General features: G+C 63.2%; 50 protein-coding genes and 1 riboswitch (2 of these 51 cut by a window edge). Of the genes, 29 read left to right on the plus strand and 21 right to left on the minus strand.

Going from position 1 to position 57,671, the window contains the following annotated elements; genetic code table 11:
- The 3 genes from ybgF to ftsH all read left to right on the plus strand — a co-directional run.
- Positions 1-368: the 3' portion of a tol-pal system protein YbgF gene (ybgF, locus tag NKH29_RS04430; protein WP_352999097.1), read on the plus strand. The gene continues 742 nt to the left of window position 1, outside the view; only the last 368 of its 1,110 coding nucleotides appear in the window; the start codon falls outside the window, past its left edge; it ends in the stop codon at positions 366-368.
- 54 nt (positions 369-422) lie between these two features.
- On the plus strand, positions 423-1,847 hold the full coding sequence (gene tilS, locus NKH29_RS04435; protein WP_352787893.1) for a tRNA lysidine(34) synthetase TilS: 1,425 nt from the start codon (positions 423-425) through the stop codon (positions 1,845-1,847).
- 106 nt (positions 1,848-1,953) lie between these two features.
- Complete coding sequence (gene ftsH / locus NKH29_RS04440) at positions 1,954-3,879, plus strand: ATP-dependent zinc metalloprotease FtsH (protein ID WP_023677989.1); 1,926 nt, start codon at positions 1,954-1,956, stop codon at positions 3,877-3,879.
- Positions 3,880-4,475: 596 nt separating this feature from the next.
- Here the strand turns inward: ftsH and NKH29_RS04445 are convergent.
- Positions 4,476-5,141, minus strand: coding sequence for a hypothetical protein (locus NKH29_RS04445; RefSeq protein WP_502911213.1), 666 nt, complete (start codon positions 5,139-5,141; stop codon positions 4,476-4,478).
- 874 nt (positions 5,142-6,015) lie between these two features.
- Between NKH29_RS04445 and glmM the strand changes: the two genes are divergently transcribed.
- The 5 genes from glmM (at position 6,016) to serA (ending at position 12,574) form a co-directional block, all read left to right on the plus strand.
- Positions 6,016-7,368 carry a phosphoglucosamine mutase gene (gene glmM, locus NKH29_RS04450; RefSeq protein WP_352494163.1) on the plus strand — a complete coding sequence of 451 codons (1,353 nt, stop codon included), beginning with the start codon at positions 6,016-6,018 and terminating at the stop codon, positions 7,366-7,368.
- A gap of 226 nt (positions 7,369-7,594) precedes the next feature.
- Entirely contained in the window at positions 7,595-8,437 is an 843-nt protein-coding gene (locus NKH29_RS04455; protein WP_352861257.1) for an outer membrane protein, read from the plus strand.
- A gap of 235 nt (positions 8,438-8,672) precedes the next feature.
- Positions 8,673-9,422: an outer membrane protein gene (locus NKH29_RS04460; RefSeq protein WP_352999101.1), complete on the plus strand. Its 750-nt coding sequence runs from the start codon at positions 8,673-8,675 to the stop codon at positions 9,420-9,422.
- Between the two features lie 188 nt (positions 9,423-9,610).
- Positions 9,611-10,786: a phosphoserine transaminase gene (locus tag NKH29_RS04465; protein WP_352861260.1), complete on the plus strand. Its 1,176-nt coding sequence runs from the start codon at positions 9,611-9,613 to the stop codon at positions 10,784-10,786.
- A gap of 189 nt (positions 10,787-10,975) precedes the next feature.
- Positions 10,976-12,574: a phosphoglycerate dehydrogenase gene (serA, locus tag NKH29_RS04470; protein ID WP_352999103.1), complete on the plus strand. Its 1,599-nt coding sequence runs from the start codon at positions 10,976-10,978 to the stop codon at positions 12,572-12,574.
- An 84-nt stretch (positions 12,575-12,658) separates the two neighbouring features.
- Here serA and NKH29_RS04475 read toward each other — a convergent pair whose 3' ends face one another.
- Positions 12,659-13,561 carry a DMT family transporter gene (locus NKH29_RS04475; RefSeq protein WP_352480908.1) on the minus strand — a complete coding sequence of 301 codons (903 nt, stop codon included), beginning with the start codon at positions 13,559-13,561 and terminating at the stop codon, positions 12,659-12,661.
- Between the two features lie 216 nt (positions 13,562-13,777).
- Between NKH29_RS04475 and NKH29_RS04480 the strand changes: the two genes are divergently transcribed.
- Both NKH29_RS04480 and NKH29_RS04485 read left to right on the plus strand, forming a co-directional pair.
- A complete protein-coding gene (locus tag NKH29_RS04480; protein WP_023680654.1) occupies positions 13,778-15,076 on the plus strand; it encodes an adenylosuccinate synthase in 1,299 nt (432 codons plus the stop codon).
- A gap of 75 nt (positions 15,077-15,151) precedes the next feature.
- Complete coding sequence (locus NKH29_RS04485; RefSeq protein ID WP_352999105.1) at positions 15,152-16,858, plus strand: hypothetical protein; 1,707 nt, start codon at positions 15,152-15,154, stop codon at positions 16,856-16,858.
- Between the two features lie 31 nt (positions 16,859-16,889).
- Here the strand turns inward: NKH29_RS04485 and NKH29_RS04490 are convergent, their stop codons facing one another.
- Genes NKH29_RS04490 through NKH29_RS04505 form a run of 4 tightly spaced genes read right to left on the minus strand, consistent with a single transcriptional unit; the run spans position 16,890 to position 19,955 of the window.
- Positions 16,890-17,189, minus strand: coding sequence for a CcdB family protein (locus NKH29_RS04490; protein ID WP_352480906.1), 300 nt, complete (start codon positions 17,187-17,189; stop codon positions 16,890-16,892).
- Positions 17,189-17,431 carry a type II toxin-antitoxin system CcdA family antitoxin gene (locus NKH29_RS04495; protein WP_352480905.1) on the minus strand — a complete coding sequence of 81 codons (243 nt, stop codon included), beginning with the start codon at positions 17,429-17,431 and terminating at the stop codon, positions 17,189-17,191. Before NKH29_RS04495 ends, NKH29_RS04490 begins: the two co-directional genes overlap by 1 nt.
- 57 nt (positions 17,432-17,488) lie before the next feature.
- A complete protein-coding gene (locus tag NKH29_RS04500; protein ID WP_352999106.1) occupies positions 17,489-19,309 on the minus strand; it encodes an ABC-F family ATP-binding cassette domain-containing protein in 1,821 nt (606 codons plus the stop codon).
- A 1-nt stretch (position 19,310) separates the two neighbouring features.
- Positions 19,311-19,955: a thiamine diphosphokinase gene (locus tag NKH29_RS04505; RefSeq protein WP_023721026.1), complete on the minus strand. Its 645-nt coding sequence runs from the start codon at positions 19,953-19,955 to the stop codon at positions 19,311-19,313.
- 127 nt (positions 19,956-20,082) lie between these two features.
- Positions 20,083-20,197: riboswitch (TPP riboswitch) on the plus strand.
- 43 nt (positions 20,198-20,240) lie between these two features.
- Between NKH29_RS04505 and thiB the strand changes: the two genes are divergently transcribed.
- The 4 genes from thiB (at position 20,241) to NKH29_RS04525 (ending at position 25,619) form a co-directional block, all read left to right on the plus strand.
- Positions 20,241-21,254: a thiamine ABC transporter substrate binding subunit gene (gene thiB / locus NKH29_RS04510; protein WP_352640151.1), complete on the plus strand. Its 1,014-nt coding sequence runs from the start codon at positions 20,241-20,243 to the stop codon at positions 21,252-21,254.
- 233 nt (positions 21,255-21,487) lie between these two features.
- Complete coding sequence (gene thiP, locus NKH29_RS04515; RefSeq protein ID WP_352999108.1) at positions 21,488-23,107, plus strand: thiamine/thiamine pyrophosphate ABC transporter permease; 1,620 nt, start codon at positions 21,488-21,490, stop codon at positions 23,105-23,107.
- A complete protein-coding gene (gene thiQ, locus NKH29_RS04520) occupies positions 23,104-23,895 on the plus strand; it encodes a thiamine ABC transporter ATP-binding protein (protein ID WP_023721024.1) in 792 nt (263 codons plus the stop codon). Before thiP ends, thiQ begins: the two co-directional genes overlap by 4 nt.
- 317 nt (positions 23,896-24,212) lie before the next feature.
- The gene (locus NKH29_RS04525) at positions 24,213-25,619 is read left to right on the plus strand and encodes a M48 family metalloprotease (protein WP_502898252.1); all 1,407 of its coding nucleotides are present in this window, start codon (positions 24,213-24,215) and stop codon (positions 25,617-25,619) included.
- A 254-nt stretch (positions 25,620-25,873) separates the two neighbouring features.
- Here the strand turns inward: NKH29_RS04525 and NKH29_RS04530 are convergent, their stop codons facing one another.
- A complete protein-coding gene (locus NKH29_RS04530) occupies positions 25,874-26,731 on the minus strand; it encodes an RNA polymerase factor sigma-32 (protein WP_031194549.1) in 858 nt (285 codons plus the stop codon).
- 328 nt (positions 26,732-27,059) lie between these two features.
- Between NKH29_RS04530 and NKH29_RS04535 the strand changes: the two genes are divergently transcribed.
- The 3 genes from NKH29_RS04535 to NKH29_RS04545 all read left to right on the plus strand — a co-directional run bounded on the left by NKH29_RS04535 (position 27,060) and on the right by NKH29_RS04545 (position 29,405).
- Positions 27,060-27,833, plus strand: coding sequence for an amino acid ABC transporter substrate-binding protein (locus NKH29_RS04535; protein ID WP_023721021.1), 774 nt, complete (start codon positions 27,060-27,062; stop codon positions 27,831-27,833).
- Positions 27,834-27,954: 121 nt separating this feature from the next.
- The gene (locus NKH29_RS04540) at positions 27,955-28,635 is read left to right on the plus strand and encodes an ABC transporter permease subunit (protein WP_352999110.1); all 681 of its coding nucleotides are present in this window, start codon (positions 27,955-27,957) and stop codon (positions 28,633-28,635) included.
- Entirely contained in the window at positions 28,632-29,405 is a 774-nt protein-coding gene (locus NKH29_RS04545; protein ID WP_352999111.1) for an amino acid ABC transporter ATP-binding protein, read from the plus strand. The genes NKH29_RS04540 and NKH29_RS04545 overlap by 4 nt, the downstream gene beginning before the upstream one ends.
- Before the next feature lie 74 nt (positions 29,406-29,479).
- Here the strand turns inward: NKH29_RS04545 and NKH29_RS04550 are convergent, their stop codons facing one another.
- The 7 genes from NKH29_RS04550 to NKH29_RS04580 all read right to left on the minus strand — a co-directional run bounded on the left by NKH29_RS04550 (position 29,480) and on the right by NKH29_RS04580 (position 37,487).
- Positions 29,480-30,061 carry a CarD family transcriptional regulator gene (locus NKH29_RS04550; RefSeq protein ID WP_006327799.1) on the minus strand — a complete coding sequence of 194 codons (582 nt, stop codon included), beginning with the start codon at positions 30,059-30,061 and terminating at the stop codon, positions 29,480-29,482.
- 367 nt (positions 30,062-30,428) lie between these two features.
- A complete protein-coding gene (fdxA, locus tag NKH29_RS04555) occupies positions 30,429-30,767 on the minus strand; it encodes a ferredoxin FdxA (protein WP_023721018.1) in 339 nt (112 codons plus the stop codon).
- A 148-nt stretch (positions 30,768-30,915) separates the two neighbouring features.
- A complete protein-coding gene (locus NKH29_RS04560; protein WP_023721017.1) occupies positions 30,916-31,302 on the minus strand; it encodes an RNA-binding S4 domain-containing protein in 387 nt (128 codons plus the stop codon).
- Positions 31,303-31,314: 12 nt separating this feature from the next.
- Entirely contained in the window at positions 31,315-34,743 is a 3,429-nt protein-coding gene (locus tag NKH29_RS04565; protein ID WP_352961813.1) for a helicase-related protein, read from the minus strand.
- A gap of 398 nt (positions 34,744-35,141) precedes the next feature.
- The gene (locus NKH29_RS04570; RefSeq protein ID WP_352480898.1) at positions 35,142-35,441 is read right to left on the minus strand and encodes a hypothetical protein; all 300 of its coding nucleotides are present in this window, start codon (positions 35,439-35,441) and stop codon (positions 35,142-35,144) included.
- A gap of 32 nt (positions 35,442-35,473) precedes the next feature.
- Entirely contained in the window at positions 35,474-36,199 is a 726-nt protein-coding gene (gene phbB / locus NKH29_RS04575; RefSeq protein WP_352588271.1) for an acetoacetyl-CoA reductase, read from the minus strand.
- Positions 36,200-36,302: 103 nt separating this feature from the next.
- Complete coding sequence (locus NKH29_RS04580) at positions 36,303-37,487, minus strand: acetyl-CoA C-acetyltransferase (RefSeq protein ID WP_352480897.1); 1,185 nt, start codon at positions 37,485-37,487, stop codon at positions 36,303-36,305.
- A 278-nt stretch (positions 37,488-37,765) separates the two neighbouring features.
- Between NKH29_RS04580 and phaR the strand changes: the two genes are divergently transcribed.
- On the plus strand, positions 37,766-38,374 hold the full coding sequence (phaR, locus tag NKH29_RS04585) for a polyhydroxyalkanoate synthesis repressor PhaR (protein WP_023721013.1): 609 nt from the start codon (positions 37,766-37,768) through the stop codon (positions 38,372-38,374).
- A 127-nt stretch (positions 38,375-38,501) separates the two neighbouring features.
- Here phaR and NKH29_RS04590 read toward each other — a convergent pair whose 3' ends face one another.
- A complete protein-coding gene (locus tag NKH29_RS04590; RefSeq protein ID WP_023721012.1) occupies positions 38,502-38,948 on the minus strand; it encodes a hypothetical protein in 447 nt (148 codons plus the stop codon).
- A 101-nt stretch (positions 38,949-39,049) separates the two neighbouring features.
- On the opposite strand from NKH29_RS04590, the gene NKH29_RS04595 reads away from it, so the two are divergent.
- Positions 39,050-39,703, plus strand: coding sequence for a TetR/AcrR family transcriptional regulator (locus NKH29_RS04595; protein WP_352999112.1), 654 nt, complete (start codon positions 39,050-39,052; stop codon positions 39,701-39,703).
- Positions 39,704-39,745: 42 nt separating this feature from the next.
- Here the strand turns inward: NKH29_RS04595 and NKH29_RS04600 are convergent, their stop codons facing one another.
- Positions 39,746-40,894: a citrate synthase gene (locus tag NKH29_RS04600; protein ID WP_023721010.1), complete on the minus strand. Its 1,149-nt coding sequence runs from the start codon at positions 40,892-40,894 to the stop codon at positions 39,746-39,748.
- Positions 40,895-40,985: 91 nt separating this feature from the next.
- On the opposite strand from NKH29_RS04600, the gene NKH29_RS04605 reads away from it, so the two are divergent.
- From NKH29_RS04605 to NKH29_RS04630, 6 genes are all read left to right on the plus strand, one after another.
- Complete coding sequence (locus NKH29_RS04605; RefSeq protein ID WP_352480894.1) at positions 40,986-42,074, plus strand: citrate synthase/methylcitrate synthase; 1,089 nt, start codon at positions 40,986-40,988, stop codon at positions 42,072-42,074.
- A gap of 201 nt (positions 42,075-42,275) precedes the next feature.
- The gene (locus NKH29_RS04610) at positions 42,276-43,058 is read left to right on the plus strand and encodes a 3-hydroxybutyrate dehydrogenase (protein WP_023721008.1); all 783 of its coding nucleotides are present in this window, start codon (positions 42,276-42,278) and stop codon (positions 43,056-43,058) included.
- A 26-nt stretch (positions 43,059-43,084) separates the two neighbouring features.
- Positions 43,085-44,215, plus strand: a complete 1,131-nt coding sequence (locus NKH29_RS04615; RefSeq protein ID WP_023721007.1) for a patatin-like phospholipase family protein — start codon at positions 43,085-43,087, stop codon at positions 44,213-44,215.
- A gap of 379 nt (positions 44,216-44,594) precedes the next feature.
- Complete coding sequence (locus tag NKH29_RS04620) at positions 44,595-45,806, plus strand: efflux RND transporter periplasmic adaptor subunit (RefSeq protein ID WP_023721006.1); 1,212 nt, start codon at positions 44,595-44,597, stop codon at positions 45,804-45,806.
- Between the two features lie 2 nt (positions 45,807-45,808).
- A complete protein-coding gene (locus NKH29_RS04625) occupies positions 45,809-48,985 on the plus strand; it encodes an efflux RND transporter permease subunit (RefSeq protein WP_352999113.1) in 3,177 nt (1,058 codons plus the stop codon).
- A 99-nt stretch (positions 48,986-49,084) separates the two neighbouring features.
- Positions 49,085-49,243 (plus strand): DUF3309 family protein, encoded by a 159-nt coding sequence (locus NKH29_RS04630; protein WP_023678456.1) that lies wholly within the window; start codon positions 49,085-49,087, stop codon positions 49,241-49,243.
- Between the two features lie 37 nt (positions 49,244-49,280).
- Here NKH29_RS04630 and NKH29_RS04635 read toward each other — a convergent pair whose 3' ends face one another.
- Entirely contained in the window at positions 49,281-50,258 is a 978-nt protein-coding gene (locus tag NKH29_RS04635) for an SDR family oxidoreductase (RefSeq protein ID WP_352999114.1), read from the minus strand.
- A gap of 94 nt (positions 50,259-50,352) precedes the next feature.
- Between NKH29_RS04635 and NKH29_RS04640 the strand changes: the two genes are divergently transcribed.
- A complete protein-coding gene (locus tag NKH29_RS04640) occupies positions 50,353-51,264 on the plus strand; it encodes a LysR family transcriptional regulator (protein ID WP_352999115.1) in 912 nt (303 codons plus the stop codon).
- Here the strand turns inward: NKH29_RS04640 and NKH29_RS04645 are convergent.
- From NKH29_RS04645 to NKH29_RS04660, 4 genes are all read right to left on the minus strand, one after another.
- On the minus strand, positions 51,222-52,403 hold the full coding sequence (locus NKH29_RS04645; RefSeq protein ID WP_352999117.1) for an MFS transporter: 1,182 nt from the start codon (positions 52,401-52,403) through the stop codon (positions 51,222-51,224). The genes NKH29_RS04640 and NKH29_RS04645 overlap by 43 nt on opposite strands.
- A 168-nt stretch (positions 52,404-52,571) precedes the next feature.
- Complete coding sequence (locus tag NKH29_RS04650; protein WP_352480892.1) at positions 52,572-53,033, minus strand: cupin domain-containing protein; 462 nt, start codon at positions 53,031-53,033, stop codon at positions 52,572-52,574.
- 165 nt (positions 53,034-53,198) lie between these two features.
- A complete protein-coding gene (locus NKH29_RS04655; RefSeq protein WP_352999118.1) occupies positions 53,199-53,507 on the minus strand; it encodes a DUF1244 domain-containing protein in 309 nt (102 codons plus the stop codon).
- Positions 53,508-53,532: 25 nt separating this feature from the next.
- Positions 53,533-54,330 (minus strand): N-formylglutamate amidohydrolase, encoded by a 798-nt coding sequence (locus NKH29_RS04660; protein ID WP_023720999.1) that lies wholly within the window; start codon positions 54,328-54,330, stop codon positions 53,533-53,535.
- 286 nt (positions 54,331-54,616) lie between these two features.
- On the opposite strand from NKH29_RS04660, the gene NKH29_RS04665 reads away from it, so the two are divergent.
- From NKH29_RS04665 to NKH29_RS04675, 3 genes are all read left to right on the plus strand, one after another.
- Positions 54,617-55,063 (plus strand): DUF1036 domain-containing protein, encoded by a 447-nt coding sequence (locus NKH29_RS04665; protein WP_473505739.1) that lies wholly within the window; start codon positions 54,617-54,619, stop codon positions 55,061-55,063.
- A complete protein-coding gene (pyk, locus tag NKH29_RS04670; RefSeq protein WP_352494178.1) occupies positions 55,060-56,490 on the plus strand; it encodes a pyruvate kinase in 1,431 nt (476 codons plus the stop codon). Before NKH29_RS04665 ends, pyk begins: the two co-directional genes overlap by 4 nt.
- A 215-nt stretch (positions 56,491-56,705) precedes the next feature.
- Positions 56,706-57,671 carry the 5' portion of an NAD(P)H-dependent flavin oxidoreductase gene (locus NKH29_RS04675; protein WP_352494179.1) on the plus strand. It continues 117 nt past the right edge of the window, so 966 of the gene's 1,083 nt are visible here — the first part of the coding sequence; the start codon lies at positions 56,706-56,708; the stop codon falls past the right edge of the window.

Raw genomic sequence — 57,671 nt, forward strand, 5'->3', positions numbered from 1 at the left:
TTTACCGCAACTCTTACCAGTTCATCCTGTCGGGCGACTACAGCACCGCCGAACAGGGCTTCCGCGACCATATCGCTCGGTTTCCCCGGGACGCCAAAGCGGCGGACGCGCATTACTGGCTCGGTGAATCGCTGCTCGGCCAGCAGAAATACCGCGATGCGGCCGAGACTTTCCTCGCAGCCAGCAAGGACTATCCCAAGGCCAAGAAAGCGCCAGACATGCTGCTGAAGCTCGGCGTCTCACTGGTCGGGCTGAAGCAGCGCGACGTGGCCTGTGCCACCTTCAGCGAGATCGGCAAGCGCTACCCCGATATTTCCGGCGCGCTCAAGGAGCGGGTCAAGCAGGAAAGGGCACTCGCGGCGTGCTAGTTTTTCTGTTGCACGTCGTTGCCCCAAAACCGGGCCCACTTTTGGGCGACATGCATGACGCTCGACACCGAGCCTGATCTTTCGGATTTTTCGCGGATCGACTTTTCCAACGGCGCTGTTGTGGCCGTGTCCGGCGGCAGCGACTCGACCGCCCTTCTCCTCCTCCTCCTCAAAGCCCATCTCGACCGTACCGCACCGGCAACGAAATTGCTGGCGGTGACGATCGATCACCAATTGCGGCCGCAAGCGGCAGCGGAAGCGCAAGCCGTGGCCAGGCTGTGCGCGGCGCGCGGCATTGCCCATCGCATCGTCGTCTGGTCGGGGCACAAACCAGCGACCGGCCTGCCCGCCGCCGCGCGCGAAGCCCGATACCGGCTGCTCGCCGAGGCCGCCGAAGCGGCAGGCGTCGGGCTGATCCTGACCGGCCACACCGCCGACGACCAGGCCGAGACCGTGCTGATGCGGCAAGCGCGTGACGAGGTGCCAAGTGAGGAGAGGCCGCGGGGCCTTGCCGGCATGGCGCCGGCAACCCTCTACGACTGGCGGTACTGGATCGTGCGGCCGCTGCTCGGCGTGCGGCGTGCGGCGCTGCGCGAATTCCTCCGGCGCGAACAGGTCGCTTGGGTCGAGGACCCGACCAATGCCGACACTGCTTTCGAGCGCCCGCGCGTCCGCGCAGCACTTGTTGAAGGCGACGATGCGCTTCGCATGGCTGAAACGATGGCGTTGGCCAGAAAGGCGGCGGTCGAGCGTGAGCAGTTAGGACAGCGCGCGGCCATGCTGATCCGCGGCTTGGCCTCCAGGCCGGCCGCCGGCCTCGTCCGCCTCGATCAGGATTTTGCGACGGTCGCCGACCGCCGGGCGGCTATTTATGCGCTGCGCATCCTGCTGGCGGCGACCGGCGGTACCGCCTTCCTTCCCGACCAGGCCCGCGGCGAAGCCCTTTTCGGCCGGCTCCGGGCCGGGCCGCTTTGTGCCACATTGTCGCGGAGCGTGGTCGATGCCCGGCGTACCGGCATCTTTCTGCATCGTGAGTTGCGCGATCTGCCGCCCGCTGTTGCGGTTTCCGACAATGCCCTTTGGGACGGCCGCAGACGGATCACATTGAGCGACAGTTCAGGTGCATTGTTGATCGCGCCGCTGTTGGTTGCCCCGCTCGGGGTGGCTCTTGCCGCAAAGCGGGCAATTGCCGGGCATGGCACGCCGGCAAGCCTTGTGCGTGCCGCCTTGGCCGCCGAACCAGCGCTATGGCGGGATGGCGAGTGCCTTGGTCTGCCTGGGCAAGGCCCGGGTTTGCCTGAGGAAAGCCCGATGCCGGCGGCGGTCGCCGCATATCCGGCAGTCGCGCCCTTCGCCCGTTTCCTGCCGTCCTTCGATCTGGCGCCGGCCGATGCCGTCGCCGCGTTGCTTGGCGCGGCGCCGGTTCCAGCCGCGCCATTCGGCGGCCACAGTGCCGGCCTACCACGGGCGAAAGCTTAACCGAGACCTGCTGTTATGCTTGGCAAGGGGAGACGCTCTCCCTATGTTAGGGCCAAGTTTCCTCTCACGACGTGCGTCCGCCCAGCGGGCGCCAACGGGACAATTGATGAATCCAAATTATCGCAACCTCGCGCTCTGGGCGATCATAGCGGTCCTGCTCATCGCTCTCTTCAATCTTTTCCAGACGCCGCAGACGCGTGGAGCCTCGAGCGATGTCCCCTATTCGCAGTTCCTACAGGAGGTCGCGGCGGGACGGATCAAGTCGGTGACCATCGCCGGCGCCCGTATCTCCGGCAACTACACGGACAGCTCCAACGGCTTCCAGACCTATTCGCCTGGGGACCCGTCGCTGGTTTCGCGGTTGCAGGACAAGAACGTCACCATTAATGCGCGTCCTGAATCCGACGGCTCCAATTCGCTGTTCGGCACCCTGATCTCCTGGCTGCCGATGATCCTCATCCTCGGCGTCTGGATATTCTTCATGCGCCAGATGCAGTCCGGTTCCGGCCGCGCCATGGGCTTCGGCAAGTCGAAGGCGAAGCTGTTGACCGAAGCGCATGGCCGCGTCACCTTCCAGGACGTCGCCGGCGTCGACGAAGCCAAGGAAGATCTGGAAGAGATCGTCGAGTTCCTGCGCGACCCGCAGAAATTCCAGCGGCTCGGCGGCAAGATCCCGCGCGGCGTGCTGCTCGTCGGTCCTCCCGGAACCGGCAAGACGCTGCTCGCCCGCTCGGTCGCCGGTGAAGCCAACGTGCCGTTCTTCACCATTTCCGGCTCGGACTTCGTCGAGATGTTCGTCGGCGTCGGCGCAAGCCGCGTCCGCGACATGTTCGACCAGGCCAAGAAGAACGCCCCTTGCATCATCTTCATCGACGAAATCGACGCCGTCGGCCGCCATCGCGGTGCCGGCCTCGGCGGCGGCAATGACGAGCGCGAGCAGACGCTGAACCAGCTGCTGGTCGAGATGGATGGCTTCGAATCCAACGAAAGCATCATCCTGATCGCCGCCACCAACCGGCCCGACGTGCTCGATCCGGCGCTGCTCAGGCCGGGCCGCTTCGATCGCCAGGTGGTGGTGCCGAATCCCGACATCGTCGGCCGCGAGAAGATCCTGAAGGTGCATGTGCGCAACGTGCCGCTGGCGCCCAATGTCGACCTCAAGGTGATCGCACGCGGCACGCCGGGCTTTTCCGGCGCCGACCTGATGAACCTGGTCAACGAGTCCGCCCTGATGGCGGCGCGGCGCAACAAACGCCTCGTCACCATGGCCGAATTCGAGGACGCCAAGGACAAGATCATGATGGGCGCCGAGCGCCGCTCGTCGGCGATGACGCAGGCTGAGAAGGAGCTGACAGCCTATCACGAGGCCGGCCACGCCATCCTGGCGCTCAATGTGCCGTCGGCCGATCCGCTGCACAAGGCGACCATCATCCCGCGCGGCCGGGCACTCGGCATGGTCATGCAGCTGCCGGAAGGCGACCGCTATTCGATGAGCTACAAATACATGATCTCGCGCCTCGCCATCATGATGGGCGGCCGTGTCGCCGAGGAGTTCAAGTTCGGCAAGGAGAACATCACCTCAGGCGCCTCTTCCGATATCGAGCAGGCGACCAAGCTGGCGCGCGCCATGGTGACGCGCTGGGGCTTCTCCGACAAGCTCGGCCATGTCGCCTATGGCGACAACCAGGAGGAGGTGTTCCTCGGCCATTCGGTGGCGCGCACGCAGAATATCTCGGAAGAGACGGCGCAGATCATCGACGCCGAAGTGCGCCGGCTGATCGACGAGGCCTATTCGACGGCAAGGTCCATCCTGACCAAGAAGAAGAAGGAATGGATCGCGCTGGCGCAAGGCCTGCTCGAATACGAGACGCTGTCCGGCGAGGAGATCAAGCAGCTGATCGCCGGCAATAAGCCCGCACGCGACCTCGGCGACGACACACCGCCGAGCCGCGGCTCGGCCGTGCCGAAGTCCGGCCGCCGCAAGAAGGGCCCCGAGCCCGAAGGCGGTATGGAACCCCAGCCGTCAAGCTAGGCTCCGGCCCAGGAGAGATCGACTTCGAAACGCCGCGGCTCTGACCGCGGCGTTTTTCTTTGGGGAATGCGACCCTTCCTGCATCGCTGGAAATTGGCGAAAGTGACGATGACGGCCAATCTCCCCCCTCGCGGGGGAGATGTCCGGCAGGACAGAGAGGGGCGCGAAGGAACGCGGCCTTCTATCGTCCTCGTTGACGACTTCGGGAAGATCGACAAGGCGCGCCGGTGAAGGAAATTCGCAGTTTTTTGCCGACGGCGCCACATTTTGTTCTTGCTTTGTGCCGGCAGCTATGCTACTAATTTGCGTATGGTGCCAATTGGCTCCAACGACCCGCCCGCCGAGGCGGGTTTTTTGTTTCAGGCTCCTTCGACCAAACGTGGCGCGTGCTGCCGACCATCGATGTCGGCGGGACAGCGCCCCTCTCTGTCCTGCCGGGTCCTGCCGGACATCTCCCCCACGAGGGGGGAGATCGCTAGAGCGGCGGCCGACTGCGCGCGGATGCCGCCTCTTCGGAACGCGCGGCAGCATGCAGCAACAAAAAAGCCCGCGAACCTTGCGGCTCGCGGGCTCATGTCGTCGGATGATGGCGCTGGTCAGCTCTTCAGCTTGGCGTTGCAGAGGCTGTAGAAGCCGCCGCCCTTCTGGATCCACCTGAGGCCGCCCAGCGTGTTGGCGTCCTTGTTGGCGTAGTACAGGTCGAGGCAGGTGTGCATGCGGCCCTTGGCCGGGGTCTCGGTAGCGTATTTCTTGGAGATCGCCGTCGGGAATTTCACGCCCTGGGGGGCGGTGATGGTCGGCGCTTGCGGATCGCCGGTGTACTTCGCATCGGGAGCCGGCAGGGTGTCGTCGTCGTCGGCTGCGCCGGCGCCGCATTGGCTCTTGCGGAAGTCGTTCCACTTCATGCCGTTCAAAGTATTGCCGGACTTGGCGGCCTGATATTTGGCGCTGCAATCAGCCATGCTGAGGCCTTTGCCGGTATCGGTCGCGGCAGCTGTCGTCACCTTGGCAGGTGCCGCGGCAGGTTGTGCCGCTGCAGTTGCGCCGGCGGCGCATTCACTCTTGCGGAAATCGTTCCATTTCATGCCGTTGAGCGTGCCGGCAGCCTTGGCGGCCTGGTATTTGGTGCTGCATTCCTTGGCCGTCAGGCCCGGCGCAGCGTCGTCGGCGGTGGCTGCCGCAGCCTTGGTCGTGGCGGCGGGTTGTGCGGCTGCCGTCGCGTCGGCGGCGCACTGGGTCTTGCGGAAATCGTTCCACTTCATGCCGTTCAGCGTGCCGGCGGCTTTTGCCGCCTGGTACTTGGTGCTGCACTCCTTCGCCGTCAGCCCAGGCGCCGCATCGTCGCCGGCGGCTGCCTTGGTGGTGTCGGCGGCCTTGGCCGTGGCTTTGGCTGGGGCGGGATCGGTCGTAGCGGCGGTGGCATCGGTGCCGCATTGGGCCTTGCGGAACTGGTTCCAGTTCTGCCCGCCAAGCGTTCCCGCATCCTTGGCCGCGTTATACTTGGTGCTGCACTCGGCCATGGTCAGCGCATTGGCAGGCGCCGCCAGGAATAAGGTCGCGACGGCAAGGCCCGTCAAAGTGGCAAGTCGATGGATGAGCATGCGTTTTCTCCCTATGGCGGTTCATGATATGTCCCAGTGCAGCAATAGCGCTCAACGGCTGGTTGCGCCAGATGCTAAGTAGCGTAGAGACAATTTAGAAGTGCATTCTTTTCTTTAAGGTGATGAATTCGTTGCCGGGACTGGTTCCCAGCCAAGTTCGTCCGGGTGCATTGCACGGAGCGCGCGCATATGGCTCGTTCCCAGCGAGTACACTGCGTCGCATGACAGCCAGTCAAATCGGCGGGTGCGACGGACCTGAGCCTATCTCTGTCTGAAGCAGCGCGATGCGGATTCGGGTTCAAGGCCACACTGTCACAAACCAAAGGATCCAGATGAGGTTTGAGGTTGACGTTTCTGATGCTGCTGCTGCAACAAGGGCTCGAAACGTGAAAATCAACACACTAGCGTGACGCAAAACACACAAGACAACAATTTTCTAAGGATTGATCGTCCATAATCATACAATGTGATGACAGAGCTCGGCCGATTTTATGGCATGAGATGCTCGGAAAGAACCATCGGGAAGCTGGCTAGCATGGCAGGACATTATTTCGGTACGGACGGTATTCGTGGGCGCGCCAACAAGTTTCCAATGACGGCGGAGGTCGCCATGAGGGTCGGCATGGCCGCCGGCCTCTCGTTCCAGCGCGGCAGCCACCGCCACCGCGTCGTGCTCGGCAAGGATACCAGGCTTTCCGGCTACATGATCGAGAACGCGATGGTGTCGGGCCTGTGCGCCGCCGGCATGGATGTCTTCCTGCTCGGCCCGATCCCGACGCCAGCGGTTGCAATGCTGGTGCGCTCGCTGCGCGCCGATATAGGGGTGATGATCTCCGCCTCGCACAACCCCTATTACGACAATGGCATCAAGCTGTTCGGCCCCGATGGCTACAAGCTGTCCGATGAGATCGAGGAGCGTATCGAGGGGATGCTCGACAAGGATATCGAACTGGCGCTTGCCGATTCTGATGGGCTCGGCCGCGCCAAACGCGTCGACGGCGTGCATGACCGCTATATCGAATTCGCCAAGCGCACGCTGCCGCGCTCGATGTCGCTGTCGGGCCTGCGCATCGTCGTCGATTGCGCCAATGGTGCCGCCTACAAGGTGGCGCCCGACGCGCTATGGGAACTCGGCGCCGAGGTCGTTGCCATCAATGTCGAGCCCAACGGCTTCAACATCAACAAGGAATGCGGCTCGACCCATCCGGCCGGCCTGCAAAAGAAGGTGCACGAGGTGCGCGCCGATATCGGCATAGCGCTCGACGGCGATGCCGACCGCGTCGTCATTGTCGACGAGAACGGCGCGATCGTCGATGGCGACCAGATCATGGCGCTTATCGCCGAATCCTGGCACCAGAGCGGGCGGCTGGCCGGCGGCGGGGTCGTCTCGACGGTGATGTCCAATCTCGGCCTCGAACGCTTCCTCGGCGACATGAACCTGCAGTTGCATCGCACCAAGGTCGGCGACCGCTATGTCGTCGAGCACATGCGTGCCCATGGGCTCAATGTCGGCGGCGAACAGTCGGGCCACATCGTGCTGTCCGATTTCTCGACCACCGGCGACGGCCTCGTCTCGGCGCTCCAGGTGCTCGCCTGCATCAAGCGGCAGAACCGGCCGGTCAGCGAATTGTCGAAGAAGTTCGAGCCGGTGCCGCAGCTGTTGAAGAACGTGCATATTTCCGGCGGCAAGCCGCTGGAGGAGGCGCCGGTCAAGGCAGCGATCGAAGATGCGCGCCATCGCCTCGGCAAGGCCGGGCGCTTGGTCATCCGGCCATCCGGCACGGAGCCGCTCATCCGTGTCATGGCGGAGGGCGACGACCCGCAGCTTGTCGAGTCCGTGGTCAACGACATCGTCGAGGTCATTTCGGAAACGCGCAGCGCCGCCTGATCTCCCTCCAATATCAGTTCAAAAAGCCCGCCTTGCCGGCGGGCTTTTTGTTGGATCGCCTGTCAGTCCTGCAACAGCAACGGCCGCCAGAATCCTCGGATTTTAGAGATTCGTGGTTAATCGATACGGTTAAACGCCTTTTAACCTTTCCGATTCATTATCCACAACTGAGGTCAATCATATTTCGGGCGCGTTCGCCGTTCGAGGGTTCTCAGGGGTGATAAGCATGTTCAACACAGCAAGAATGGCTCTCCTGGCCGCGCTGTTTGCCGGCGTCGGGCCGGCATTCGCCGCCGATTTCGTCGAGCCGCCGGTGGTCGAGGAGGCGCCGCCACCGATCGCCTACGAGCCGCCGGCCGAGTATGGCGGCTGGTATATCCGCGGCGATATCGACTATCACTGGTCGAAGTTTCGCGGTGGCGACTATATCACCTACGGTGTAGCGCCCCAGAATCCCGGCAAGTTCGATACAGGCAAGCTGGATGGCGCCTTCTCGGCTGGTGGCGGTGTTGGTTACCAGATCGACGAGCATTTCCGTACCGATCTCACCTTGGACTGGATGAGCAAATCCAAATTCCGCGGCTCGACCAACGGCTTCTGCGGCGTATTACAAACCCCTTGCACATCCGTCGACACCTCGTCCTATTCGGCGCTGCTGCTCTTGGCCAACGCCTATGTCGACATCGGCACCTGGCATGGCGTCACGCCTTATGTCGGCGCCGGCATCGGCGGCGCCTGGGTCAAATGGGATGATCTGCACAACGTCGACGATGACGGCGAGTTCGAGCATCATGGCGGTAAAGGCTGGCGTTTTGCATATGCTGCCATGGCGGGCGCATCCTACTGCCTGACCGACCGCGTCAAGCTCGATGTCGGCTACCGCTTCAGCCACATCAATGGCGGCAAGATGTTCGACTATGCTTCAGATAGCAATGTCGGCCCAGGCTATGACCGAGGCATCAACGTGCACGAAGTGCGCGGCGGCCTGCGCTACCAGTTCGGCAGGTCGGACTGTGCTCCGCCCCCGGAGCCCTATGTTCCGGAACCCGAGCCTGTCTACACGAAGTAGTCGCTTCGAAATCGAGGAATTCGTCGACCGCCCGGCTTAAGTCGGGCGGTTTTCGTTTGGCTGCCTAAAGATGCCGCGGCGCTCTGTAATACCGTCCAGCCCGAAGAGCGAAAGCCGCTCAAATCAACCGCTAACGCCTTGTTATCCTTAACCTGCACTTAACCACTATGGTTAACAATGCTTCCTGAAACGGCGCGTGCGATCGCGAATGCGCCAAGTTCGGGAGCCGGGGACCATGACATTCAAATCGCCTGTAGTGCTGGCGCTTGCAGCAATCGTCCTGATGCCGCTCACGCCGGCGCTTGGCGCCGACTACGATCCGCCGGTCTATGTCGACCAGGCGCCGGATTATGTGCCGGTCGAGGTTGGCTCGGGATGGTATCTGCGCGGCGATGTCTCCTATCTGGTGCAGAAGAGCTTCAAGGATGAGGATTTCGCCTTCACGCCCGCGAGGTTCGACGAAAAGGAAGATCCCATCTTCGCCAGCATTGGCTTCGGCTACCATTTCAATGACTATCTGCGCGCCGATCTCAATGTCGGCTATCTTCCCGGCAACAAGATCGACGTCGGCTATAACGACGGAACGACCGTGGCATCGGCGACCCTGAAGAACTATGCCTTCTCAGGCATACTCAATGGCTATGTCGACCTTGGCACCTATGTCGGAATCACACCTTATCTCGGCGCTGGTATCGGTGTCGTCCAGAGCAAGCGTCGCCTCTCGGCGAGCTACTTCACCGACAATGCCAACCCCGCCGACGATTTCGTCCTGCGTGACAACAAGACCCAATACTCCTTCGCCTACACGCTGAATGCCGGCCTTGCCTACCAAGTGTCCAAGAACGTCTCAGTCGATCTGGGCTATCAGTATTTTTCCGCGCCAGACGCCGAATATGTGACTGCCGAGAGCCTGACTTCTTTTCCGATCCGCAAAGGAATCAACAATCATCATGTCAAAGTCGGACTACGCTACGATCTCTGGTAGGCTCGATCGAAGCCGAGGCGTTAACAATGGCGGGTCGTAGGCCCGCCGTTTGCTTTTTCGCTCCGGGCGCTGGCAATATCCTGACAGCGACGAAAACTTTCCCCTTGACGCCGAAAGCCTGAACGCATATCGCCGTCCGTGGGCCACCCCTCCCCAACGAGGGGCCACTATCTGGAAGGATAGCCACGATGACGACGCAGACGAAGCCCGGACTCCGTCCGGCAAATCCCAATTTTTCCTCAGGTCCCTGTGCAAAACGTCCCGGCTGGTCGGTCGCGGCGCTCAAAAATGCCGCGCTCGGACGCTCGCATCGCGCCAAGATCGGCAAGACCAAGCTCGAACAAGCGATCGAGCTGACGCGGGAAAATCTGCAGGTTCCGGCAGACTATCGCATCGGCATCGTGCCGGCCTCGGACACCGGCGCGGTCGAAATGGCGCTGTGGTCGCTGCTCGGCGAACGCGGCGTCGACATGGTCGCCTGGGAGAGCTTCGGCTCCGGCTGGGTCACCGATGTGGTCAAACAGCTGAGGTTAGCCGATGTGCGCAGGTTAGAGGCCGACTACGGCGCGCTGCCCGACCTGACGAAAATCGACTTCGACCGCGACGTGGTCTTCACCTGGAACGGCACGACGTCGGGCGTGCGCGTGCCGAACGGCGATTTCATCCCGGCCACCCGCAAGGGCCTGACCATTTGCGACGCTACTTCGGCGGCCTTTGCGCAAAAGCTCGATTTCCGGAAACTCGACGTCGTTACCTTCTCCTGGCAGAAGGTGCTGGGCGGTGAGGGCGCGCATGGCATGTTGATCCTCAGCCCGCGCGCCGTCGAACGGCTGGAAACTTACAAGCCGGCCTGGCCACTGCCGAAGATCTTCCGCCTCACTTCCGGCGGTAAGCTGATCGAGGGCATCTTCAAGGGCGAGACTATCAACACGCCGTCGATGCTGTGCGTCGAGGACTATCTCGACGCGCTGCATTGGGCGAAGTCGATCGGCGGCCTCGATGGGCTGATCGCCCGTGCCGACGCCAATGCCGCCGTGCTCGATGGCTTTGTCAGGAAATCTTCCTGGCTCGGCCATCTTGCAGCCGACCCGGCGACGCGCTCGAACACTTCGGTCTGCCTTTCCTTCACCGATCCGGATGTCGCTGCACTCGACGCCGACGGACAGGCTGCGTTCGCCAAGGCAATTGTCTCGGCGCTCGACAAGGAAGGCGTCGCCTATGACATCGGCGCCTATCGCGATGCCCCGCCCGGCCTGCGCATCTGGTGCGGCGCGACGGTCGAGGCCTCCGACCTCGAGGCGCTGCTGCCTTGGCTGGACTGGGCCTTTGCGGCGCAAAAGGCGTCGCTGAAGGCAGCCGCCTGATCCCTCTCCCTCGAGGGGAGGGTGGCCCGAAGGGCCGGGTGGGGGTCGCCTCCACCCGCTCAAGGACACGAGCTCAACGATCCACCATCCAGAAAGATTCGGCCGCATCCGGCCGCACCGACCCCACCCCGGCGCTTCGCGCCGACCCTCCCCTCAAGGAGGGACGCCAATCGCAAAGGACCAAGCCAAATGCCTCGCGTTCTCGTCTCGGATAAACTTTCCACCACCGCCGTGCAGATCTTCAGGGATCGCGGCATCGACGTCGACTATTTGCCGGATCTCGGCAAGGATAAGGAAAAACTGCTCGAGGTGATCGACCAGTATGATGGGCTGGCCATCCGCTCGGCGACAAAGGTCACGGAGAAGCTGATCAACGCCGCGACCAGGCTGAAGGTCGTGGGCCGCGCCGGCATCGGCGTCGACAATGTCGACATCCCGGCGGCGAGCCGCAAGGGCATCATCGTGATGAACACGCCCTTCGGCAATTCGATCACCACTGCCGAGCATGCGATCGCCATGATCTTCGCGCTGGCCCGCCAGATACCGGAGGCCAACGCCTCGACCCATGCCGGCAAATGGGAAAAGAACCGCTTCATGGGTGTCGAGATCACCGGCAAGACGCTGGGCATCATCGGCTGCGGCAATATTGGCTCGATCGTCGCTACGCGCGGCGTCGGCCTGAAGATGCATGTCATCGCCTTCGATCCGTTCCTGTCGGACAGCCGCGCCGAGGAGCTCGGCGTCGAAAAGGTCGAGCTCGACGAGCTGTTCGCCCGCGCCGACTTCATCACGCTGCACACACCGCTCACCGACAAGACGCGCAACATCATCGATGCCGCGGCGATCGCCAAAATGAAGACCGGTGTGCGCATCATCAATTGCGCGCGTGGCGGGCTGGTCGTCGAGGCCAACCTGATCGCGGCACTGAAAAGCGGCAAGGTGGCAGGCGCCGGCATCGACGTGTTCGAGGTCGAACCGGCGGAGTATAATGAACTGTTCGGCATGGAGAATGTCGTGGCGACGCCGCATCTCGGCGCGTCGACCACCGAAGCGCAGGAGAATGTCGCCCTTCATGTCGCCGAGCAGATGTCCGACTATCTGATCAAGGGCGCCGTTTCCAACGCCATCAACATGCCGTCGATCACCGCCGAAGAGGCGCCGCGGCTGAAACCTTTCGTCAAGCTTGCCGAAGTGCTCGGCGCCTTTGTCGGCCAGGTCACCGAGGATCCAATCAAGGAGGTCGAGATACTGTTCGACGGCTCGACCGCGACGATGAACACGCGCGCGCTGATCAGCGCCACCCTTGCCGGGCTGATCCGGCCGCAGGTCTCCGACGTCAACATGGTGTCGGCGCCGATCATGGTGAAGGAGCGCGGCATCATCGTCGCCGAGGTCAAGCGCGACAAATCCGGCGTGTTCGACGGCTATATCAAGCTCACGGTCAAGACCGAGCATAGGACACGCTCGATCGCCGGCACCTGCTTCTCGGATGGCAAACCGCGCTTCATCCAGATCAAGGGCATCAATCTCGACGCCGAGGTCGGCCAGCACATGCTCTACACGACGAATGCCGATGCGCCTGGGATCATCGGCCTGCTCGGCACGGTCTGCGGCGAGAACGGCGTCAACATCGCCAATTTCCAGCTCGGCCGCAACCGGCCGGGCGGCGATGCCATCGCATTGCTCTATCTCGATGCGCCGTTCCCGGAAAAGGTGTTGGCGCAGGTGCGCTCGCACAAGTCGATCGACTCCGCCAAGCGGCTGCACTTCGACGTCGGCGTGGCCTGAAATTCGGTCACCCCGTGTGCAGCAGCACGCGGGGCGCTTCCACGGTCGTTGATGGACCGCAGTCAAACGTCGCGGCAAGCGACTTCATTCAGCGGCGGATATCGCCGTCTTCCGTCCGCTGTATTCGGCGAGGCTGATGCCGCTGAGCACCAGCGCGAGTGCCAGCGCCTGATAGAGCTGGAATGTCTCGCCGACGATCAGCACCGACAGCAGCGTACCGAAGATCGGCACCAGATTGATGAACAGGCCGGCCCTGTTGGCGCCGATCAGTTCGTTGCCCCTGATATAGAAGATCTGCGAAATGACCGAGGCACCGATGGCGGTATAGAACGCGACCGCCCAGCCGCGGGCATCGGGGACGATGACCTTGCCGGCGGCAATCTCCCACAGGAAGAAAGGCAGCGATGTGATGAGTGCGGCAACCGACAGCGCCAGCATCAGGCTCTGCCAGCGGATGGCCGGCTTCAGCCGCAACCCGACCGAATAGAAGGAGTAGCAAAGCACGGCGATCAGCATGATGGCGTCGCCGAAGTTGAGATCCAGCCTGAGAAGCTGGCGTGGATCGCCATGGCTCGCCGTCACCGCGACGCCGGCGATGGTCAGCACGACGCCGATGATCTGCACGCCGTTGACGCGCAGGCGAAAGAACACGAAATTGGCGATGATGATGACGATCGGGATCGCCGCCTGCTCGATCGAGACGTTGATTGCCGTGGTGTAGTTAAGCGCCGTGTAGAAGATCGTGTTGAAGAAGGCGAAGCCGCAAGCGCCGAGCCCGCCAAGCAGCAACCAGTGCCTGCGCACCACCGACCAGTCTTGGCGCAGCGTTGCCCAGCCGATCGGCAGCAAGATCAGAACCGCCAGCAGCCAACGCAGGAAGACAAGTGTCATCGGCGAGATATGACCGACCGCCAGCTTCCCCGCCACGGAGTTGCCGCCCCACAGCAAGGTGGTGAACAGCAGGAACAGATAGGCGGCTCGATGCATCGTGAAGTCCCGGCCAGGCGGAGAGAAATGCGCGGTCGATGCGGGCCTATTGCGGCAGCTCGCGCAAGTAAATGATGTCAAAGGCGAAAATTGTTGTGCCTCGGAGCGTTTTGGGCGGCAAAGAATGGTCGCGCTCGCCCGGTCTTGACGCTATAGAGGCCTGTCGTTTCGAACCGTTTCAAGCTGCCTGGCGCGGCATCTCAAGGGAAAAGAAGCATGGCCAATGTGGTGGTCGTCGGCTCGCAATGGGGCGATGAGGGCAAAGGCAAGATCGTCGACTGGTTGTCCGAGCGCGCCGACGTTGTCGTGCGCTTCCAGGGCGGCCACAATGCCGGCCATACGCTGGTCGTCGATGGCAAGGTCTACAAGCTGTCGCTGCTGCCGTCCGGCGTGGTGCGGCAAGGCAAGCTGTCGATCATCGGCAATGGCGTCGTCTTCGATCCGCACGCTTTCGTCGCGGAGGTGGCGAAATTGAAGGCGCAGGGCGTCGAGGTGACGCCGGACCGCCTGAAAATAGCCGAAAACACCGCGCTTATCCTGTCGCTGCACCGGGAGCTGGACGGATTTCGCGAGGACGCCGCTTCCAATTCCGGAACGAAGATTGGCACGACCCGTCGCGGCATCGGTCCGGCCTACGAAGACAAGGTGGGCCGACGCGCGGTCAGGGTGATGGATTTGGCGGATTTGGAAACGCTGCCCTTGAAGGTCGACAGGCTGCTGACGCACCACAATGCGCTGCGCCGTGGGCTCGGCCATGCCGAGGTCACGCATGAGGCGATCATGAGCGAGCTGATCTCGGTCGCCGACGAGATTCTGCCCTATATGGACCGGGTCTGGAAAATCCTCGATGACAAGCGCCGCGCCGGCGAGCGCATCCTGTTCGAAGGCGCGCAAGGCACGCTGCTCGACATCGACCATGGCACCTATCCGTTCGTTACCTCCTCCAATACGGTTGCCGGCCAGGCCGCCGCTGGATCCGGCGTCGGCCCGGGCGCCATCGGCTATGTGCTCGGCATCACCAAGGCCTACACGACGCGCGTTGGCGAAGGCCCGTTTCCGACCGAACAGAAGAACGAGATCGGCGAGTTCCTGGGCACGCGCGGCCATGAATTCGGCGTCGTTACCGGCCGCAAGCGCCGCTGCGGCTGGTTCGATGCCGTGCTGGTCCGCCAGGCTGTCGCCGTCAACGGCATCAAGGGCATTGCGCTGACCAAGCTCGATGTGCTCGATGGGCTGGACGAGATCAAGGTCTGCACCGGCTACCGCCTCGACGGCGAGGCGATCGATTACCTGCCGGCCAGCCAGGGCGCGCAGGCGCGCGTCGAACCGGTCTACGAGACGCTGGAGGGGTGGAAAGGCACCACCGCCGGCGCGCGCAGCTGGAACGACCTGCCGGCCCAGGCGGTGAAGTACGTCCGCTACATCGAGGAGCTGATCGGCGCGCCGGTCGCACTCCTTTCCACCAGCCCTGAACGGGACGACACGATACTTGTGACCGATCCGTTTCAAGACTAGTTTCTCAGCCTTTCCGGGCATTGCGGCTGATTTGCGGGGGGCCGGCCCAGAAACAAAATGCAGGTCGACTGAAGCATGGTAGATTTTGTTTCTGTTCTGAAAAAGACGCTCGACAATCTCGGCGAGCCGTCTGCGGAGGTGCGCGCCAGGGTCTACGACAAGGCTCGTTCGACGATTGCGAAGAAGATTGCCGAACGCGATCCACCACTTGCGCCGTCGGACGTCTCCAGGCAGAAGCGTGCACTCGAAGATGCCATCGCAAGCATTGAGCGAGAGTATGGCAAACCGGCGCCGGCATCCGATCCGCTGGCGGAGCTGGAGGACATCTTCTCCTCCATCGACCGCAACAAGAACCAGCCCAGCCATGTCCGCCAGCCGGCCAAAACCGAGCCGGCCAAGACCGAGCCGGCAAAGACCGGGCCGGCACAGACTGGGCCGGCATGGCAGCCCACGCCCGCCAAGCCGGCGCCGAACTGGCAAAAGCCGCAGCCCGTCGCTCTTTCTCAGGAGCGCGCTGGTCCGCCGCCGTCCGATATGGATCTTCCGACGGCCGATGACCAAGACGGGGTTTTTCGGGGCGATGACTTTTCCAACGACGGCGACCCCGCGGAGGATAGGTTCCAGCGGCTCCATCCTGCCGAGCGCAGGCGCAGCTATGGCGGTGTGATTGCCGCTGCCGTCGCCTTGCTGGTCATTGCCGGTGGCGGTTACGGCATGTGGCTGAACAAGGATGCGTTCGGCAGCATGCTCGGCCTCGACGGGACCAAAACCGTCGCCACCGAACCGCTGGTAAAGCCAGCCCCGGCCAAGCCGGTGGCCGATGCGGCCGTCCCGGCCGCCGCGCCTCCGACGGAGGCCGGCGAAGGCGCGAAGTTCACGCAGCGCCTGACGCCCGAAGGCCACGAGGTCGATCCCGGCCCCGCGGCCGGGCAGGCGGGCATCGGCGAAGGCGAATCCGTCGCCGCGCTGACCACGCCGCCGTCGGCCGCACAAACGCCGACCAGCCCGGTACCCGCCGCGCCGGCACCGGCCGCGCCCGCAGACGCGCAAGCCACGGCCAATGCTCCAGCAGTCGACGGGTCCGCTGCACCAACTCCCGCAACGCCGCCCGCCAACGGGGCGGCAGCGCCGGCCGATGCTGCAGCTGTCCCGCCAGCGCCTGCAGCGGCCGCCACACCGCCCGTGGCGGCAGCGGCACCGACGGTAGTTCCGCCGGAAGCCGCGCTGGCCGTCGGCCAGAAAGCGATCTTCTACGAGGAGCGCACCAGCACCGCTCAAGGCTCGGCCGAGCCCGGCAATATCGTCTGGTCACTGGTGCAGGAATCGCCCGGCGGCGACCTGCCGCCCGAGCCGGCGATCCGCGCCGAGGCGACCATTCCAGGCAAGGATATCCAGTTGCGCATGACGATCCGTCGCAACACCGACCAGACACTGCCGGCCAGCCATATCATCGAGATGATCTTCCTGACGCCTGACGGCTTCGAGGGCGGCGGCGTCGACAACATCCTGCGTGTCGCCATGAAGGGCTCCGAGCAGGATGCCGGCAGCCCGCTGATCGGCATCCCGGCCAAGATCGCCGACGGTTTCTTCCTGGTTGCGCTCAACGATACCAAGGCAGATGAAGACGCCAATCTGACCTTGCTCAGGGGCCAGGACTGGATCGACGTGCCGGTCGTCTACAAGACCGGGCGGCGGGCGCTGCTCACGATGGAAAAGGGCATTCCGGGCGAGAAGGTGTTCGACGAGGCGCTGAAGGCCTGGCAAACCAAGACGGCGGGTTGAGGCCGGCTCACCAGCCCAACCCCTCTTTGGCTCAGAAGCCTTGGAACAACATGTCGATTGCGCTCACGATGTCGTCGTGATGGCGAGAAAGATTTCCTTCGGCAATGGGCAATTCAGATGTCATCAAGGCTGACATGAATTGAGTGACCATGACATGGTCCTTACCGTTGATGGTGAAGATAGGATTTAGCCGGCGGCCCGGCACTGGAGCCTTATTGGCTGGCATCAGCGGGACGACTACCTTGGTGTCGAGCCGTCCCAGAAGGTCGGACTGGAGATCGAGAAGATAACCGTCGCCTTCGGCAGTCTGGTAGAAATCATAACGCGCCATCAAAACAGCCGGTGCTTGGCCAGAGGCAAGCCGTTGCGCCTGACATAGTCATTGGAACTCTCGATCGCTTCCTTGTTTTCCTCCTGCCATCGCCGGGTTTTTTCGGCCGAAATCGCCTTGGCGATACCCTCTTCTGCAGCGCGGGATATATTGATGCCCAACGCCTTGGCGTCCTCGATCAATCCGGAGTCGATCGATGTATTAACCGACTTTCTTTGGGTTTTTGGATTCGATCGAGGCATGGAGCCGCTCCCATTTATGCGCATAATGTAGGCGCATATGAGCGTGCATTCAACCTCTCACCCCTCCATCTCTTCGCGCAGCATCTCGAGTTCCAGCCATTCCTCTTCGAGCGCTTCCAGCGTGGCGCGCTCCTTGTCGAGCGCGGCAATCGTCTTCTGGAACGACGCCGGGTCGCGCTCATAATAGGCCGGATCGGCGATGTTGTTCTCCAGCCGCGAGATCGAGGCCGACACCGCCTCGATCTTCTTGGGTAAGGTTTCCAGCGCGAATTTCTGCTTGAACGACAGTTTCTTGGCCAGGCCCCTGCTAGCGGCCGCTTCGCTCCTGCTTGCCGCCGTCGCCTCGCCGGTCTCTGCCTTCGGCCGCGCCTTGCGGTCGTCCAGCCTGGTGCCGCCGCGCTGCGCCAGCATATCGGAATAGCCGCCGGCATATTCGATCCAGCGGCCGTCGCCATCCGGCGCGATGATGCTGGTCACCGTGCGGTCGAGGAAATCGCGATCGTGGCTGACCAGGATCACCGTGCCGGCAAAGCCGGCGACCAGTTCCTGCAGCAGCTCCAGCGTCTCCATGTCGAGATCGTTGGTCGGCTCGTCGAGCACAAGCAGGTTTGCCGGCCGCGCCAAAACGCGGGCGAGGATCAGCCGTGCCCGCTCGCCGCCCGAAAGCTCGCGCACCGGCGTGCGCGCCTGTTCCGGCTTGAACAGGAAGTCCTTCATGTAGGACACGACGTGGCGCTGCTCGCCATTGATGACAAGGTTCTCGCCGCGTCCGTCGGTGAGATACTGCGCCAGTGTCTCCTGCGGATCGACGGCCTCGCGCTTCTGGTCGAGCGTGGCGATCTCCAGGTTGGTGCCGAGCCGCACCGTGCCTGCGTCCGGCTTCAATTCGCCGGTCAGCATCTTCAATAGCGTCGTCTTGCCGGCGCCGTTCGGCCCGACCAGACCGACGCGATCGCCGCGCTGGATGCGTGTCGAGAATCCCTTGACCAGGGTCAGATCGCCAAAGCTCTTCTCGATGTTCTTGGCCTCAATCACCAGCTTGCCGGATTCGGCGGCGTCGCTGGCTGTCATCGTCGCCGCACCCTCGTCGCCACGATGACCGCGAAAGCGCTGGCGCATGGTCTGCAACTCACCGAGCCGGCGCATGTTGCGCTTGCGCCTTGCCGTCACGCCATAGCGCAGCCAGTGCTCCTCGCGCACGATCTGGCGGCCGAGCTTGTGCTGCTCGCGCTCTTCCTCCTCCAACACCGTGTCGCGCCATTCCTCGAAATAGGCAAAGCCCTTATCGAGACGGCGGGTCTGGCCGCGGTCGAGCCAAATTGTGGCGCGTGACACGCGTTCGAGAAAACGGCGGTCATGCGAGATGACGACCAGGGCCGAGGAGGTGCGGGCAAGCTCCTCCTCCAGCCATTCGATAACCGAAAGGTCAAGATGATTGGTCGGTTCATCGAGGAGAAGAATGTCGGGCTCGGGCGCCATGACGCGGGCGAGTGCCGCGCGCCGCGCCTCGCCCCCGGAGAGGTCGTTCGGCCGTTCCTCGCCGGTCAGGCCGAGATGCTCTATCAGATAGGTGGCGCGGTAGGGATCATCGGCGGGCCCGAGCCCCGCCTCGACATAGGCGCGAACGGTCGCAAAACCGTCCATGTCGGGCATTTGCGGCAAATAGCGCACCGTCGCCGAAGGCTGGCGGAAGACTTCGCCGTCCTGCGGTTCGATCAGCCCGGCAGCGATCTTGAGGAGCGTCGACTTGCCAGAGCCGTTGCGCCCGACCAGGGCGATCTTGTCGCCAGCTGACGCCGTCAGGGCGGCACCGTCGAGCAGCGGCGCGCCGCCAAAGGTCAGCTTTATCCCGTCGAGATTGAGAAGCGGCGGCGCCATGTCAGCTTTCAGGTAGGGGAAAAGGATGCGCGAGCAGCAGCGCGCGGCCGCTGGCCAGCGCGATTTCCAGCCGGCCCTTGACCTCGTTGGAAATGGTCAGCGACGAGCCGAAGGCAACCTCGACATGGGCGAGCGGCCATTTGGCGCCGGTGACTGTCAGGCCGGCGAGATCCGAAAAGCCGAGCACCGAAAACAGCGTACCGTCGACATAATCGAAGCCAGTCTTTCCAGGCAGCAAAGGAATGCCTTCCTGTGCGCCGCTGGTCAAAAGCACTTCCGTTCCGCCTTCCGCCAGCCGGACGCTGAGCGCCAAATGCAGGAAGATGTGGTCGGTGCGTTTGCCGCCGAAGGCGCCTGCGAGCACAAGGCTGGTCGCACCGCGTTCGAGCGCGGCGGCGATAGCGAGTTCACCGTCGGTCTTGTCCTTTTCGGCGGGAAACACCTGCCGTGGCACGGCGGCCAGATCCTCCGGCAAATCGGCAGGCACGGAATCGAAATCGCCGACCCAGAGTTCCGGCATCAGGCCCAGCATAAGGGCATGGCCGATACCGGCATCGGCAGCGATGACGCGGGAGCCTTCGACCTGGCGGTCGAGCAGCGGCGTGCGGATGAGATCGCCGCCAAGCAGGATGGTGAATGTGCTCATATCTCGTGGCCCTTACCAGCCCTGCCCCGGAAACGGAAGATGAAACGGCAGATGAAACAGGACGCCGCGCTTTGGATGCCCGGCAAACTTCCGCTTGCGCAGCACTTCGGCCGGGCCTATGTGTCGAAACGCTCTAACGGGGTGCCGGACGCGATCTTCGCGGACCGGCTGAGAGGCAAGACTGCCAACCCGCTGAACCTGATCCGGTTTGTACCGGCGGAGGGATTAGACGTTTCGGACAGCCCGACGCCTCAATTCCTTTCAACGCGAACGAAGGAGGCGCCGATGCGCAGTTTTTTCCACTCTCTTGCCTCGATTATCCTGCTTGCGGCATCCGTGCTTGCCCTACCGGGGCAGGCATCGGCACAGGATAAGCTGACCGTCTATACCTATGAAAGCTTCACCGCCGATTGGGGTCCGGGACCGGCGGTGAAGAAGGCCTTCGAGGCCGAGTGCACCTGCGTCGTCGAATTCGTCTCGGTCGCCGACGGCGTGGCACTGCTCAACCGTGTGAAGCTGGAAGGGGCCGCGACCAAGGCCGATATCGTGCTTGGCCTCGATACCAATTTGACGGCGGACGCCAAGGCAACCGGCCTGTTTTCGCCGCATGGCGCCGTGACGGACGTCAGTGTGCCGGGTGGCTGGAGCGACGATATCTTCGTGCCGTTCGACTATGGCTATTTCGCTATCGTCTACGATAGCGAAAAACTGAAGAGCCCGCCGAAGAGCCTCAGGGAATTGGTCGAGGGCGATGCCGGCGACAAGATCGTCATCCAGGATCCGCGCACCTCGACGCCGGGCCTTGGCCTGCTGTTGTGGGTCAAGTCGGTCTATGGCGACAAGGCTCCGGAAGCCTGGGCCAAACTCAAGGCAAAGGTGCTGACGGTGACGCCGGGCTGGAGCGAGGCCTACGGCCTGTTCACCAAGGGTGAGGCGCCGATGGTGCTGTCCTATACCACTTCGCCAGCCTACCACATGGTTGCCGAAAACACCTCGCGCTACCAGGCGGCGTCCTTCGAGGAAGGCGAATATCTGCAGATCGAGGTCGCTGGGATCACCACCAAGGGCGCGAAGAACCCGCTGGCGGAAAAGTTCATCGCCTTCATGACCGGGCCGAAATTCCAGGATCTCATTCCCGAAACCAACTGGATGTTCCCGGCCGGCAAGACCGACAAGCCGCTCAATCCGGCGTTCGACAAGCTCGTCAAACCGACCAAAACCTTGCTGTTCAGCTCGGAAGAGGTCGCCGCAAATCGCAAGGCCTGGGTCGACGAGTGGCTGGCGGTGATGAGCAAGTAGCTCGGATTGAAAGATGATCGCCCTACGGCGCCCCCCTCTGTCCTGCCGGACATCTCCCCTACAAGGAGGGAGATTGGCCGTCATGCCGGCTTTCGCCAATCTCCGACATTGCCGGAATGAGCGGAGCGCTGAACCTGCCAATCTCTCCCCATGTGGGGGAGATGTCCGGCAGGACAGAGGGGCGCGCGAAGGAACGCAATCCTCGCTAAGAATCTCGAATCTGGTGGTCTAGCGTGCAACGCGCGCCATCATCGGATACCCGCGTCGCTGCCGGTATCGTCGCGCTCGCCGCCATCGCGCTGCTGATCGGCGGGGCATTCGCCGGGCTCGTCGTCGAAGCCATGCGCGACCTGTCGGGCGCCGCCTCCGCCTTTGATTCCTATCTCCTCCGTGTTGCCCGCTTCACGCTCTGGCAGGCTCTGTTGTCGACCCTGCTCTCCGTCGCACCGGCGCTGTTCGTCGCGCGCGCGCTGTCGCGGCATCCACAGTTTTTCGGGCGAGGCTTTGTCCTGCAGCTTTTCGCCGTGCCGCTGGCGCTGCCGGCCATTGTTGCCGCACTCGGTGTCTTGGCACTCTATGGCCGCGCCGGGTATTTCGCCGGCTTGCTCGGTGCGATTGGCGGCCAGAACTGGCCCGGCATCTATGGCCTATCGGGTATTCTCGTCGCCCACGTCTTTTTCAACCTGCCGCTGGCAACGCGACTGTTCCTGGAAGCGTTGCAGACGGTGCCGGCTAACCAATGGCGGCTGGCGAGCCAGCTTGGCATGGGTGCTGCGCCGGCCTTCCGGCTGATCGAATGGCCGGCGTTGCGTGCGGCCCTGCCGGGCGTTGCCGGGCTCGTTTTCATGCTGTGCATCACCTCCTTCACCATCGTGCTTACGCTCGGCGGCGGGCCGCGCGCGACGACGCTGGAGGTTGCCATATACCAGGCGCTGCGTTTCGACTTCGACCCGGCGCGGGCGGTGACGCTGACCTTGTTGCAGATTGCCCTGACCTTCGTCGTCGTGCTGGCACTAACGCGGCTTGGCGCCAATATGACCGGCGACGCCAATCTGCCGGTAGCCCCGCGCCGGTATTTTTCAGCCGGTGCGGCCGAGACCGTGCTGAACGCACTGGTGATCGGGCTGGCACTGCTGTTTGTCGCCGGACCGATGGCGGCTACGCTGTCGGCCGGGCTTGGCGCCGATCTCGGCCGCCTGGCCGGCGAGAGCGCGGTGCGGCAAGCGACGGCGACCAGTGCCGTGCTCTCCCTCCTATCGGCGCTGCTCTCCTTGGCGTTGTCGCTGTCGCTGGTTATGGCGCGCCGGGCGCTGGCGCTCACCCGGCGGACCGGCAGGCTGACGCTGCTCGAACACCTGGCCGACACCGGTGCGGGGTTCGTCCTGGTGGTGCCGCCCATCGTCATCGGTGCCGGCTGGTTCCTGCTCCTGCGCAGCGTCAGCGATGTCTTTGCGATCGCCCCTGTCATGGTGGTTGTGGTCAATGCGGTGATGGCGATGCCGTTCGCCATCCGCGCCATCCGCCCCGCCTATGACGCGGCGAGCGAACGCCACGAACGGCTCTGTGCACAGCTTGGCATCTCGGGCTGGAACCGGTTGCGTCTGGTCGACTGGCCGTCGCTGCGGCGGCCGCTCGCCACCGGCTTCGCCTTCGCCATGGCGCTGTCGCTCGGTGATCTCGGCGTCATTGCGCTGTTCGGCAGCGATTCCGTGCAGACATTGCCCTATCTGTTGCTGGCGCGCATGGGCAGCTACCGCACCGAGGATGCGGCCGGCCTGGCGCTGCTGCTCGGCCTTGTCTGCCTGGCGCTTGTGCTGACCGCGGACTGGCTGGGAAGGAGGGAGAAATCATGATGCCGATCAGCCCGGAACGGTCGATTTCGGTCGAAAAAGGCGCGGCCGTGCGGCTCGATAATGTCTCGTTCAGCTATGGTGAAACGCCGCTTATATTCGATGTCGATTTCCCGGCGTCGGAAATCACCGCCATCATGGGGCCGAGCGGTTCGGGAAAGTCGACGCTGCTCAATCTGGTGGCCGGTTTCGAAGCGCCGCGGTCAGGCCGCGTGCTCATCGGCGGCGCCGACGTCAGCACTGCGCCGCCATCAGCGCGGCCGGTATCGATGGTGTTCCAGGAAAACAACCTGTTTGCCCATCTGTCCCTCGAGCAGAATGTCGGGCTCGGCCGCTCGCCTTCGCTCATGCTGAGCGAGGCTGACCGCGCCGCAATCGCCGCAGCGCTGAAGCGCGTCGGCCTTGCCGGCAAGGAAAGCCGGCTGCCGCGCGAACTCTCCGGCGGTGAGCGGCAGCGCGTCGCGCTCGCTCGGGTCCTGGTGCGCGACCGGCCGGTGTTGTTGCTCGACGAGCCGTTCGCTTCGCTCGGACCGGCACTGCGCGACGACATGCTCGACCTGGTCGCCGACGTCCATTCGGAGCAGCGCATGACGGTGCTATTCGTCACGCACCAGCCGGACGATGCGCGCCGTATCGGGCAAAACATGGTTTTCCTGGATGGTGGCACGGTTGCCGCGACGGGCACTGCGGCCGATTTTTTCGTCGGGGCTGGACCGGAGGCATTCCGACGCTATATCGGCTCGGGTCCGTTTGCGGCTGGATCACGAGATGTTGCCCGGAAGCGGACATAATTTATGGTCAAACCGGCGGAAGGCGAAGCGGCGCTTGCTTGCCATGGTCGAGGTAGTGTGGCTAGGTCCGCCAGGAGTTGGTCCGGCTTAGACCGTGATTTGCCCTTGCTGCCTCGTATCTGTCGGACGCACGAAGGACGCCGTAGCACTTGATTTTGCGCGTGATGCTTTCCGGAAATCGCGCCCGATTTTCGCGGTCACGTGCCAGGACTTGAAAGGAAGCCGATCTGCCGACCGGCATCGACAATCGGAGGGTGAAACCGCTGGCGCGCTTTCTGGCGCTGGCCGGTCTTGCCGTGGCGCTGGCAAGCTGCCAGATGTTCACGCCTCCCGACGTGCAGGAATCAGGCTTTCAGCCCTCAGACAAGCCGATCACGGTCGACAATGTCGCCGCCAACGGCAAGCTCGCCCAACTGGCGAAGGCGCAGCACCCGCGCATCCTCGCCACCTATGGCGGAGAATATTCCGACCCCAAGCTCGAGCGCATGGTGGCCAAGATCGTCGGCAGACTGACCGTAGTGTCGGCCAACCCGACCCAGACCTACCGCATCACCATCCTCAACTCGCCCAACGTCAATGCCTTCGCGCTGCCGGGCGGCTATCTCTACATCACCCGGGGCCTGCTGGCCTTGGCCAACGATTCAGCCGAGCTTGCCGCCGTCATTGCGCATGAGATGGGCCACGTTACGGCCAATCACGGCCTGCAGCGCCAGCAGCTGGAAGCCGAAGAGGGGTTGGCGACCAAGGTCGTTTCGGATGTGCTCGGCGACAACCCGACGGCCAAGGCGGCGCTGATCCGCGGCAAGCTGAGGCTGGCCCAGTTCTCGCGCAATCAGGAGCTGGAGGCCGACGCCATCGGCATCAAATCGATCGGCGAAGCCGGTTTCGATCCCTACGCCGCCGGCCGCTTCCTGCAGTCGATGTCGGCCTATACCGATTTCCGCTCGATCAGCGGCGCCACCGACGCCAGCCTCGACTTCCTGGCGACGCACCCCAACACGCCGCAACGTATCGACCTCGCGCAGCGCCACGCCCGCCAATTCGGCGCGCCCGGTGTCGGGTCGCGCGACCGCGATTCATTCCTTTCCGGCGTAGACGGGCTGCTTTACGGCGACACACCGGAGGAAGGCTATGTGCGCGGCGAAACTTTCCTGCATCCTGGCCTCGGCGTGTCGTTCTCGGTGCCCAATGGCTTCATCATCGACAATTCGGCAGCGGCGGTGACGGCGACAGGCCCGGGCGACATCGCCATCCGCTTCGACGGCGTTTCGATCGACAAGGGCCGCTCGCTGACCGACTACATCCGCAGCGGCTGGGTTGCCGGCCTCGACGCCAGCAGCGTGCGCCAGGAGACGATCAACGGCAACGAAGCGGCAACCGCGCATGCTGGCGCCGATGGCTGGCAATTCGATATTGCGGTGATCCGCGCCGGCGGTCAGGTCTACCGCTTGCTGACCGCGGCGCCTTCGGCCAGCACCTCGCTGAGCACGGTGGCGCGCTCGGTCAGCGGCTCGTTCCGCATCCTGAGTGCTGCCGAGAAGGCGGCGTTGAAGCCGCTGCGTATCCGCATCGTCACGGTGCAGCCCGGCCAGACAATGGGCTCCCTGGCCGCACAGATGGTCGGCGTCGACCGCAAGCTGGATTTGTTCAGGGTGCTCAACGCGCTGTCGCCGGGCGCTGCCGTTTCGGCCGGCGACAAGGTCAAGATCGTCACCGACAAGTAATCGCGACGCTGCTTGTGTAAGGGCCAGAGCCTGAATACCGTGGCAAGCTGCGCGCCATGCAACGAGGCGGTTTTGTACACTTTCTTCAATTTCATGATGAAAACGCTGGTCGCTAAAGCGGAGCGCAGCAGGTTTCCAAGGTTCTTTGTGGTGGTCTGCTGCCTGCTTTCGATTTCACTGGCGGTAGGCCTGACATATGTCAAACAGCATCAACCGGGCAGCGGGCAAGAAATAATCAGCCAGGACGTGGCACGTTAGGCTGCGAGAAATTCCGGGTTCTGCTTCACCAGAGCTGCCTTGAGCTTTTCCATGGCGCGCGCCTCGATCTGCCGGACACGTTCCTTGGAGATGCCGAGCGTCTCGCCGAGCGCTTCGAGCGTCGCGCCCTCGTCGCTCAGCCGGCGCTCCTCGATAATCCTGAGTTCTCGCGCATTGAGCGCGCCGAGCGCCGTCTTCAGCCAGACAGAGCGGCGTTCGACATCGATCGTGTCGCCGACGACCTCGTCGGGCAGCGGGTCATCCGAAACCAGGAACTCCATCCGCTCGGTTGCGCCCGCATCGTCGGCAAGCGGCGTGTTGAGCGAGCTGTCGGGTGCCGAAAGGCGGGAATCCATCATCGCCACATCGGCCTCGGAAACGCCGAGAGCCGCCGACACTTCGCGGTAAAGCGTGGCATTCGACGTCTGCTCGGCGCCGTTTGCCAGGCGGGCGCGCAGGCGCCGCAGGTTGAAGAACAGCGCCTTTTGCGCGGAGCTGGTGCCGCCGCGCACGATCGACCAGTTGCGCAGGATATAATCCTGCATCGAGGCGCGGATCCACCATGTCGCATAGGTCGAGAACCGCACCTCGCGCTCGGGCTCGAAACGGGCCGCGGCCTCCAGCAGCCCGACATGGCCTTCCTGGATCAGGTCGCCCAGGGGAAGGCCGTAGTGGCGGAACCGCGACGCCATGGAAATAACCAGCCGCATATGGGCGACGGTGATGCGGTGCAGCGCGTGCTGGTCATTGTTCTCCTTCCAGCGCAGCGCCAGGAGATGCTCTTCGTCGCGCTCCAGGTAAGGGGCTTTCATCGCCGCGCGAACCATGGTCCGTCCTGCACTGTCTTGCATCATGCCGCGCTCCTGCTTCAGGCGTTGCGGTGCGATCGCTGAATCGTGAGTTGGCGCCGATGGTTGAAATGGCGGCGCCGCGCCCTACAACAGCCAAGAACGTGCGATGCGGGGGAATGTTCCCCCGGACTGTCATGCCGATTGCGCTGTTCCAGGCGATTCGCCATCGGCCTTGACTCAGCCGGGTGGCGCCGGGAGGTGTTGGTTGAGAATGGGATTTCAAGGGCGCGAGATTTTTGAAATTTAGTTTCTTATTTTGGTATCGCGCATCTGTCATTTTCCGGCACTCGCAACGACGCCGGACATCGGCCAAGGACGGGATCACAGAAAAATGAAATGGCTCAAATCGCTCATTATCGCCGGAACGCTGCAGGTTCTGGCAATCGCCGCCGGTCATGCCGGCGCCAATCTCGACCAGATCAAGCAGTCCGGCGTCTTCAAGGTCGGCACGGAAGGAACCTATGCGCCCTTCACCTATCATGATGCTTCCGGCGCGCTGGTCGGCTTCGACGTCGAGATCGCCCGGGCCATCGCCGAGCGCCTCGGCGTCAAAGCCCAGTTCCTCGAAGGCAAATGGGACGGGCTGATCGCCGGTCTCGACGCCAACCGCTACGATGCCGTCATCAACGAGGTCGGCATCACCGAGGCGCGCAAGGCCAAATATGATTTCTCCGATCCTTACATCGCCTCCAAGGCGGTGCTGATCGTGCGCGGCGACAACACCGACATCAAGGGTTTCGCCGATCTCAAGGGCAAGAAGGCGGCGCAGTCACTGACCTCGAATTTCGGCAAGCTGGCTGAAACCAATGGCGCCGAGCTCGTCGGCACCGACGGCTTCGACCAGTCGATCCAGCTTCTTCTCACCGGCCGCGCCGACGCCACCATCAACGACAGCCTGTCCTTCCTCGACTTCAAGAAGCACAAGCCCGACGCCAATGTGAAGATTGCCGCGCAGGAAGAAAACGCCGACTATTCCGGCGTCATCGTGCGCAAGGGCGATCCGGAACTGGTGGCCGCCATCAATAAGGCGCTGGCCGACATCAAGGCCGACGGCACCTACCAGAAAATCGCCGATACCTATTTCGGCCAGGACGTTTCGAAGTAAGCGGCTTTTCTCGCGTGGGCCGAATGCCGGCCCGCGTCGTTCATGTCGCGGCGAGCTGTCTTTGACGGCTCGCCGCTTTCGCGTGATATGAGCGACGGCAATCTGGCAAGGAGGAGGCTTCGTGCCGCACTGGCTGCAATTGATGCTGGAATCCCTGCCTACGCTGCTGTGGGCTGCACTGATCTTCACCGTGCCGTTGACGCTGCTGTCGTTTGCATTCGGTCTTGTCCTCGGCCTGGTCGTGGCGCTTGTCCGGCTGTTCGGTCCCAAACCGCTGGTCGCGGTGGTCCGGTTCTACGTCTGGATCTTCCGCGGCACGCCGCTTCTCGTGCAACTGTTCCTTATCTTCTACGGCCTGCCATCGGTCGGCATCCTGCTCGACGCTTTTCCGGCAGCACTGATCGGCTTTACCTTGAACATCGGCGCCTATTCGTCGGAAATCATCCGCGCCGTCATCGGTTCGGTGCCGAAGGGCCAGTGGGAAGCGGCCTATTCGGTCGGCATGACATGGGCCCAGGCAATGCGGCGCACCATTCTTCCACAGGCGGGGCGCGTCGCCGTGCCGCCGCTGTCCAACACCTTCATCTCGCTGGTAAAGGACACATCGCTCGCCGCCGCCATTACCGTGCCGGAGATGTTCCAGGCGGCGCAGCGTATCGTCGCCACCACCTATGAGCCGCTTATCCTCTATGTCGAGGCAGCGGCTCTCTACCTGGTCATGAGCTCCGTGCTGTCGGCCTTGCAAGCCCGATTGGAAACGCGGCTCAACCGCTATGGCGGCTTCCTGGAGGCGCGCTCGTGATCGGCCTGACCAACATCGAAAAGCGCTTCGGCGACAATTTGGTGCTGAAGGGTGTGACCGTCACTATCGAGGAAGGCAGCGTCACCGCGCTTGTCGGGCCATCGGGAGGGGGGAAAAGCACGCTTTTGCGCTGCATCAACCTGCTCGAACTGCCGACTTCAGGCACGGTGCGGATCGGCGACGATGCACTCGAATTCCACCCCGGCGGCAGGGTCTCGACCAGGGATATCCGGCGGCTGCGGCTGCAGACCGGCATGGTGTTCCAGAATTTCCAGCTGTTTCCGCATCGCACCGCGATCGAGAACATCATGGAGGGGCTGGTGACGGTGCTGAAATGGCCCAAGGAGCAGGCGCGTGAGCGGGCGTTGGCTCTGCTCGAAAAGGTCGGCATGGCGCACAAGGCCGACGCCTGGCCGGCGACGCTGTCAGGCGGCCAGCAGCAGCGCGTGGCGATTGCCCGGGCGCTGGCGCCGTCGCCGAAAGTGCTGCTCTGCGACGAGCCGACCTCTGCACTCGATCCGGAACTGGCGCAAGAGGTGGTCGACGTGCTCGGCAGGCTCGCCAGCGAGGGCACGACCATGGTGATGGCGACGCATGATCTGAGGCTCGCCTCCAAGATCGCGCGGGAAGTGGTGTTCCTCGATGCCGGCAACATCGTCGAACAAGGGCCGGCCGCGGTGCTGTTCAGCAACCCGGAGCGCCAGCGGACCAAGCGGTTCATCGCCACGCTGAAGCAGGAGGCGGAAAGGGAGGGCGGTGTCGAAGGTTAGATATGCATTCGCCGATCCCAAAAATAAAAACCCGGCGCGAGGCCGGGCTTTTCTGAATTCGAAGGCGAAAAGGCTCAGGCGGCCTCTTCCTGCTCGGCTTCCTCGTTGTCGGCCTTGGCGCCGCGCTTCGGGCCCTTGTTGAGGTTCACCTCGATAAGGCGCACCGCTTCGGTCTCCGACATGCGGTTGACGGCCGCGATCTCGCGGGCCATGCGGTCGAGGGCCGCCTCGTAGAGCTGGCGCTCGGAATAGGACTGCTCCGGCTGGTTGTCAGCGCGATAGAGGTCGCGCACCACTTCCGAGATCGAGATCAGATCGCCGGAGTTGATCTTGGCATCATATTCCTGGGCGCGGCGCGACCACATGGTGCGCTTGACGCGGGCCCGGCCCTGCACGACCTTCAGCGCGCGCTCGACATAATCCTCTTCCGACAGCTTGCGCATGCCGATCGAGGTCGCCTTGGCGACTGGCACCTTCAGGCGCATCTTGTCCTTCTGGAAGTCGATGACGAACAGTTCCAGCTTGTGGCCCGCGACTTCCTGCTCATCGATCGAGACGATCTGGCCGACACCATGCGCCGGATAGACGATGTACTCGCCGGTCTTGAAACCGTGGCGCGCTGCGGTGGACTTCTTCTGCGGGGTGATCGTTGCCATTACGCCCTGAACTCCTTGTTGTGGTACCGGCATCGTGCCGGCCCGAACTCGTGCGACCGGGGTGACCGGTCCTTAGCCACACAACGATGAACTCACCGGAAGGCCAGGACCGGCAAATCGCAACATTGCGACCGCCTGCCCCAGATCGCTCTGGTCCGGATTGAGAAATTCACCTTTCAGTGATTTGGGGCGTTTGCGCCATAAATCGACGTTGTGTCACCGGCATGTTGGGCTGATATAACACAAAAAGTCGGAAGAATCAAGGTTTTGCTGCACGCGCGAAGGCCATGCGCCATCGCCGCCTGTCAAGGCAGTTAATGTATCACGTCTGTTACGCCGCGTCAGGCTGCCGCAATCAGCGCTCTCGTTAATCGCCTTCGCCGGGCTCCGGGGAGAAATATTTCTCGAATTTGCCAGCTTCCCCGTCGAAGGATTTGGCGTCGGCCGGGGGCTCCTTCTTGGCGGTGATGTTGGGCCATTTATCGGCATATTCGGTGTTGATCTGCAGCCATTTGTCGAGGCCCGACTCGGTGTCGGGCTTGATCGCGTCGGCCGGGCATTCCGGTTCGCAGACGCCGCAGTCGATGCACTCGTCCGGGTGGATGACGAGCATGTTCTCACCTTCGTAGAAACAGTCGACCGGACAGACCTCGATGCAGTCCATGTATTTGCATTTTATGCAATTGTCGGTCACGACATAGGTCATTGGTCGGCTCCGGGACGTCCCATTTTGTTGGGCTTTTTTGGTGAGGTAACGCCTTTGTCCGCCGCTGGCAAGGGCAGCCCTTGCCAGCGGTGCCGGGGTTTCCGGAATGGAATTCCAGAGGCCCGGCAAAGCGGAAGTTCGACCTTGCTCAATCGTCGCCGAGCAGGTGGTCGGTCTGGCGGCGTTCCTTCTTCGTCGGGCGACCGCTGCCGGCCTCGCGCAACGGCGGCACCGCATCCGGAAGCGCCTCGCCCTTGGGCGCGGGGGGCGGCGACATGTCCTCGTAAAGCAGGCGGGCTTCTTCGGCCGGGCCGCGCCGTGCGCCGGTGCCAAGGACTTTCCAGACGAAGATCCGCCGCTCGAGCGTGATGGTCAAAACGTCACCCGGCCGGACCGTATCGGATGCCTGCGCTGCTTTGTCGCGATTGATGCGGACGCGTCCGGTGACGACCAGCTTGGCTGCCAGCGTGCGTGATTTTACCGCGCGCGAGAAGAACAGCCACTTGTCGATGCGCTGGCGGGCATCAGTGACCATCGGACGAACAGCTTACTTCTTCAGCTGGTCGCGCAACGCGGCGAGCTTGGCGAAGGGCGAGTCCGGATCGAAGCGGACCGGGCGTTCCTCACGCGGCTTTGGCTGGAAGGCGGGCTTTGCGCCTTGGGCGCCGCCTTTGCCGTCCTGCCGTCCAGCCTTCCAGTCGGGCCGGTTTTCGCGCCGGTCGAGGCGTTCGCCTTGCGGCTTGCCGGCGCGCTGCTCTGCCGCCTCGCCTTGCGGCTTGGGCTTGAACTTGCTGCGGTCGAAGCGTGGCTTGCCGGCGCCGTCGCGCTGATCGTGGCGCCCTTGACGGGCGGGCCGGTCGCCCGGCGTCGGTTGCCCGCCGGCATCTACCGGCGCATCGCTGCGGCCGTCCGGCGCAGCTTGACCATTGCGCGGGCGACTGTCCCGATGATTGTCCCGGGGGCGGTTGTCATGCTGGCGATGACGCGGGCGCTGGTCGAAACGACCCTGCCGCCACAACAGCACAGGTTTTGGCTCCTCGGCTTCTGGGGCAGCTTCGCCGGCGACGGCTTCCGCCGTTGCTGCAGGTTCGGCCGGCGATGCTTCCATAGTGTCGGAAACCGGCGGCTCTGCCGGTGCCGTAGCCTCAGTTTCCGCCCCAAGTTCCGTCCTTGGCTCAGCCGCTGGTTCCGCAGGCGCTTCAGCAGTCGCCTCGGCGGCGGGCTGGGTCTCTTGCGTGACTTCTGCCGCAGCTTCAGGGGCTGGAGCTTCCGGCTGGTCTTCCGCGACAGGCTCTGCCGCCGCTTCGGTCACGGCTTCGGCCGCCTCCGCAACAGGAGCCGCATCCGACACAGGCTCCGAAGCCTCCGCCGAAACCTCCGCCGGCGGCTCTGCCGCGGCAGCTGCTTCCGCCATCCTCGCCTGCTCGGCTCGCGTTGCCTCTTCCGCCGCCTGCTTTGCAGCGGCCGCTTCACGCGCGGCATTGTCCTGTGCTTCGAGCCGCGCCTTGACCTCGGCCGCCGGCTTGGCATCGGCGCGATAGCCGAGCCCCTTCAGGATTTCTTCCATGTCGTCGGCGGTGGCGCCGAGGATCGACATCATCGGCGGCGTCACCATGAAGGACTGACCGTCATAGGCGCCGTCGGGGCGAGGTCCGAGGCCCGGCTTCCAGTTGGTCGCCGGCCGGATCAGGTCGGCCAGCCGTTCGAGAATATCGACGCGTACAGCACGCCGGCCAAGATTGCGGTAGCCCGCCAGCTTGTAGAAGGTCTTGTCGAAGGTTGGATCGATGACCACCGAGGTGCGGCCGGAGGCCAGTGCGTGAACGACATCGCCGAAGCCGGGCTTGTCCTTGCCGTCGTTTCTCAGCGCCCACAGCATCGTTATCAACCCGGCCGGCGCCGGCTTGATCAGCGCCGGCACGAAGACATGGTAGGCGCCGAAGCGCACGCCGAGACGGCGAAGCGCCGCGCGGCCCTCCTGGTCGAGCGACTTCATCTCGTCGGCGATGTCGCGACGGTTGATGAGGCCGAAATGCTCGACGAGCTGGAAAGCGATGCCGCGGCCGATGCCGGTGATCTGCTCGGCATTCTTGAGATCGACCAGCGGCTTCAGCAGGGATTCGATCTGGAAATTGACGAAGCGCTCGGCGCGCGCCGCAACCTTGTCGCGGGCCGGGCCGGTGAGTTGCTCGTCGGCGAGCAGAACGAGACGCGGCTTCAAAGCGTCTTCGCCAGCGACCAGCGTGCCGATCGGCGCGCCGATCCAGCGCAGCGTGCCATCCGAACCCAGCGCGATGTCGCCATTGGCCGAGGCGCCGAAGCGTTCGGCACGCGCCTCGAACTCGGCGGCAAGCGCCTTCTGCGCCGCCGCCCGCACCGCCTTGGCGTCCTCGCCGCCGGCGCTCTGGTCGGCGGTGAAGCGGAAACCCTGCAACTCGCCGACGTGATGGCCTTCGACGAGGACGGTTCCGGTTGGGCTGATTTCGGCTTCAGGCATCGTGTTTTCTCTAAGGCGCCGCATGAGGACGGAAGTCCTGCGGTCTACAAAACGTTTCGTCAACCGCTCATGCAGCGCATCCGACAGTCTGTCTTCGATTTCGCGCGTCTTTTCCTGCCAGTGTGCCCGATCGGCCAGCCAGCCGGGCCGGTTGGAAACGAAGGTCCATGTGCGGATCTGGGCAATCCTGTGCGATAGCGTGTCGATATCGCCTTCAGTGGTGTCGGCCCGGCGCACCTGCTCGGCCATGTAGTTCTCGTCGACATGGCCGTGCCTGGCAAGGTCCATGTAGATGGAGGCGATCAAGTCGGCGTGCTGGGCCGGCGCGATCTTCCTGTAGTCGGGCAGCGCGCAGGCTTCCCACAGCAGCGCCACCCGCCTGGCGTCGGTGGTGAGTGCCCGGATGTCCTCGTCGCGCGACAGATGCTCGAGCGCCTGCGCGTCCACGGCCGGCAGTGCGCGCGTCAGGCCTTCGACCGGGGCGTTGGTCTCGATCGAGCGCTTCAGCGCATCGAGGTTGGCGAAATCGAAATGCGCGGTACGCCACTGCAGCACTTTCACCGGATCGAAATCATGCGCCTCGATCTTCTTGACCAATTCCTCATCCAGCGGATCGACCTGGCCGGTGACGCCGAAGGTGCCGTCGCGCAGATGCCGGCCGGCACGGCCGGCAATCTGGCCGAGCTCGGCCGCGGTCAGGTTGCGGTACTGGTAGCCGTCGAATTTGCGATTCTGGGCGAAAGCGACGTGGTCGAGGTCGAGGTTGAGGCCCATGCCGATGGCGTCGGTGGCGACGAGGTAGTCGACATCGCCCGACTGGAACAGCGCCACCTGGGCGTTGCGGGTGCGCGGGCTGAGCGCGCCGAGCACGACGGCGGCACCGCCCTGCTGGCGGCGGATCAGCTCGGCGATGGCATAGACCTCGTCGGCCGAGAAGGCGACGATCGCGGTGCGCCGCGGCAGGCGGGTCAGCTTCTTCGAGCCGGCATAGGCAAGATGCGACAGCCGTGGCCGGGTCACCACCGACACGCCCCGCAGCAGGCGCTGCAGAATGCCGTGCATGGTGGCCGCACCCAGCAGCAGCGTCTCCTGGCGGCCGCGCAGATGCAGGATGCGATCGGTGAAGATGTGGCCGCGTTCGAGATCGCCAGCGAGTTGGACCTCGTCGATGGCAACGAAGGCGGCGTCGGTCTCGCGCGGCATCGCTTCCACCGTGCAGACCGAGTATTTCGCGCCCGCCGGCTGGATCTTTTCCTCGCCGGTGATGAGCGCAACCTTATGGGCGCCGACCTTCTCGCAGACGCGCGTATAGACCTCGCGGGCAAGCAGCCTGAGCGGTAGGCCGATGACGCCGCTCTCATGCGCCACCATGCGTTCGATGGCGAGATGGGTCTTGCCGGTATTGGTCGGGCCGAGCACGGCCGTCACGTCTCGACCCGACAGGATCAGCGGTTCAGTGTGTTTCGGATGGATGTTCATCGGCCTGGAAATAAGGCTCTCTGCCTCGCATTGTCGGGAGCGCGCCCATATTGGCCGCGTATGACAGGCGACACATAGGGATTTCGGACGCGAAGCGAAAGCGGAATGTGCCGAGGGCAGGCTGATTGGTCGGTTCGAAGCCAGAAATCTGTTCCCGATTAACAGTTGGAACGAGTCTGGAACGAATCAGCGACGAATCACTGACTCGCGCTGATTCAGGTTTTGTTCACGGCTACATCTGGGATTTCTGCCGGCGAGTCTCACCACATGCTGAATCACAGAAACTGGCCCGATTCATGCAGGCGGCATTCAAACGAGCACCACCGTTAACCTTTGCCGGTGAATGATCGTGGCCGGCCAATCTGCTTCGCCCAACATTATGAAATTATTGATGTTTCCTAATGCGCTTTAATCATTTCGAGGGTGTTTTCGGCTCTCGCCGTTAACGTTCCGCTCAAAGCCGGAACGAATCGGCGACGAATCAGCGATAGGCAAAGTTTCTTGGTTTGTTCACCGCAACATGTTGTGTTGTGAACAGCTTTTCCACCGAGAATCCACAGGCTGCCGGGCAGTTTTTGCACAGGCTGCGCAGCGGCCGTTAACCTTTGCGTGCCGGATTGGGGCAGCGTGCTGAATCGAGATCTTGCAACGGGAAGACCGCTATAGAAACGGGCCGTTTTGCAGGCCCGTTCGTCCAAGCGCGTATCTATCTCAACGTAAAGATAAACGGTCAGGCGATGTACTGCCCGCCATTGGCTGATATGGTCGAGCCGGTGATGAACCCGGCATCGTCGGAAGCGAGGAAGACGACGCAGCGCGCGATCTCCTCCGGCTCGCCGAGACGGCCGACCGGGATCTGCGGAAGGACACGCTCGTTGAGCACCTTCCCGTCCATCGCTTTGACCATCTCGGTGGCGATGTAGCCGGGGCAGATGACGTTGACGGTGATGCCGGCGCGCGCGCCTTCCTGGGCCAACGCCTTGGTGAAGCCGATATCGCCGGCCTTCGAGGCCGAATAATTGACCTGGCCGACCTGCCCTTTCTGGCCATTGATCGAGGAGATGGTGATGACGCGGCCGAATTTGCGGTCGCGCATGCCGCCCCACAACGGATGCGTCATGTTGAAGACGCCGGAAAGGTTGGTGTCGAGGACCTCTTTCCATTGCTCGCGCGTCATCTTGTGGAACATCGCGTCGCGCGTGATGCCTGCATTGTTGACCAGCACCGATACGGGACCGAGATCGGCCTCTACCTGTTTGATGCCGGCAGCGCAGGCCTCGTAGTCGGCAACCGACCATTTGTAGACCGGGATGCCGGTCGCTGCCTTGAACTTTGCTGCCGCTTCCTCATTGCCGGCGTAGTTTGCGGCAACCGAATAGCCGGCGCTTTTCAAGGCGACCGATATCGCCGCGCCGATGCCGCGCGACCCGCCTGTGACGATTGCAACCTTTGTCATGTGTCCTCCCGGGAAATGCAGATGACTGAGCGTTGAAGCGGTAGGTTTGCCCTCTATTCCCTACTCGCTTTGCGCCAGTATCCTATTCGTATCGCTTATCTCATCACAATGCTTCCACGCACATGGCAACGCCCATGCCGCCGCCGATGCACAGCGTGGCAAGACCTTTCTTGGCACTTCTGCGACGCATTTCGTAGACCAGCGTGTTGAAGATGCGGGCGCCCGAGGCGCCGACCGGATGGCCGATGGCGATGGCGCCGCCATTGACGTTGACGATGGACGGGTCCCAGCCCATGTCCTTGTTGACGGCGCAGGCCTGCGCGGCGAAGGCCTCGTTGGCTTCGACCAGATCGAGGTCGCCGACCGACCAGCCGGCCTTGGCCAGCGCCTTGCGCGAGGAGGGGATCGGTCCCGTCCCCATGATCTGCGGGTCAACGCCGGCGGTCGCCCAGGAAACGATACGCACCAGCGGCGTGATGCCGCGCCTTGCGGCTTCCGCTTCGGTCATCAGCACCACGGCGGCGGCGCCGTCATTGATGCCGGAAGCATTGGCTGCTGTCACCGTGCCGTCTTTGTCGAAGGCGGGCTTGAGCTTGGTCATGGCGTCGATCGTCGCGCCATGGCGGATGTACTCGTCCTGGTCGACTATCGTGTCGCCCTTCCTGCCCTTGACTGTGAAGGCAACGATCTCGTCGTTGAATTTTCCGCCTTTCTGCGCAGCCTCGGCCTTGTTCTGGGAAGCCAGTGCGAACTGGTCCTGGTCGTCGCGGGTGATTTGGAACTGGCGGGCGACGTTCTCCGCCGTGTTGCCCATATGATAACCATAGAAGGCATCGGTCAGGCCGTCCTTGATCATGGTGTCGATCAGCTTGAAATCGCCCATCTTGACGCCACCGCGCAGATGCTGCGCATGCGGAGCCATCGACATCGATTCCTGGCCGCCGGCAACGATGATTTTTGCATCGCCCTGGGCGATCTGCTGCATGCCGAGCGCGATGGCGCGCAGGCCGGAGCCGCAGAGCTGGTTCAGGCCCCAGGAGGTCGCCTCCTGCGGCACGCCGGCGGCCATGGCCGCCTGCCGCGCCGGGTTCTGCCCTTGAGCCGCGGTCAGGATCTGGCCGAGAATGACCTCGTCCACCTCCTTGCCGTCGACGCCGGCGCGGGCAAGCGCTTCCCTGACGGCGACGGCACCCAGTTCATGAGCTGGCGTGTTGGCGAAGGCGCCGTTGAAGGAGCCGACAGGCGTGCGCGCCGCACTGGCGACAACGATGGCGTTGGAAGCGGACATGTTCTTCTCCAGACTTTCGGGGAGCGATTTCGGGTGCCGTCGGAGACTTTTCTTGCCCTTTCCACAACCCGAGTCAAACCCGAAATGGGCATGGCGTTCCTCCGCGGCAAGCAGGCCGCGCGTCGCTGCGATGACGGCCCATCCGTGCTGCGCAGCATAAAATGTTCCCGCACTGCACAAACAGCTTGGATTCATGACGCTTTTGCGCATATCCTTTAACAAGGCGCAATCGTTACCGGCGGCTTACTTAAGCTGGCCGGTGTCCGGGGAGGATGCAGATGGCCGCGAAAGACGAACCTATTGTTATCAAGAAATATGCCAATCGCCGTCTCTACAATACGGGCACCAGCACCTATGTGACGCTCGAGGATCTCGCAGAAATGGTCAAAAAAGGCGAGGACTTTACTGTCCAGGACGCCAAGACCGGCGACGACATCACGCATCCGGTGCTGACCCAGATCATCTTCGAGCTGGAGAACAAGGACGGGCAGAACATGCTGCCGATCCCGTTCCTGCGTCAGCTCATCGCCTACTACGGCGACCAGATGCAGATGATCGTGCCAAGCTTTCTCGAACAGTCGATGCTGGCCTTCTCGAAGGAGCAGGAACGCTTTCGCGAGCAGATGAAAGATGCCCTCGGCAAGTCGCCGATGGACATGATGAAGATCGCGACGCCGATCAAGGTGCTGGAGGAGCAGACTCGGCGTAACATGGAAATGTTCCAGAACGCCATGCGGCTGTTCACGCCGTTCCCGCCTGCGGGGTCTGCGCCGGCAGCAGCACCGGCCGAACAGGCCAGGAAAGAAACACCGGAAAAACCGGACGACCTTCAGGAGCTGAAGGAGCAGATCGCCGCGATGCAGCGCAAGCTCGACACGATGTCGTGACTGCCGGCCGGCGAAGCGCCGGCCCAAAATTTCCCTCAGCAGGCCTGTGTCAGAAAACATCTTCGCCTCGAAGGTGAAGATGTCATCCACGCTCTATTTTGTGGCACGCTCTATTTCGTGGCATGCCCTATTTCGTGGTCACCGTCACCAGAGCGGTAACAGGTTTGCCGTCTACTAGAATGGGCCGGTGATGATCATCGGCAAGAAGCACGCCGATCACGTGTCTGCCGGCGGCATCCGGGCAATGGCCGAAACGGGCCTTGATAAGATCACCGCCAAAGTCGCTGTTCATGCTGTTGTACGGCTTGCCGGGGATGTTGCAGGTGTCTCCGTTGGGATCGATCTTCATATGCACGTGGCCGCATTGCTTGATTTCCCCGCACTCACCCGCAGTGAGCAGCCTGAAGTTGCTCCTGACGACAACGCCTATCGCCTTCTCAGGAGAATTGCCCAGTTCGACAACTGAACCTGCCGTCGGCCAGACGACTTCCAGGGTGGGCCGATCCTCGGCCTCGGCAGATACGAGCGACAATAAGGAGAAAGCGAGGGCAGTCGTTGCGGTGATGCGAAACATGGTAACCTCCGTTGCGATGTAAACATTGATTACATACGCAGCGCTCGAACACAAGGGAAATAATCAGTGATTACATTCCGCTCTCGTGCTATTTGACTGAGATGACCAAGACAACTGATTCCGACGAAGCCGGAGATGCCAAGCGATACCATCACGGCAATCTCGTCGAGGCCTTGATCACGGCAACCGTGGAGATCATCGAGGAGCGGGGAGCCGAGCATGTGTCCGTACGCGAGGCCGCAAAACGTGCCGGCGTTTCGCCCGGCGCGCCATTCCGGCATTTTCGATCGAAAACAGCGCTGCTCACCGCGGTCGCCGAACAGGCCATGGATCGGCTGACAAAGGCCGTTGCCAAGGCGCGGTCGAAAATCGACAGCGCAGATCCCATTGAGGCCTTCGAAGCAATCGGACAAGGCTATCTGGAATGGGCAATTAGCAACCCCACGCATTTCCAGATCATCAGTTCCCGAACCCTGATTGATTTTGAAGGGTCGGACAGCCTTCGTGATCAGAATGAGGCTATTCGGCGGACGATGATCGACTTGCTGACGCAAGCGCAACAACAGGGTCGGCTTGCTCCCGGCACCGACTTGGATCATCTTGTGCTTGCCGCGCGTGCACTCGTTTATGGATTGGCACGCATGGCGATCGATGGTCATTTCCGGGAATGGCATCCGTCCGAGCCGCCAGCCCTGGCCGCGCAGCGGGCTCTCCGACTTTTCATGAGCCGGATGACCATTCCATCTAAAGCTTAATCCGCCAGCACCCAAAAAAAGGGCCCGCGATTGCGTCGCCAGCTAATGGAACTCCGGCAGCGGTCCCTGGTAGCGGGCGCGTGGTCTGATCAGGCCGCTGCTTGTCACCTGCTCCACGGCATGCGCGGCCCAGCCGATGCTGCGGCCGAGCGCAAACAAGCGAAACGGCGCATCGGACGGCAAACGGAGGCTGCGCGTCAGCGCGGCCAAGGCGAAATCGACGTTCGGGCGCATGCCCGTTGCCGCAAAGGCCGCATCGCAAAGCCGTAACAGCCCATCATCGACATCGATCGCGGCCAGCAACGGTTCCGCACGCGGATCGCCGTCGGGATAAAGCGGATGGCCAAATCCGGGCAGTGGCCTGTCGTGACCGAGCCAGCGTCCGACAGCCGCATCCGGCCCCAATCTCTGCGCATCCTCCGCCAGCATCATGACCGCCTCCGCGGCGCCGCCATGGCGCGGACCGGAGAGCGTGGCGAGGCCAGCAAGCAGGCAGGCCGAAACAGGTGCACCGGTGGACGCGGCGACCCGCGCGGCGAAGGTCGATGCGTTCAGTTCGTGATCGGCCAACAACACCAGCGAGCGGCGGATCAAGTCTGCGCCGGCTGCATCGAGGGACCAGCCCTGCGCCAGTCGTTCGTGCACGGCACCGATTCCGCGAACCGCGCCGAGCGCCTGGGCCAGAGCGGCGATGGCGCCGGCCGCATCGTGGTTGAGCGAAGCCGCCCTGCGGCCGAGCGAAGGCCGGCCCTTGGCCGCCAACGCGGCCAATTCCGCGAAGGCAGCCGGCCGGCCAGTTGCGCCGTTGCCATGGCGGCTCGCCGACACGAACGACACTGGTGCGTCAGATGCCCAAAGCAGGTTTGCCGTCTGCTCCAGCGTGGCAGTCTCGCAGAGTGCAACCGCATCCTGGCCACGATAGACGAGGCGGCCGTGCAAAACGGTCGAGATCGTGGTGGCGATCGCCGGCTCACCCCAGGCAATTGCACTTTCGGCGATTGCCTGGGGATTTCGGCCGCGCGCCCGGCGGCTCGCCAGCGCCGCGATGTCGTCGGCGCGATACTGGCTGCGGCGTGGGTCGGCCCGATCCGGCCGCATGCCGATGCGTCCGCGGCTGACATAGGCATAGAGCGTCTGGGCGCGCACCTTGAGGCGCTCCAGGGCTTCGTCCCGCGTCAGCCACTCAGTCATGTAAACCTGGCACGTTGATTCGGTTGATCAAGATTGATGGTCCAGCCGCCAACCCTTATCTACGACCCGGAAAGGGTCAAGGAGAAAACCAATGGCGAATGGGCTCGATGATGTGGTGGTGGCAGAAACGGTGCTCTCCGATGTCGACGGTCTTGGCGGCCGCCTGACCATCCGGGGCCATTCGTTGCCGGAACTGGCAGGCCGCTGGAAATACGCCGACGTGGTTCGGCTGCTGTTCGACGGCTCTTTCGACGATCTTCCCGGCGAAAAGGAGCTGGCGAAAGCGATCGGCCGGGCGCGCAGTGAAGTGTTCGAGCGGATCGAACCCTTGCTGCCGTTTCTCGCATCCCTCGATATCTACAGCGCGATGCGCGCCGGCATTGCCCTACTGCCGGACGGCGACAAATTGCCGGACGCGCTCAGGCTGGTTGCGGCACCTGCCGTGCTGACGCCGGCCTTGCTGCGCTTGCAGCGCGGCGAAAGCCCAATTGCGCCTGATCGCAAGGCCGATCATGCCGCCGACATGCTGCGGATGCTGACCGGCATGGCGGCCTCGCCGAAGTTGGCGAAAGCGCTCGATACCTATCTTGTGACGGTTTGCGACCATGGCCTCAACGCATCGACCTTCGCCACGCGCGTGGTCGCCTCGACGCAGGCGGGGCTTACTTCGGCGGTGCTGGCCGGACTCGGAGCGCTCAAGGGGCCGCTGCATGGCGGCGCGCCAGGTCCGGTGATCGAGATGCTGGATGCGATAGAGGCGCATGGCGACGCCGCCATCTGGCTGCGCGACGAGATCGCGCGCGGCCGCCGCATCATGGGCTTCGGGCATCGCATCTACCGTGTGCGCGATCCGCGTGCCGACGTGCTGAAAGCGGTGGTGCGGCAACTCGGCGCCGAGGGCGAAGCCGGCCACCGGCTGGCGTTTGCCGAAAGCGTGGAGCAAGCGGCGCTTGAAGTGCTTCGCATCGCCAAGCCGTCGCGCTCGCTCCAGACCAATGTCGAGTTCTTCACAGCACTTCTGCTGGAGGCCGCGGGCTTTCCGAAAGAGGCGTTCACCAATGTCTTTGCTGCCGGGCGCGTCGCCGGCTGGATCGCCCACGCCCGCGAGCAGCAGACGAGCGGACGGCTGATCCGGCCGCAGTCGCGCTATATCGGGCCGGTGCCGGACCTCGTCGCCTAAGGATTTTCCCCCGCATGCTTTGCGGAAACCGGCCCCGCTACAGCCGGTGCCAGACACTCTCTCGTCAAGGTGAGAGAGGTCCTCATGACAAAAATTTCATGTCATTGCTCGACACATCCGCTGTTCTTGGGTGGCAGAGAGCCTATATGCTGCAGTGCAGCATGGTTCCGCGGGAGCCCGCCTCGAAAGGAATAAGCCGCCTTGACCGCCAGAAAAACCGCCATCGTCACCGGTTCCACCTCGGGCATCGGCCTGGCCATTGCCCACGCGCTCGCGGCCGAAGGCTGCAACATCGTCGTCAATTCCTTTTCCGACACCGCCGACGACCACGCCATCGCCGACGCAATTGCGAAACACCACAAGGTCCAGACCGCCTATGTCAAGGCTGACATGTCGAAGCCGGCCGAGTGCCGGGCTCTGGTCATGAAGGCAGCCGAGACATTCGGCTCGGTCGACATCCTGGTCAACAATGCCGGCATCCAGCATGTCGCGCCGGTGGAAAGCTTCCCGATCGAGAAGTGGGATGCGATCATCGCCATCAACCTGTCATCGGCCTTCCACACCATCGCCGCCGCCATCCCGTTGATGAAACAGGCCGGTGGCGGCCGGATCGTCAACGTCGCCTCGGCCCATGGGCTGGTGGCCTCGCCGTTCAAGTCGGCCTATGTCTCGGCCAAGCACGGCATTATGGGCCTGACCAAGACGGTCGCCCTGGAACTGGCGCGCGACAAGATCACCTGCAATGCCATTTGTCCCGGCTATGTGCTGACGCCGCTGGTCGAGGCGCAGATCCCCGACCAGATGAAGGCCAACAAGATGGACCGCGAGACTGTGGTCCGCGAGGTCATGCTCGAAAAGCAGCCGACCAAGGAGTTCGTCACCGTCGAGCAGGTTGCGGCGGCGGCAGTGTTCCTGTGCTCGGATGCGGCAGCGCAGATCAACGGCACGCACATCTCTGTCGATGGCGGCTGGACCGCTCAGTGAGCCGTCCAGCGGTCAAGGGTCGCGCCATGCCGAAAAACGGCAAGGCGGAGGAGCCAAAGAAGATCAACATCGCGCTGCAAGGCGGGGGTTCGCACGGGGCGTTTTCCTGGGGCGTGCTCGATCGGCTGCTCGAGGACGGGCGCCTCGATATAACGGCGGTTTCGGGCACCAGCGCCGGCGCCATGAATGCCGTCGCGCTGGCCGACGGCTTCGTTCGCGGCGGCGTCGAGGGCGCACGGCGGAAACTTGATGATTTCTGGCGTGCGGTGGCGGCAAAGGGCCGCTTCAGCCCAGTGCAGCGCATGCCGTGGGACGTCGCCTGGGGCAATTGGTCGATCGAGAACACGCCCGGCTATTTCCTGTTCGATACGATGTCGCGGGTATTTTCGCCCTATGTCGCCAATCCGCTCGCCATCAATCCGCTGCGCGATGTGGTCGAACGTGAGATCGATTTCGACAATGTGCGCGCCTGCAAGTCGATGGAACTGTTCATTTCCGCGACCAATGTCGAGACCGGCCAGTTGCGTGTCTTCTCGGACGGCGAGATCGACCTCGACACGGTAATGGCGTCGGCCTGCCTGCCGCAATTGTTCCGCGCCGTCGAGATCAAGGGCGTGCCCTATTGGGATGGCGGCTATGGCGGCAACCCGGCACTGTTCCCGTTCTTCAAGACGGCGGCCACTGAGGACGTGCTTTTGGTGCAGATCAATCCGGTGGTCCGCGAAGGGACGCCGAAGAGCGCCAATGAGATCCAGAACCGCATCGACGAGATCACCTTCAATGCCGGGCTGTTGCGCGAATTCCGCTCGATCGCCTTCGTCAAGGAACTGATCGCCGCCGGCCGATTGCCGCACGGCGAATATCGCGACATCCGCATGCACCGCATCGATGCCGACGAAGCGTTCAAGGATCTGTCGGCATCGTCCAAGGTCAATGCCGAATGGGCGTTCCTTGCCTATCTGCGTGACCTCGGCCGCACCGCAGCCAGTGATTGGCTGGAAGAAAATTACGACGCCGTCGGCAAGCGGCCGACGATCGATCTGTCCGGCGAGCTCGACGACGGCTTGAAGCCGGTGCGCGGGCCGGCGCCGGGCCGGCGGGTCAAGGAGTTTCTTGCGGCGCGCAAGCAGCCCGAGGCCGCCCGCCGTCCGGCCTAGAACGATTTACCGTTTCACGGAAACGCCGAACCGCTCTATCTTTTTTGACGCAATTCCGGACGGAAAACCGTTTCACACTTTTCCTGGAATTGTTCTGGCTCCCCCGCAAAGCAGATGACATCGCAATCTGTCCAATCATCCTGACACTTGCTGCCATACCGCTGTTTTGGCGATCAACAGCCGATGCTGCAGCCGCATCTTTGCGGACAAAGCAACAATCCATCAACTTTTCTGACTATATTGCGACGCAACTTTAAGGTAGAAGCGCGCTTCGCCGATCACGGCAATTTGAATACGGCCTCGCGCGCACCCATATCGGCGACGCGCCCCAAGTAGAAGATGCGGCCTGGCCGAACCCCGCGCACTGGAAAAAATGACGATGCCGAAATTCAGGTTTCACAAGCTTGCAGCCATTGTTGTGCTCATCGGGTTCGCCGGCTGGATGGCGACAGGCGAATTCTCGTCCGTCGGCAGCGCGTCCGCCGACAACAAGCCCAAGGCAGGAGAGGTCGAGCAGCCCAAGGCCGCCGACTCAGGCAAGCCCCAAACTGGCGAACAGGGGGCTGCCAAGCCGGGGACTGCCGAGGCAGAACAGCCCAAAGCGGCCTTGCGGACGGTCGCGATCATAACCCCGCCGCGGCGCATCTATGCGCGCGCTATCCGCATTTCCGGACTGACCGAAGCCGACAAGCGCGCGGTCCTGGCGACACGCGTCGCCGGCGTCATCGACAAGCTGCCGGTCAAGCAGGGTCAGCACGTCAAGACCGGCGACCTGATCCTGATGCTTGCCGCCGAGGAAAAAATCTCGGCGGTCGACAACGCCAAGCAGCTTGTCGTGCAACGTGAGGCCGAGCTGGCTGCGGCCCTGCGGTTGATGAAAACCGGCAATCTGCCGACGCTGCAGCTCGATACGGCCCGCTCCAACCTGACGCTGGCCAAGTCGCAACTGGACGCCGCGCAAGCCGAACTCGACCGCAACGAGGTGAAGGCGCCCTTCGACGGTGTCATCGACCGGGTGCCGGTGGAGCTTGGCAGTTCCGTCATGCAGGGCGGCGAGGTGGCGACCATTCTGAAGCTCGATCCGGTGATCGCCCGCGGCGAAGTCAGCGAGCGCGATCTCGGCTATCTGAAGATCGGTGACGAAGCCAATGTGCGCCTGGTCAGTGGCCAGACCGTCAAGGGTACGGTGCGCTACATCAGCCGGGATGCATCTTCGGCAACCCGTACCTTCCGGGTTGAAGTCGCTATCCCCAATGCCGATGGGTCCGTACCGGCCGGCATGACGGCAGAAATTGCGCTCAGCGCCCAGCCGACCGACGCCGTGATGCTGCCGCGATCGGTGGTGACGCTCGGCGACAAGGGCGACCTCGGCATCCGCGCCGTCGACAAGGATGACAAGGTCGTGTTCTTCCCGATCGACCTGGTCGACGACACGCCGACCGGCCTGGTGCTCGGCGGCATTCCGGCCGACGCCCGCATCATCGTCGCTGGCCAGGAGCTGGTGAAGGAAGGCGAAGTGGTCAAGCCGGTCGAGGCCGACCAGGCGACCATTCAAAAGCTGTTGGGCGAAGCGACGACCGGGACGCAGTAATCATGGACATCGTCAAACTTGCAATCAGCAATGCCCGGCTGACCATTGCGGTCCTGGTCTTTCTCATCCTTGCCGGTGCGGTCGCCTACCAGTCGACGCCGAAGGAAGCGGAACCCGACGTTCCGATTCCGATGATGTATGTCAGCCTGATCTATCAGGGCATCTCGCCGGAAGACTCCGAACGCCTCCTGCTGCGGCCGATGGAAGCCAAGCTGAAGAGCCTGAAGGGCCTCAAGGAGATGCGCTCGGCCGCCTTCCAGGGCGGCGGTTATGTGCTGGTCGAATTCCAGCCACAGACGGATCTCGCCACTGCGCTGCAGGACACGCGCAGCAAGGTGCAGGACGGCAAGGCCGACCTGCCGCAAGCGGCTGAGGAGCCCGTGGTCTCCGAGGTCAACATCTCCGAGTTCCCCGTCCTGGTCGTGACGCTGTCGGGCGAGGTGCCCGAGCGCGTGCTGACGGCGGCGGCGCGCGAGCTGCGCGACCGCATCGAGGAAGTGCCTGGCGTGCTCGAGGGCTCATTGCAGGGTGCGCGCGACGACCTCGTCGAAGTGGTCATCGATCCGATGAAACTTTCGTCCTACGGGCTGCAGCTCGACCAGTTGATCGGTGCGGTCGGCGCTTCCAACAGTCTTGTCGCCGCCGGCAACATCGAAGGATCCGAGGGCAAATACGCAGTCAAGGTGCCCTCGCTTATCGAGACACCAGAAGATGTGGCGGCGCTTCCGGTCGTCGCCGGCCCCAACGCGGTGGTGCAGGCCAAGGATATCGCCACCATCCGCTCGACCTTCAAGGACGCCGAGACGGTTACCCGCCTGGACGGCAAGCCGGCGATTGCCATCGAGGTGAAGAAGCGCATCGGCTCCAACCTGATCGATACGATTGGCAAGGTCAGGGAGGTGTCCGACGCCTTCATCAAGACGATGCCGGAGGGCATGCACGTCACCTACACGCAAGACAAGTCCGTCTTCGTGAACCAGTTGCTCGGCGACCTTCAGAACCACGTGATGATCGCCGTCATCCTGGTGTTCATCGTCATTCTCTACGCGCTGTCTGGCCGTGCCTCGCTACTGATCGGATTGGCCATCCCCTCATCCTTCCTGATCGGCATCCTGTTGCTGGCGATGATGGGCTACACGATCAACATGATCGTGCTGTTCAGCCTCATCCTGGCGGTCGGCATGCTGGTCGACGACGCTATCATCGTCACCGAATTCGCCGAGCGACGCATGAGCGAGGGCATGCCGAAGGAAGAGGCGTTCGCGCTTGCGGCCAAGCGCATGGCCGGCCCGGTCATCGCCGCGACGATGACGCGCATTGCCGCCTTCTCGCCGCTGTTGTTCTGGCCGGGCATCATCGGCGATTTCATGAAATACATGCCGATCACGTTGATCGTGACGCTCTCGGCCTCGATGCTCTATGCGCTGGTCTTCGCGCCGACGCTGGGCGCCATATTTGCCAAGGCGCCGGCTCATCACCCCGACGACAATCGCGACGGCTGGTACATGGCCGTGGTCAAGCAGGCGGTGCATTATCCCATCACCGTGCTTGTCCTTACCGTCGCGCTGTTGTTTGGCGTGGGCTACGCCTATTCGAAATTCGGCGCCGGCGTCGAATTCTTCCCGAATGTCGAGCCTGACTACGGCCTGCTCTATGTCCACGCCCGCGGCAATCTTTCGCTTGCCGAAATGGACGCGGCCACCAAGACGGCGGAAAATCGGCTGCTCGGCTGGCCGGGCGTGAAGTCTGTCTATACCCGTGTCGGCAAGACGCAGGGCGGCGGCCAGGACGTTCCGGAAGACGTGGTCGGCGTGATCCAGTACGAATTCGTCGACTGGCGCGAGCGCAAATCGGCGAACTCAATCCTCGACGAACTGCGCGGCGTGATGGCCGGCATTCCCGGTGTCGACGTCGAGGTTCGCGTGCCGGAAGCCGGCCCGCCTACCGGCAAGCCGATCCAGATCAGGCTTTCGGCCGTCGATCCGAAGGGTCTTGACGACAAGGCCCGCGCCGTCGCCGCGCGCATTGCCAAGGTGCCCGGCGTCATCGATATTTCCGATGGCCTGGCGCCGCCCGGCGTCGATTGGGCGCTCGAGGTCGATCGCGCCAAGGCGGCGCAGTACGGCATCAGCCCGACCGCGGTCGGAACGGTGGTCCAACTGGTGACCAACGGGCTGAAGCTCAGCGAGTACCGCCCCGCCGGCGCCGACGATGCCGTCGACATCAGACTGCGCCTGCCCGAGGATCGGCGCACGCTGTCGACGCTCGACGAACTCAGGGTTCAGACCGCGCAAGGCTCGGTGCCGATCTCGAACTTCGTCGTACGCAAGCCGGAGCCGACGGTCGGTATCCTCAATCGCATCGACGGCGCGCGAACGGTGGTCGTCCAGGCCAACGTCGCTGCCGGCGCCCAGGTGGCTGCCGTCCAGCAGGAGGTCACCAAAGCTGTCGCCGACATGAACCTCGGCAGCGGCATTCGCTGGAAGCTTGCCGGTTCCAATGAGGACAGCGCGGAGGCCGGGGCCTTCCTCAGCAAAGCCTTCGGTGCCGCGATCTTCCTGATCTTCATTGTGCTTCTGGCGCAGTTCAACAAGTTCACCAGCGTCTGGCTGGTGCTGTCCTGCGTGGTCATGGCGACGATCGGCGTGTTCCTAGGGCTGCTGCTGACGGGAGAGGCATTCGGCATCGTCATGTCGGGCATCGGTGTCATCGCGCTGGCCGGCGTGGTGGTGAACAACAACATCGTGCTGATCGACACCTATGACCGGTTGCGCGAAGAGGGCTGGGACAAATACGAAGCCGTTCTGCAGACCTGCCGCGAACGTGCCCGCCCGGTGGTGCTGACGGCGGTGTCGGCGATCCTCGGCGTGCTGCCGATCGCTTTCGGCCTCGGCCTCGAAATCTTCCATCACGAGACGACGATCAACGCGCCGTCGACGCAATGGTGGATTTCGCTGTCGTCGGCGATCGTCTTCGGCCTGTCCTTCGCCACCGTGCTGACGCTGGTGGTGACGCCGTCAATGCTGATGGTGTTCACCCGCGCCAAGGTCAAACCCAGTGCGCGTCGGGGCTGGTTCAGTCGCCTGTTCGGGCGCGGCAAGGCCGAGATCTCCTCGGAAGGCCTGGAGGCCGATCTGGGCGCCGAACCGGCGATCGCCTTCCCGAAGGCCGCCGAATAGAGGCTGAATCGCCGTCCTGATCAAGCAAAGGCCGCCCGGGAACAATGGGCGGCCTTCTGCATTGTTCCGTCATTGCAACCTCAAAGCGAGGATTTTCTGATGACGATAAGCACCATTCTCATCATTATCCTTATTCTTATCCTGATTGGCGCGGTTCCGGCGTGGCCGCATTCCCGGTCCTGGGGTTACGGACCATCCGGCATCGTCGGCGTCATCCTGATCGTTGTCCTGGTGCTGCTGTTGATGGGCCGGATCTGACCGCAATCATTGGTCCCCGACAAGCGGCGGATGACCGTCAGGCCATCCGCCTTTTTTCAGATTGCTTCTGCGCTGCCTTCACCGTGGCGATACCGATGTCTTCAAGCGCTTCCGACACTGCATTTTCCAGCGGCGTGTGGGGGATCGCACCGATAATGCCTTCAAGCCCGCCTGAAACCAGCCGGTGCGGCTCGAAGCGGAGATAGGACATCGAAACGATCTCGCGCCACATCGCCACAAACGGGCTGCCGGCACGCAGCACCCACCACGGCATCGACGTCAGTTTCAACGTGCGCCCGAGCGCCTTCTCAGCGGCCGCCTTGATCTCGAGATCGGTCACCGCATGGCCGGGAAAGTTCAGCGCCTCGTAGGAGCCGAGCTTGTCGAGATTGTCGGCCAGTCCGACGAAAGCCTTGGCCAGGTCGGGCAGATAGGCCCATTCATGCACGAGATCGACCGGCCCTGGGGCGGTATAGACGCCCTTGGTCATCTTGGCGGCAACAACCAGATCGAACCACGATCCGCTGCCGGTGCCGCCGAAGAAGTCACCGGCGCGCAGCAGGATGGTGCGCACCCGACCCGCGTCGGCCTCGCGGCGAAACAGGTCTTCCATGGCGACGCGGATGCGGCCCTTTTCCGTCGTCGGGTGAAACGGCGTGTCTTCGGTGATCACCGCCGGTATCGGCGAGCCGTAGTTGTAAACGGTGCCCGGGAAGAGATGCAGCGCGCCGTTCGCCCGGCAGGCGGCCATGACGTTCTCCGCCATCGGCAGGCACTTGCTCCAGTCGGTGTAGAGCGGGCTCAGGCCGTTGAAAATGATATCAATGCCGTCGGTGGCGCGGATCAGCGCCTCGCGGTCGAGCGCATCGCCGGCGATCGCCGTGGCGCCTTCGAGCTCCGCCGGCACCTTGCCGCTGCGGGTGACAGCGCGGACGTGGTAGCCAGCATCGATGAAGGCCTTGGCCACCGTGCGGCCGAGCCGGCCATTGGCGCCGAGAATTGCGATCTTGGTCATTGTTCGTCTCCGTGTTTGCGTTACGACGCCAATGTGATCTCTTCGCTAACGAATGGAAATTGACTAAAGCTGGCGAACTGATATTCAATTTTGAATGGATATCGACTGGAACCTGATCAAGAGTTTCGTCACGGTGGCGGAGACCGGGAGCCTGTCGGCCGCCGCGCGAAAACTTGCCGCAAGCCAGCCGACACTCGGCCGCCACATCGCCGAGCTGGAGCAGGCGCTCGGCGTCACCTTGTTCCGGCGCGGGCGGCGCGGCTATGCGCTCACGGAAGCGGGCAGCACGCTTTTTGAACGGGGCCGCGCGGTGAGCGAGCAGGCGAGCGCATTTTCGCTGCTGGCCCTGGGATCGGTCGAAGCGATCGAGGGCACGGTGCGCATTGCCGCCAGCGAGGTAGTGGCGGCCTATGTGCTACCCGAGATGACGGCGCGGCTCGCCGTCGAGGAACCCGGCATCGAGGTTGAGATCGTCGCTTCGAACCAGGTCGAGAATCTGCTGCGTCGCGACGCCGACATTGCCATCCGCATGGTCAAGCCGGCGCAGAATGAACTGGTCGCGCGCAAGGTGACCGACATTCCGCTCCGCGCCTGCGCGGCAAAATCCTATCTCGACCGGCGTGGCCGTCCGCGCGAGGCCCGCGATCTTGCCGAGCACGATCTGGTCGGCTTTGACCGGAGCGATGAAATCATTCGCGGCTTTGCCCAATTCGGGGTTCCGCTCAACCGCAATGCCTTCCGCTTCAGGACCGACAACCACATAGTTTTGTGGGAGGCACTGCGGGCGGGAAACGGCATCGGCTTTGGCCAGGAGCCGCTGGCAGATCGCGATGCGCTGGTGGAGACAGTGCTGCCGGGGCTCCCGCTGCCGACGCTGCCGGTGTGGCTGGCCATGCACCGCGACGTGCGTACCAGCGTCCGCATCCGCCGCGTCGCGGATTTCCTCTACGAACAGTTCAAGCGCTATTCAGCCGGTGCAGGCTCGGCAGCAAATTCGGCGCGGTGAGCGAGCCCGGCCATCAACAGCACGACTATCAGCAGCCCGGACAGAGCGACGAAGATCGGGCCGAAGCTCGAGTGTTCGGCGATGAAGCCGATCGCCGAAGGCGCCACCAGGATGCCTGAGTAACCCATTGTGGTGACGACGCTCATGCCGGTGCCGGGCGCCATGCCCTCCTGGTTGCCGCCGGCCGAAAAGATGATCGGCACCATATTGGCAATACCCAGGCCGCAAAAGGCAAAGGCGGCAATGGCCAGCCACGGCGAGGGAGCCAGCCCGGCCACCAGCATGCCGGCTGCAGCGGCAAGCGCCGACGCGCGCAGCGTCGTAACGGCACCGAAACGGTTGCGGACGCCATCGCCGAGAAAGCGCATGACGGCCATGACGCCGGAAAAGGCGGCATAGGCCAGGCCTGCGATAGCAAGATCGGCGCCGAGCTCCTGCCTGAGATACAGCGCTGCCCAGTCGAGCACCGCGCCTTCGGAGATCATCGTCAGCAGCGCCATCAGCCCGACCAGATAGACAAGCGGGTTTGCCGGCAGGGCGAATTTGTGATGCTCGGCGACCGGATGCTTGTCCTCGGCGATCAGGTAGCGGATCGCTACCGCGATGACAGCAAAGGCAAGCGCCGTCACCATCGCCGCATGCGCGAGATGACCATAGTTCTGGATGGCGAAACCGCCCAAAGCGCCGCCTGCGAAACCGCCAAGGCTCCAGAAACCGTGCGAGGACGACATGATGGCGCGGGACAGCCGCCGTTCCACCGCCACCGCATTGGCATTCATGGCGACGTCCATGCCGCCGATCGAACCGCCGAAGATGAACATGGCGATGGCCGCCAGGGGCACATTGGGGGCCAGAGCCACGACCAAAAGACCGAAGCTGCCGGCAAGTCCGAACCAGCGCAGCACGGTGCGCGAGCCATGCTTCGAGATCAGATGGCCGCACCAGGTCATGGCGGTGACGGCGCCGGCGCCGAACAACAGGATCAGCAGGCCGAGCGTGAATTTGCTGATGTCCAGCCGGGTCAGGAACACCGGGATCTGCGGCGCCCAGCTGCCGGTCAGGAAGCCGTTGGCGAGGAAGATGCCAGCCACGGCCCAGCGTCCACGAATCGCGATTTGCGTGATTTTCTGCGCGTCCATCGGGTAGAATCCGGTCCGGAAATGGCTTTGCGCGGCAAATTAGATCGATTCAATTCACAGTCAAGCGCTCTTCGCCGAAAGTGCTTGGACCAGACGGCGCCACAAGGCGCCGGTGGACGCTACGTCCTCTCGTGTCGGCCAACCCCTCGGTGGTCCACTCCAAAATCTCTACGGCTCGGGATAAGGCGCGCCATCCTTGTGCACAAACCGGCCGTCGGCGTTGGTGCTCATCATGTCGATGTCGGAGCAGGTGGTTACGTCGGCGGGCCAACGCGAACCAACTTCGAGATAGATCGCAACTGCGCCCGATTTGTTGATCATGTGATGGCCGTTGCCGGAGCCTTTCGGAAAGGCCGCGCAATCACCCGCGCGCAGCACCGTCTCGCCGGCATCTTCGACGAGCGTCAGCTCGCCTTCGAGCACGTAGACGAACTCGTCTTCGTGCGAATGCCAGTGGCGCTGGCTCGACCAGTTGCCCGGCGGCAGGCGCATGAGATTGATGCCGAAGTCGGTGAGCCCGCCGGCGTTGCCCAGCCGCTGCCGCACGCGTTCGGCACAGGGTGCATCGAACGGAGGTGGATAGGATGAGCCCTTGCGTCCGGGTACGTCGGCGACGTCGATCTTAGGCACGGCAGTCCTCCCATTTGGGGCAAAAACCATTCGTGAAGGTCGTTCAGTGCGATGGATTGTGACCCTGGAACGGTTCATCGTTTCACGGAAACGCCGAACCGTTCCATCCTTTTGTCTTGACGCAATTCCGGACGGAAAACCGTTCACACTTTTCCTGGAATTGCTCTAGTGGTCCCTGGGGCGTCTTGCCTCGAACTTGGCCTTCTTGGCATCGGAGGCCTCGATCTGGTTCAGTGCCTGCCACTCGGCATAGGCCATGCCGTAGATGATCTCGCGCGACTGGTCCTTGCTGAGTTCGACACCCTCGGCTTGCGCCGCATCGCGGTACCAGTTGGACAGGCAGTTGCGGCAGAAGCCGGCGAGGTTCATCAGGTCGATGTTCTGCACGTCGGAACGCTCGCGCAGATGCGCGACCAGCCGGCGGAAGGCAGCGGCTTCGAAATCGCGCTTTTGTACGTCGCTGAGTTCGGTCATGGCTTGTTGGCCTCCTTGGCCTCCATCATGCCGGCCCGGTGCGCGAGCCGAATATTTTCACTGCATGTATATCGGCACGTCGATCTATCGCGTCAACGATCGGCGCCAGCCGTTCGGCCCAGGCGAGCGCACCCTTCCGGTCGGCGATCAGGTCCTGGCGGATCTCGATAAGCGCATGGGCAAAGCCGTTGACGATAGCGTGCCTGAACATGGTATCGCCGCGCAGTGCGCCGTCATAGGGTTCGTTGTCGCCGACGACGAGGCTCTTGTCCTCGGCGAGCATGTCGATCAGCGGCCGCGCAACGCGATCGTCGAGATCCCATAATATGCCGACATGCCACGGCCGCACGAAGCCCTGCATGGTCGGTGTGAAGGAATGCACCGAAAAAATGAAGGGCGCCTGCGCCGACGCTTGCGCCACCGAGGCGATCATGGCGCCGACGGCGTCATGATAGGGGCGGTAAAAGCGATCCAGCCGTCTTTCGCGTTCCTCCGGCGCCATGGGATAATTTCCCGGGATGACGGTGCCGTCATAGAGCTGGCGAATCAGCGTTGGATCGTCCTCGCCGCGATTGGGGTCGATCAGCAGTCGCGAAAAATTGGCAAGCACCGCCGGAACGCCGAGCAGACTTGCGAGTTCGCGGGTTACAGTCTCGACGCCGATGTCGTAGGCGATGTGGCGGTCGAACTCCGCCGCGGGCAGGCCGAGGCTGCCATACTCCTCCGGCAGGTCGCGGCGGGCGTGATCGGCCAAAAGCACCATGCCGCGCTTGCGATCGCCTTCGACGATGTCGAAAGGCGCGAAAACTGTGGATCGGGTCATTGGCGGGAAAGGTCTGTTCGCTGGCTTCCGGGGAGGGTGGTATCGTCATTCCACGAAGAGAACGCTCGCGCAATGCCGTTGTTTGGCCACGGTTTCTGCCAAAAAACTGAGCAGGGGCGACCGCAAGCGCGTCAGAGCCTTCTAAATCGATTGGAATTGGATAGATCGGCGCGTTGACATGCGTACGGACTTTTCCGAAAAGGGGCGTTGAGAGATGCAAATGTGGTTCTTGAGGGGTTTCAGGATGGGTTTCGCCGGCAGGCTGCGTGTGCGCCATGCCTTGGCCATGCCGCTCCTGATACCGGCCATGGGCCTTTTTGCGGTGATTTCGGCCTCGCCGGCACGGGCCGATTTCCGGGTCTGCAACGCCACGCAGAACCTGGTCGGTGTCGGCATCGGCTATCGCGCCAAAGCTGGCTGGATCACCGAAGGCTGGTGGCACATCGAAGGGTCGAGCTGCAAGACGCTGATCGAGGGACCGTTGTCATCAAGGTTTTACTATCTTTATGCAGAAGACGCCGAGCGCGGCGGACGCTGGGATGGCCCGATCAACATGTGCGTGGCCGAAAAAGAGTTCAAGATCGCCGGCGTTACCGATTGCGTCGCCCGGGGCTTTCAGCGCGCCGGATTCCAGGAATATGACACGGGCGAGCAGGCAAGCTGGATGGTCCAGCTGACTGACGAGCCCGCAACGGATGGCGCTCCAGCCGCCCCGGGAACAAACAGTCAATGAGACGCAGCCGCAAGGTCAAGATCCTCGCCACCATCGGTCCGGCCTCCTCGTCCGAGGAGATGCTGAAGAAGCTGTTCGAAGCCGGCGCCGACGTGTTCCGCATCAATATGAGCCACACCGACCATGAATTGATGCGTACGCTCGTCGGCCGTATTCGTGCCGTCGAGGAGGCGGTCGGCCGGCCGATCGGCGTTCTCGCCGACCTGCAAGGGCCAAAGCTGCGCGTCGGCAAGTTCGCCAACGGCAAAGAGGTGCTGACCGTCGGTCAGACCTTCACGCTCGACGACAATCCCGAACCCGGCAATTCGACGAGGGTCTACCTGCCGCATCCCGAAATCCTGCGTTCGGTCGAGGCTGGTCATCGCCTGCTGATCGACGACGGCAAGCTCGAGCTCAAGGCGGTCAGCAGCAACGGCAAGGCGATCGTCTGCACCGTCGTCGCCGGCACGATCATTTCCGACAAGAAGGGCGTCAGCCTGCCCGACACCGACCTGCCGGTCGGAGCGCTGACGGAAAAGGACCGCCGGGATCTCGACGCGGTTCTGGCGACCGGCGTCGACTGGGTGGCACTGTCCTTCGTGCAGCGGCCCGAGGACCTGGCCGAAGCACGCAAGATCGCACGCGGCCGGGCGCTGATCATGGCCAAGATCGAAAAGCCGCAGGCCGTCGCCCGGCTGGCCGAGATCATTGAACTTTCGGATGCGCTGATGGTTGCCCGCGGCGATCTCGGCGTCGAGATGCCGCTCGAAGCCGTGCCTGGCATCCAGAAGCAGATCACCCGCGCCGCGCGCCGTGCCGGCAAGCCGGTGGTGGTCGCCACGCAGATGCTGGAATCGATGATCACCGCGCCGGTGCCGACACGCGCCGAGGTGTCGGACGTTTCGATCGCCGTGTTTGAAGGCGCCGACGCGATAATGCTTTCGGCGGAGTCCGCCGCCGGCGCCTATCCGGTCGAGGCGGTGGCGATGATGAACCGGATCGCCACCAAGGTCGAAACCGACCCGACCTATGCCGGCATCATCAACGCGCAGCGCTCGGAACCGGAAGCGACGGGAGCCGACGCCATCTCGCTCGCCGCCCGCGAAATAGCCGAGACGCTTAAGCTGTCGGCGATCATCACCTATACCGCGTCCGGCACAACCGGCTTGCGCGCCGCGCGCGAGCGGCCGCAAGTGCCGATCGTGGCGCTGTCGCCGATCCTCAACACGGCGCGGCGGCTGTCGCTGCTGTGGGGCACGCATTGCGTCGTTTCTCCCGATGCCATCGACCTCGACGACATGGTCGATCGCGCCTGCCGCATCGCTTTGGACGAAGGCTTCGGCAAGCCCGGCGACCGCGTCATCATCACGGCCGGCGTGCCGCTGAGGACGCCGGGCTCGACCAACATGCTGCGCATCGCCTATGTCGGATCGGAAGTCGGCCGCTAATGTCGGCTGCGGCTGCCGGATGGGCCGGCTGCATGGCGCGTCGTAAACGCGGCGCCAGTCCGGCGCATCGACCGCAGTCGGGTTAGGATCGACGCCGAACTCCGCCAGCTTGCATCAGCCTGTGGCCGGCCGTGAAGCGGTTCGAAGGCCCTATCCGACTTGAGCTGGAAGTCAGTTAAGGTAATCTCTCCTGGGAGAAAGAGGAGGGTGATCCAATGTGGATGCGCACTGATCTTCTGGAACTCCTCGGCATTGAACACCCGATAATCCAGGCGCCGATGAGCGGCATCACCACGCCGGAACTCGCGGCGGCAGTCAGCAATGCCGGGGCGCTTGGCTCGCTCGGATGCGGCATTCTGCCTGCGGCGGCTATCCGCGAGCAGCTCACGGCGACACAGCACGCCACCAATCGTCCGATCAACGTCAACTTCTTTGCGCACCCGGCGCCGGCACGCGATGATGCGGCAGCTCAAAGTATGCGAGACCGCCTTCGCGGCTGCTATGAGGAGGTCGGCCTCGGACCGGTGCCCGAGCCGGGCGAACCCTTCCCCACCTTCGATCGTGAGCGTCTCGAAATTGTGCTCGAGCTTCGCCCGAAGGTGGTCAGCTTCCACTTCGGCCTACCCGACACCGCAATTGTGCAGCAGTTGAAAGCCGGCGGCTGTATTGTCCTGTGTTCGGCTACCACCGTCTCGGAAGCGCGCCAGCTTGAGGCAGGAGGGGTGGACGCCATTATCGCGCAGGGATACGAGGCGGGTGGGCATCGCGGCACATTCACTGGCGACCCTGCTATCGGCACAGCCGGCACTATGGCCCTCGTACCACAGATTGTTGATGCCGTGCGGGTGCCTGTAATTGCTGCCGGCGGTATCTTCGACGGTCGCGGCATTGCTGCCAGCTTTGCACTTGGTGCATCTGGTGTGCAGATCGGCACGGCTTTCCTGGCCTGTCCTGAAGCCAATGTGCAGCCAGTCTATCGCGTAGCATTGCGCTCGGCCAACGACGAGAGCACGTCGGTGACTCGCTGCTTCACTGGCCGCCCAGCGCGCGTGGTGCGCAACCGGTTTGTGATGGAAATGGCTGGTGAGGAAGATGCTGCGCTGGCGTTTCCGCTACAGGCGAGTCTGGTCATGCCGCTTTCAATGGCAAAGGATGAAAGCAAGCGGGCTGACTTCTTGCCT

It is taken from the genome of Mesorhizobium sp. M1295 (genome assembly GCF_040318135.1).
Classification (GTDB): Bacteria; Pseudomonadota; Alphaproteobacteria; order Rhizobiales; family Rhizobiaceae; genus Mesorhizobium.

Bases quoted from the DNA above. Each gene is read 5' to 3' on its own strand.
- tilS (WP_352787893.1), top strand. From the start codon at position 423: ATGACGCTCGACACCGAGCCTGATCTTTCGGATTTTTCGCGGATCGAC.
- ftsH (WP_023677989.1), top strand. From the start codon at position 1,954: ATGAATCCAAATTATCGCAACCTCGCGCTCTGGGCGATCATAGCGGTC.
- NKH29_RS04445 (WP_502911213.1), bottom strand. From the start codon at position 5,141: ATGAAGTGGAACGATTTCCGCAAGACCCAGTGCGCCGCCGACGCGACG.
- glmM (WP_352494163.1), top strand. From the start codon at position 6,016: ATGGCAGGACATTATTTCGGTACGGACGGTATTCGTGGGCGCGCCAAC.
- NKH29_RS04455 (WP_352861257.1), top strand. From the start codon at position 7,595: ATGTTCAACACAGCAAGAATGGCTCTCCTGGCCGCGCTGTTTGCCGGC.
- NKH29_RS04460 (WP_352999101.1), top strand. From the start codon at position 8,673: ATGACATTCAAATCGCCTGTAGTGCTGGCGCTTGCAGCAATCGTCCTG.
- NKH29_RS04465 (WP_352861260.1), top strand. From the start codon at position 9,611: ATGACGACGCAGACGAAGCCCGGACTCCGTCCGGCAAATCCCAATTTT.
- serA (WP_352999103.1), top strand. From the start codon at position 10,976: ATGCCTCGCGTTCTCGTCTCGGATAAACTTTCCACCACCGCCGTGCAG.
- NKH29_RS04475 (WP_352480908.1), bottom strand. From the start codon at position 13,561: ATGCATCGAGCCGCCTATCTGTTCCTGCTGTTCACCACCTTGCTGTGG.
- NKH29_RS04480 (WP_023680654.1), top strand. From the start codon at position 13,778: ATGGCCAATGTGGTGGTCGTCGGCTCGCAATGGGGCGATGAGGGCAAA.
- NKH29_RS04485 (WP_352999105.1), top strand. From the start codon at position 15,152: ATGGTAGATTTTGTTTCTGTTCTGAAAAAGACGCTCGACAATCTCGGC.
- NKH29_RS04490 (WP_352480906.1), bottom strand. From the start codon at position 17,189: ATGGCGCGTTATGATTTCTACCAGACTGCCGAAGGCGACGGTTATCTT.
- NKH29_RS04495 (WP_352480905.1), bottom strand. From the start codon at position 17,431: ATGCCTCGATCGAATCCAAAAACCCAAAGAAAGTCGGTTAATACATCG.
- NKH29_RS04500 (WP_352999106.1), bottom strand. From the start codon at position 19,309: ATGGCGCCGCCGCTTCTCAATCTCGACGGGATAAAGCTGACCTTTGGC.
- NKH29_RS04505 (WP_023721026.1), bottom strand. From the start codon at position 19,955: ATGAGCACATTCACCATCCTGCTTGGCGGCGATCTCATCCGCACGCCG.
- thiB (WP_352640151.1), top strand. From the start codon at position 20,241: ATGCGCAGTTTTTTCCACTCTCTTGCCTCGATTATCCTGCTTGCGGCA.
- thiQ (WP_023721024.1), top strand. From the start codon at position 23,104: ATGATGCCGATCAGCCCGGAACGGTCGATTTCGGTCGAAAAAGGCGCG.
- NKH29_RS04525 (WP_502898252.1), top strand. From the start codon at position 24,213: ATGTTCACGCCTCCCGACGTGCAGGAATCAGGCTTTCAGCCCTCAGAC.
- NKH29_RS04530 (WP_031194549.1), bottom strand. From the start codon at position 26,731: ATGATGCAAGACAGTGCAGGACGGACCATGGTTCGCGCGGCGATGAAA.
- NKH29_RS04535 (WP_023721021.1), top strand. From the start codon at position 27,060: ATGAAATGGCTCAAATCGCTCATTATCGCCGGAACGCTGCAGGTTCTG.
- NKH29_RS04550 (WP_006327799.1), bottom strand. From the start codon at position 30,061: ATGGCAACGATCACCCCGCAGAAGAAGTCCACCGCAGCGCGCCACGGT.
- fdxA (WP_023721018.1), bottom strand. From the start codon at position 30,767: ATGACCTATGTCGTGACCGACAATTGCATAAAATGCAAATACATGGAC.
- NKH29_RS04560 (WP_023721017.1), bottom strand. From the start codon at position 31,302: ATGGTCACTGATGCCCGCCAGCGCATCGACAAGTGGCTGTTCTTCTCG.
- NKH29_RS04565 (WP_352961813.1), bottom strand. From the start codon at position 34,743: ATGAACATCCATCCGAAACACACTGAACCGCTGATCCTGTCGGGTCGA.
- phbB (WP_352588271.1), bottom strand. From the start codon at position 36,199: ATGACAAAGGTTGCAATCGTCACAGGCGGGTCGCGCGGCATCGGCGCG.
- NKH29_RS04580 (WP_352480897.1), bottom strand. From the start codon at position 37,487: ATGTCCGCTTCCAACGCCATCGTTGTCGCCAGTGCGGCGCGCACGCCT.
- phaR (WP_023721013.1), top strand. From the start codon at position 37,766: ATGGCCGCGAAAGACGAACCTATTGTTATCAAGAAATATGCCAATCGC.
- NKH29_RS04590 (WP_023721012.1), bottom strand. From the start codon at position 38,948: ATGTTTCGCATCACCGCAACGACTGCCCTCGCTTTCTCCTTATTGTCG.
- NKH29_RS04595 (WP_352999112.1), top strand. From the start codon at position 39,050: ATGACCAAGACAACTGATTCCGACGAAGCCGGAGATGCCAAGCGATAC.
- NKH29_RS04600 (WP_023721010.1), bottom strand. From the start codon at position 40,894: ATGACTGAGTGGCTGACGCGGGACGAAGCCCTGGAGCGCCTCAAGGTG.
- NKH29_RS04605 (WP_352480894.1), top strand. From the start codon at position 40,986: ATGGCGAATGGGCTCGATGATGTGGTGGTGGCAGAAACGGTGCTCTCC.
- NKH29_RS04615 (WP_023721007.1), top strand. From the start codon at position 43,085: ATGCCGAAAAACGGCAAGGCGGAGGAGCCAAAGAAGATCAACATCGCG.
- NKH29_RS04620 (WP_023721006.1), top strand. From the start codon at position 44,595: ATGCCGAAATTCAGGTTTCACAAGCTTGCAGCCATTGTTGTGCTCATC.
- NKH29_RS04625 (WP_352999113.1), top strand. From the start codon at position 45,809: ATGGACATCGTCAAACTTGCAATCAGCAATGCCCGGCTGACCATTGCG.
- NKH29_RS04630 (WP_023678456.1), top strand. From the start codon at position 49,085: ATGACGATAAGCACCATTCTCATCATTATCCTTATTCTTATCCTGATT.
- NKH29_RS04635 (WP_352999114.1), bottom strand. From the start codon at position 50,258: ATGACCAAGATCGCAATTCTCGGCGCCAATGGCCGGCTCGGCCGCACG.
- NKH29_RS04640 (WP_352999115.1), top strand. From the start codon at position 50,353: ATGGATATCGACTGGAACCTGATCAAGAGTTTCGTCACGGTGGCGGAG.
- NKH29_RS04645 (WP_352999117.1), bottom strand. From the start codon at position 52,403: ATGGACGCGCAGAAAATCACGCAAATCGCGATTCGTGGACGCTGGGCC.
- NKH29_RS04655 (WP_352999118.1), bottom strand. From the start codon at position 53,507: ATGACCGAACTCAGCGACGTACAAAAGCGCGATTTCGAAGCCGCTGCC.
- NKH29_RS04660 (WP_023720999.1), bottom strand. From the start codon at position 54,330: ATGACCCGATCCACAGTTTTCGCGCCTTTCGACATCGTCGAAGGCGAT.
- NKH29_RS04665 (WP_473505739.1), top strand. From the start codon at position 54,617: ATGCCGCTCCTGATACCGGCCATGGGCCTTTTTGCGGTGATTTCGGCC.
- pyk (WP_352494178.1), top strand. From the start codon at position 55,060: ATGAGACGCAGCCGCAAGGTCAAGATCCTCGCCACCATCGGTCCGGCC.